The following is a 57,671-nucleotide window of genomic DNA, read 5'->3' as shown; positions in this document are numbered from 1 at the left end:
TGATCACTAAAATCCGGGTTAACTCCGGAAGATCACACTCCGAAACGCGGGGGGTCTCACCAGGCGACCAGGTCCATGGACCCGTGACCGAGCCAGTCCCTGAACGACACCGGCCGGCCGCCCAGTTCGAGCGGAAGGATCCGGTCGCAGGTGGCGCGGGCGTCGAACCACATCGTGCCCCGGTGCGGACCGGTGACGACGAGCAGGGTGGAGAAGCCGCAGCCGCCCTCGCGGATGAACACGGCACCGGAGGTCTTGCGCTCCTGGAACACCCCGTACTCGGCGTCCCACTGGTTCCAGCCCTCCCGGTGGGCGCCGGCGTCCGCGAAGTCCTCTTCCAGCGGCTCGCGTGCGTCGAGATCGTCCTCGTAGGCGAGGTAGGAGTCGGGGTGCGGGAAGGCGACGGCGAGCAGGTCGTAGTTGGTGAGCGAGTCCCCCTGCCACCCCCAGCCCGCAGCGGTCCGGCACAGGCGGTTGACCACGCCACCGGCGCTGCGCCGGAGCAGGTACTCGCGGTACTCCGCCGGAAACGTGATGCCCAGCTCCGCCTCCGCCTCGCCGACCTCCGCCTCGGACAGCGGTGCGGGGGCTCCCACCTCGGCATAGGGCGGGCGGCGGGCCTGGTCGTAGCGCCGTCCGTCCAACAGGCGCCGGTCTTCCGCCATCCAGTCGATCGTCATGACGGTGAGCGTAGACACGCGCGATCCACGGGCCGACGGCAGGTCGTGGCCGGGTCCGCACCCCCCGGACGGCCGGAACCCGGCGGTGCCCGGCCGCCCGTGTCAGATCTCGCACAGGCGAACGACAAGTCCTGCACGGAACGGCCCTGCCGGTGCCCCGCGGCGACTACCCAGGGACCGGGGCCCCGGAACGCCGGCGGCCCCGGGGCCATGCCGGTCGACGGGCGCGGCCTGGCCCCTCCTGCCCGCCCGCACACCAGGAGGACCGACCATGGTCACCCGACGCAGCGTCCTCGGCGCAACGGTCGCCGCCGCGAGCGCCACGCTCCTCACCGGCACCGCCCTCACCCCCCTGCTCTCGGCGCGCAACCGCGCCGACCCGCGCACCCTCCCCGCAGCCCCCGCAGGGCTCGCGGCCGGCCCCCTGCTCCCCCCGTTCAGCGTCCCGATGCCGCGTCAGCGAGAGCTGCGCCCGATGCTCCGGTGGGGCAACCGGGACATCTACCTCATGACGATCCGCAAGGCCACCGCCGAGATCTTCCCGGGGCGCTCCACCGACGTCCTCACCTATGACGGCCACTTCCCCGGACCGGTCATCAGGGCCCGTTCGGGCCGCACGGTGGTCGTCCACCAGCGCAACACCCTCGACATGCCGGTGGCGGTGCACCTGCACGGCGCGAACGTGGCACCCGAGCACGACGGTTCCCCCATGGACACCTTCGGCCCGGGCACCGCGCGCACGTACGTCTACCCCAACCGCCAGTCGCACGCGGCCCTGTGGTTCCACGACCACGCCCACCACATGGAGTCCGAGCACGTCTACCGGGGCCTGTCCGGAAACTACCTGCTCACCGACAAACTGGAGGCCGCGCTCCCGCTCCCCCGCGGCGAGTTCGAGGTGCCCATCACCCTGCGCGACGCCCGGTTCGACGAGACCGGCCAGCTCGCCTACGCGATGGCCGACCCGGGCCGCACCACTATTCTCGCCAACGGCCGACCTGCGCCGTTCTTCCAGGTGGCGGCGCGCAAGTACCGCTTCCGGCTGCTCAACGGCGCCAACTCGCGCTTCTTCGCCCTGCGCCTGTCCGACGGCTCCACGATGACCCAGATCGGTTCGGACGGCGGCCTCCTGGAGCGCCCCGTCAACGTCCCCTCCATCGTCCTGACCCCGGGCGAACGCGCCGACGTCGTCATCGACTTCTCCCGCTACCCGGTGGGCACGCAGCTGGTGCTGGAGAACACCCTCGGCCCCGGCTCGCCGGACCTGGTCGGCAAGGTGCTCCGCTTCGACGTCGTACGGACGGCCGCCGACCCCAGCAGCGTGCCCGAGGTGCTGCGCACCCTGCCGGCCGCCGCCGACCTGCCCGCCCCCGTCGTGACCCGCGACATCACCATGCAGATGGACGAGGACGGCCGCGCGCAGCCCCGCGGCTTCATGAACGGACAGCTGTACGACCCCGAACGCATCGACATCACCGCCGCACACGGAACCTCCGAGATCTGGAACGTCACCAACACCAACACCCGCATCCCGCACAACTTCCACATGCACCTGGTCCAGTTCCGGGTCCTGGAACGCGGCGGCAAGCCCGTCGGACCCACCGAGGCAGGGCTCAAGGACACCGTGCGGGTGATGGCGGGCGAGACGGTGAAACTGCACGTCACGTTCAACACCTACCGCGGCGACTACGTGTACCACTGCCACATGCTCGACCACTCGGCGATGGGCATGATGGCCACCTTCCGCATCCGCTGACGAGCTCCGCTTACGCGCTCCGCCGACGACGTCCGCCAACGACGCCCGGGGACACCAAGCGGAACCGTCCCGCGAAAGTGGAACCACACCAGCCGCACGCACACCGTTGACTTCAGACCGCATCCGCTGTCACTCTTCCGTCGGCGGTCGAGCCATGCCCATCACGGGTACAGCGTCCCGCCCGCCCCCCACGGCGCGCAGCGCACGCACCTCGCGCGTCCCGCGGCATCACCACGCACCTCACCATCCACGCACACACACCAGGCCGGCACCGCGCGGCGGGTCCCCCTCCGGGACCCGCCGCGCGGTGCTTTGCCGTGCGGTTCCCCGCGTCCCGCATCCAGGCGCGACGCCCCGCCGGCCCCGGCCACCACACAACGGGAGAACCCTTCATGAGCCTCACGGCCCTCTCGCCGACCGTGGCGAGAACACCCGACGTCCCCGTCGGCTGCACCAGCCTGCCGTCCCTGACCGGCCTGCGCTTCGCCGCGGCCCTCGCCGTCTTCGCGCACCACCTCGCGCTGCCGGAGCTGAGCGTCTTCGGAGGCCGCGCCGCCGAGTGGACCGGCCGGGTGTTCGGGGTCGCGGGCGGCCTCGGAGTGACCTTCTTCTTCCTCCTGAGCGGGTTCATCCTGACCTGGTCGGCCGCCCCGGGCGACACCGCGGGACGGTTCGTACGGCGCCGCCTGGCCAAACTCGTTCCGAACCACCTGGTCACCTTCGCCGCGGCCCTCGCCCTCATCGCGTGGGCGACGACCGGCTGGCAGCAGGCGCTGCCCAACCTGTTCCTGGTGCAGGCCTGGTCCTGGGACCCTGCCGTGTCGTTCAGCGTGAACATCCCCAGCTGGTCGCTCTCCTGCGAGCTGCTGTTCTACCTCGCCTTCCCGGCGCTGCTGCGGCTCGTGCGACGGATCTCCCCGACCCGCCTGTGGGGCTGGGCGGCCGCCGTCGCCGCCCTGATCGTGGCCGTCCCGGCCCTGGCCACCGCGCTCCTGCCCGGCGCCCAGCGGATCCCGGGCTGGCCCGTGAGCGCCGTCCAGAACTGGTTCGTGTACCAGTTCCCGCCGGTCCGGATGGCCGAGTTCGTCCTCGGCATGCTGCTCGCGCGCATCGTGCTCGCCGACCGCTGGATCGGCATCCGGCCCCTGCACGCCCTCGTCCTGCTCGCGGCCGCCTACCCGCTGGCCCTGAACGTGCCGTACCTGTACGGACTCACCGCGGTCTGGGTCGTCCCGCTCGCCCTGCTGATCCCGGCCGTCGCGATCGCCGACCTGCGCGGCCGCCCGTCGCTCCTGCGCCACCCGGCCGTGCACTGGCTGGGCGAGGTGTCCTTCGCCTTCTACCTGGTCCAGGCGATCGTCCTCATCGGCGCCACCCGGTACCTCACCCTGCACAAGCCGTACGACACCGTCGCCGCGCTCGCCCTCTGCCTGCTGGCCCTCGCCGTCACGCTCGGTCTGGCGCACCTGCTGCACCGGTACGTCGAGCGTCCCGCGATGCGCCGCTGGGCCAGTGCCGGCCGCTCGGACGGCCGCCGGGCCGAGGCGCGGTCCGGCGCCTGAAACGGAACCGGACCGGCGGCGCCGGCCGAGCCGGAGCACGAAACCGGGGCGGGACCCGGGCGGCCGCACCAGCCCCGATGACGGGGCCGGCCGCACCGGCCCGGGCCGCCCGCTCAGGACACCGCGCCCGGTCCCGCCCCCGCACCGGATCCCGCCCCCGGCCCGGTCGGGGCGTGGGCCGGGCAGGCGGGGGAGCGGGGCGGGGTGCGGTAGCCGACGCGGTCGCGGAGCCGGCCGGTCCAGGGGTCGCCCGGTTCCATGCGGCGGATCAGGACGTGGCGGCTGCTGCCGCGCCGGACGTGCCCGCGGTACTCGGCCAGCAGCGCGTCCGCGTCCGGGCCGGTCAGCGCCCGGGCCTGCTCCTCCACGAGGCAGAACGGGCAGTAGTCGCCGGCCGGCACCCGGAACTGCCGGCCCTCCGGACGGGCGTCGTCGCCGAACGCCGTCACCATCAGCCCGCCCGTGTAGGGCACGAACAGCCCGATCAGCTGCGGCGGTTCCAAGCCCGCGACCGTACGGACCAGCCCGCGCAGCCCCGCCGGGTCCAGCACGGCCACCCTGCGCAGGCCGTCCCGCCCCGCGGACAGCAGGGCGTGCAGCGCACCCACGGCCGACACCACGGCGACCGTCACCACCGAGCCTGCGGGCTGAGTGACCGCCAGGCCGTACAGCACCGCCGCGTTCGCCACCGCGCCCACTGCGACCGCAGCCCGCAGCCCCGCCCCGCTCCGCCGCACCGCGTGGTACACCAGCAGCAGCACGGCCGCCGACACCAGGACCACGGCCATATCGCGCATGCGAGCCCCCTCCGCAGACCGCACCCGCCCGGACGCGGCACCCCGCCCCCAGCATCGCGCAGCTGCCGCCACCCGTCGACACCGCCGCCGCGCCCGCGGCCCTGGCTGTCCGTACTTTTGCGGGTGGAACTGCCTGGGACGGCACCCCTCCACCGTGATCGACTGTGTCTGCCGCCGGGGCGCTGCCCTGCACGGGAGGACACCCCACCACCTGCGCACAGCGCCCCGGCCCGGCCTGCCCCTTCGGCGGTCCGGGAAGCCAGAGCGGGAAATCTCAAGCAGAGCAAAAGGTAAGAGCCGGCATGAAACAGAAGATCACTTCGCGGGCCGGCGCCATGGTGAAGGCCGGTGGCGTCGTCATCGCGGCCGCGGCCGTGGCCATGGCCACGGCCCCGGCGTCCGGGGGGATCGCGGACACACCGTTTCCGCCCTCACCCCGCACGGGAGTGTGGTCTTCGGCCGCCGGCTCTCCGGCTCCGGACTCGCCGCCCCGCTCGGCGAATCGGCCATCGGTCGGAGCACGCCCCGCGCCCAGGTGGTGCGGAGGCCGCCACACACCGTCGGCAATCCGGCGACACAGCGCCGGCAACCCCCACAGGGGGATGCCGGCCGCCGGCCGGAACGTCTGCTGTCAGCACCGCGTCACCGCCCGGACGGGCCGGTCGCACGTACGAAAGAGAGAGTCATGCTTGTCCGTAAGCTCAAGGCGGCCGTGATCGCGGCCACCGCGGTCGCGAGTGTCGCGGTGATGGCCACGCCGGCCCAGGCGACGAATTACTGCTCGCTCGGAGGCGGCGTCTACTTCTGCGATTACGGGGTGACCAGCTACCCCCTGCCCAACGGCACGACGCAGGAGTTCGTCGTCGGCACCGACCGTGCGGTGTGGACCCGCTGGACCAACACCAACGGGCAGTGGTCGCGATGGATGTCCATGGGCGGCAAGGCGTACAGCAAGGTGTACGTCCACGACTACGAGACGAGCGACCCGTGGTCCTTCAGGGCGTTCTACTGGGACCAGATCGGCGAGTACTGGGGCAGCAACCGCGACCACGACGGCAACTGGTCCAAGTGGACCCAGTACGACACCCCGCTCAAGGGCTGATCACCACCGTGCCCGGCCGCAGTGCCCCCTCGCTGCGGCCGGGTCTCCCGCGCGCATGCCGGCCGGGCGGCGTCAGGTCCGCGTGGTGAGCCGCGCAACGGCCGCGTCGTGGCGTGCCCGGAGTTCCTCGTCCGCCGCGATCTTCAGCAGGACGCCGAGCGCCCGTACCGCGCCGTCCTCGTAGCCGGCGGACTCCGCCTCCCGGGCCGCGAGGTCGAGTTGCGCGATGCCCTCCGCTTCGTGGCCGAGGGCGTGCAGCGCCTCGCCCCTCACCATGAGCAGCAGTATCCGGGGAATGTCGGCCGTGCCGGACCGGTCGTCGAAGGCCAGCGCCTCGGTCGCCGTGTCGAGGGCCTCGCGCCATTTCCCCGCATCGGCCCGATGCCGGGCCAAGTGCTGCAAGGCCAGCCTTTCGATGGTCCGGTCGTCGGCCTCGCGGGCCAGTTCCACCGCCCGCTCGCACCCCTGCGCCGCCTCGTCCAGGCCGCCGAGTGCCGCCTGCGCCATGGCCAGCACGAGCAGGGCGTTCGCCTCGGCCGCCGGGTCGCCCGCCGTGGAGGCGAGTGCGGACGCCGCCCTGAGGTGGGTCAGCGCCTCTTCGATGCGCCCTTCCTCGATCAGCACCCAGCCGAGCACGTTCAGCACCCGTGCCTCGCCGTGCCGGTCGGCGTCGGCCCGGGCCGCCTCGAGTCCGGCCTCCAGGAGCGAGACCCAGCCGTCCCGTACCCGCCACACGATCAGCGGCCACAGCGTCAGCACGATCCGCCACGTCCTGCCGTGCAGCCCGGCGGCCTGCGCCGCAGCCACCGCACGCGTCAGGTCATCGCGCTCCGCCGCGTACCAGGCCACGGCGGCGGACCGATCGCCGAACTCCCGCACGGCGGCCGGCGGCAGGTGGTCCGCCGGCAGCGGGAAGCACGCCTCGTTGCCGGGTTCCGCCGCCGCGACGGCCGCGAGACCCGTGGCGATGTAGTGGTCGAGCACGCGCGTGAGCACGCCGGGCGCGGCATCCAGGCTCCGTGCGTAGAGCCGCACGAGATCGTGCAGGGTCCATCGGCCGGGCGCCGTCTCCGTGACGAGGTGCGCGGCGGCCAGCACCTCAAGGGCGGCTTCGGCGGCCTCCGGAGCCGTACCCGCCAGGGCTGCCGCCGCATACCGGTCCACGTGCGCACCGGGGTGGCGGCCGAGGTGGGCGAACAGGTGGGAGACGTCCTGCGGGAGCTGTTGCAGCGTCAGCCGCAGCGCCGCCTGCACACCGGTGTCCTCCACCTCCAGCAGGCTCAGCCTGCGCGTCTCGTCGGACAGCTCGGCAGCCATCGCGTCCAGGGACAGGCCGGGGCGTTGCGTCAACCGGGCAGCCACCACCCGCAGCGCCAGGGGAAGCCCGTCGCACAGCTCGGCCAGCCGTCGCGCAGCCGCCGGCTCTGCGGCCACGCGCTCCGTGCCGAGCACCGACGCGAGGAGCAGGGTGCCGTCCTGCGGGCCGAACAGGTCCACCGCAACGGGCCGGGCGTCGTCGGTGACGATCAGCCCCGGCAGCCGGTGTCTGCTCGTCACGACGGTCACGCAGCGGCGACCCCCGGGAAGGAGCGGCCTGACCCGCCCGGAGTCCCGCGCGTTGTCGAGCACGACGAGGAGCCGGCGGTCGGCGGCGAGCGACCGGAACAGTGCGGCCGCGCCGTTCTCCGACTCCGGTATCCGTTCGCGCGGCACACCGAGCGCGGGCAGGAACTCCCGCAGCACCTCCATGAGCGTGGGCTCGCCCGCGTCGGCGAAGCCGCGCAGGTCGGCGTAGAGCCGCCCGTCGGGAAAGGCCGCACGGTTGAGGTGGGCCCAGTGCAGCGCAAGGGCCGTCTTCCCGACCCCGGCGGGCCCGACGGCCAGGCAGACGGGCGCCTCGCCTTCGGCCGCGGAGGACAGGGCGTCGAGTTCCGCCGTCCGCCCGTAGAAGCCGCGCGGTGCGCGCGGCAGCAGATCCGGCGCGGCGATCTGCCCGACAGCGGCCGGTACGACCGCCGGTGGTGGTGCGTCCGCGGTGCGGGCCCTCCGCGGACGGCCCAGGCTCGCGGTGCGTTCCAGCTCCCGGGCGCCGTCCTCGTCCAGGCGGAGGGCGTCGGCCAGTGCCTGCACGGTGCGGCGCTGCGGCCCCCGCGAGTGTCCGCGCTCCATGTACGACAGCGCCCGCACGCTCACCCCCGCAGCGTGTGCCAGCTCCTCCTGGCTCAGCCCGGCCTCCGTCCGCAGCCGGTGCAGGAGCGAGCCGAAGCCGCCGGCGCCGGGTGTACCGGTGTGCATGTCTGCGTGTCCCCTGATGTGGTGCGGTCATCGCGGTCAGCCGGAACGCCATAATCCGCCCGCAAAAGTATGCACGAACTACTTTTGCGGGTGAAACGCGCGGTGCCCCGGTGCTGCGGCCTTCATCGCGCCGCCGGCCTGTTCGCCAGCGGAATCCGTACGAGGAAGCGTGCGCCGGCCCGGCTGTCCGTGATGTCGACGGAGCCCCGGTGCAGGGTGGTGATGTGCCGCACGATGGCCAGCCCGAGGCCGGTTCCGCCGCTGTCGCGCGTGCGTGACTCGTCCAGGCGGGTGAACCGCTCGAAGACCCGCTCCCGGTCGGCCACCGGTATCCCCGCGCCGTCGTCCTCGACCGATATGAGGGCGTGCGTCTCGGTGGTGTCCACGGCGAGCGTCACGGCCACGGAACCGGCGGCGTGGCGTTCGGCGTTGTCGACGAGGTTTCCGACCACTCGGCGGAGCAGGCCCGGATGGCCCGTCACCGTCACGTCGCCCGGAGGGACGGACAGGGTGACCGTGAGCCGGGCCGGCGGGCGCCGCCGTGCGACCTCCTCGCCCACGAGGGCGACGAGGTCCACGGGCCGGGCCTGCCTCTGCCCTTCCCCCTCCCCCTCCCCCTCGAAGTCGAGCCGGGCGAGCAGCAGCAGGTCGGAGACGAGCTGCTGGAGGCGTTCGGTGTCGCCGAGGGCCCCGGCCACGACGTCCTGCCAGTCGGCCCTCCCGGGCTGCGCGAGGGCGATCTCCAGCTCGGCACGGAGCGCGGCCAGCGGGGTGCGCAGTTCGTGGGAGGCATCGGCGACGAAACGCCGCTGCTTCTCCACGGACTGCTGCAGCCGCTCCAGGGTCCCGTTCATTGTGCGGGCCAGCCGGCCGACCTCGTCGTCGCTGTCGGGGACGGGGACGCGCTGGTTCAGGTCGTGCGCAGTGAGCTCGGCGAACCGGGACCGTATCGCGCCCACCGGCCGCAGCACCCGGCCCGCCACGGCCCAGGTGACACCGGCCGATGTCGCACTGATCAGAACCACGGCACCCGCCAGGCTCCAGCCCACGGTGTTGAGCAGCCGCTGCTCGTGGGCGAGCCGGTTGTAGACCCACCAGTCGGGGACGCCGCCCTTCGCCGGATCGTGGTAGATCTCGGCGACGGGAACCGGGCGGGTGCTCTCCGGGTCCGTCCACGGCCACAAGGACAGCGCTCCCCGCTCCGGCGGGTACGACGTGGTCACCTTCCGCAGGGTGAACCGCGGGTTCTTCCGGAGCCTTTCGGCGACCACAGTACCGGTCACGGAACCGTCTCCGGCAAAGGCCTGGGCCCACTCCCCACGCGTATAGGTCAGCCCTTCCTGCAAGAGGTACGGGCGCAGGGCGTGCACGGCCGTCACCGCACCCGCGGACAGCGGTACGAGCGCGGTCAGCGCGACGATCAGGGCGAGGCGGCACCGCAACGTGATGTGCCGCCACCGGCGCGGCAGTCGCAGACGGCGCTTCATGACTGCGGCGCGCCCGGTTCGAGCCGGTATCCGGCACCCCGCACGGTGTGGATGGTCCGTCGCCCGAACGGCTGGTCGATCTTCCGGCGCAGCGCACTGACGTGGACCTCGACGAGGTTCACGTCACCCTCGAAGGCGCTGTCCCACACGTGGTCGAGGACTTCGTCCTTCGTGACCACCTCTCCCTGCCGGCGCGCGAGGTACTCCAGTACGGAGAACTCACGGGTGGTCAGGGGCACGACGGCCTCGCCCCGCCGGCACCGGCGGGCCGCGGGGTCGATCTCCAGATCGCCGACGCGGAGGACGGCGGGCCGTTCCCGGCTGCCGCGACGCACCAGCGCGCGCAGTCGGGCGGTGAGGGCGACGAACGAGAAGGGCTTGGTGACGTAGTCGTCCGCGCCGGTGTCGAGGCCCTCGGCCTCGTCGTATTCGCCGTCCTTCGCCGTCAGCATCAGCACCGGCGTCCAGATGTCAGCGTCACGCAGCCCGGAGCAGACCCGGTAGCCGTTGAGCCCGGGCAGCATCACGTCCAGGACGACCACGTCGTAGTCGTTCCCTGCCGCCAGTTCCAGGCCGTGCCGCCCGTCGTGGGCGGTGTCCACCGCGAAGCCTTCTCCGACCAGACCCCGCCGGAGCAGCTCGGCGAGCCGCCTGTCGTCCTCGACCACCAGTATGCGCATGACGGCAGCCTTCCCCGGCGCGGCCGGAGGGAGACCGGAGGCTCCCGGACGATCTTCAGGTGCCGTTCAGCACGCGTGGGGCACTCTGTTGCCCAGGCGGATCCCGCCGCCGAGCACACCGTGCCGTCCGGGGGGCGGTACAGATCGAGGGGGAAACGATCATGCGTATCTCAAGGGGAGCGGTCCTCGCCGTGGCGGTGGCCGTGTCGTCCATCGGGCTGGCCGGTTCGGCCGAGGCCCGTCCGGTGTCCGGCATCGCCACCACCGGCGACTGCGACAACATCGGGGAGAACGACGCGGTGGGCAATTCCGGCAGCAGGTCCGCCTCGGGCCGGACGATCACGCTGTACACGGCCAAGATCACCGACTCGTACGCGAAGGCCGCGATCGAGGGCGACGTCCAGCGGTACGACAAGGTGTGGATCGACCGCAGCCTCAAGCTGTTCACGATGGGCGGCTCGCCGGGGCACCCCAGCGATGCGACCGTGCAGGCGAACGGCGGCTGGAAGCAGTGCGGCCCGTTCGAGGCGACCTGGTGGAACGCGTCCTGGAACTACGTCCAGAGCTCGACCGTCGCCCTCCAGCAGAGCGGCAAGTCGTACGCGGTCCGTGCCTGCATGCGACCCCACGACTCCAACGTGAGCACCTGCACGGACTGGTTCATCGACCACACCTGACCGGCCTTGCCGTGCAGCAGCTGCGGCCCCCGCAGGGACGCCGACGTCAGGCGCCGTGACGGAGGGCGGCGGGTGTGGTGCCGTGCCAGCGCCGGACGGCTCGGCGCAGGGCGCGGGCGTCGGCGTAGCCAGTCCGGGCGGCGACGGCGTCGATGCTGAGCGTCGTGTCGTGCAGCAGCCGCGTCACGTGGTCGCGCCGGCCGTCCTCGAGTTCCCTGCTCCAGCTGGTGCCGTGTTCGTCGAGGCGGCGCTGCAGGGTGCGCGTGCTCAGTCCCATGTGCCGTGCCACGGCCGCCAGCGTCGGAGCCGTCTGGTCGGGGGAGGAGGCCAGCGCACTGCGGAAGAGGTCCAGCCAGGAGTGCAGGGGGACCGCGGCGGTCAGGGTGTGCTCGGCATGCCGCCGCAAGACCGTCGACAGCCCCGGCTGGGCGAGCGGGTTGGGAACCGTCAGATCGGAGACGAGGAAGGTGATCGAGCTGACCGGAGCCTCGAAGTCGATGCTTCTGGTGCCGTAGAGCTCGATCAGGTTGTCGTGCCGGTGGGGTGCCTTGGTGGCGAGCGAGACTCTGAGCGGTACGAGGTCCCGGGCCGCCGCTTCGCAGAGGCGCCGGCGGTACAGCCCCAGTCCGAACGCACGGATCGCGCAGGCCGCCTCATGGCCCACGTCGGCCCGGTTGGTGTGGCTGACGGTGACGTGGTCGCCGTCCACGGTGACGCTGAGGCTGTCCGTACCGGTGTCGGCGACGGTGGCGAAGAGGTCCGACGCCTCCCGGATCCCTTCGAGGGGTGTCGCGGCGGACGTGATCAGGTAGTCCCACACGCCGAGACTGCCGATGGGCGACCGGCTCGCGAGCCGGACCGCGAGCTCGTTCCACGGCACGCGCGCGATGCTCAGCTCCGCCAGGCGGATGTTCGTGGCGGACGGCACTCGGCAGCCGTCGTCGTCCAGTTGCTCGGGGGCCAGTCCCAACAGGTTTACGTACTCATGGGCGTCCACGCCCAGCAGCCGTGCCGTGTCCATGCTGACACGGGTGAGGGCGGCGGACATCGTCCCCTGGTGATCGGGCAAAACCATGGAGGGTGATCGTAGTTCAAGGGATGGCGCGCAAGGTCCCCTGGTTGGCACGTGCGGTCCCTGCCCCGCGGTCCTCCGCGACCGTAGGGTGACGTGAGAGGCGGGGCCGGCCGGGGCGAGCCGTGCGGGTGCGGGGAAGAGGGCAAGAGGAGAGACCGCGGCAACGACCGGTCTCACCGGGGTGGAGGTCCACGGGGGTGGCCTTCACCGGTCCGCCACGCACCCGGCCCGGCCGCCCCGCCGGCCATCGCCCGGCCGCCCCGCCGGCCATCGCCCGGCCGTTCCGCCGGCCACCGCCCGGCTCAGCGCCCCGCGCGGCGCCGACCCGGGAGGGCCCGTTTCCCGCGGCCGCGTGCCCCCCCCCTCAGGCCGCCGTGCTGCGGAAGGTGCTGGGGCTGAGGCCCTTGTGGCGTTTGAAGGCGGCGCTGAAACCGAAGGCGTCGGCATACCCGACGGCCTTGGCGATCTGCGCGATGCTCAGGTCGGTGTCGGCCAGCATCGCCTCGGCGTCGTCCATGCGGCACTCGGTGAGGTAAGCGAGGGGCGGACGTCCCATCAGCTCGGTGAAGCGCCGGGCGAACAGCGCCCGGGAGACGCCGGCTTGAGCGGCCAGCGACGCGACCGTCCACGTGTCGGCGGGCCGCCCGTGGAAGGCGTGCAGGGCCGGGGCGAGGACCGGGTCGGCGAGGCCGCGGTACCAGCTCGGCGCGTCGGCACCCGCCCGGTCGAACCAGGTGCGCAGCGTGCAGACCAGAGCCCAGTCGAGGAGCCGGTCCATCAGCGCCTGCGAACCGGCCGAGAGCCGCGCGGCGTCGGCGGCGGAGTTCTCCAGCCAGGCGCAGACCTCGGCGTCCTCGGTGATGACCAGGACGGGCGGCAGGGCCCGCAGGAGCCGTTCGTGGCGGTGCCCCGAGGCGCGGTAGGCGCCCACGACCAGCGCGGTCGCCCCCTCCGGGCCGGTGCCCCAGCGGATGCCGTCGAGTTCCCGGCCGGTGCACGCTCCGTCCGCGGTGAAGCAGTTGATCTCGTACGCGGTGTGCGGGCGTCGGACGGTGGCGGGCTCGTCCGCGAGGCGGAACCGGGCAGGCCCTCGGACGATGGCCGTGTCACCCGCGTCGATCGCCCGCTCGGTGCCGTCGGACAGCAGCAGGGTGCCGCCCCCGCGGAGCACGCTGACCATGGTGAGCGGAGCGGCATCGGCGAAGGTGATGCTCCAAGGCGCCGTCAGGACGGCATTGCTGACGATCGAGCCCTCGGCCCGGATGCCGCTCAGGAGCGAACTCAGAGGATCCACCGCACAATCGTAGACGATCTCCTATGTCCTGAAGAGTTTCTCCCATGGATCATCCACGGCGCCGCGGCTGTACTGGACTCACCGCACAGATCGAGCCCTCGGGAGACACCGTGCCGCAGCACAGCAACGACAACAGCAGCAGTCACAGCAGTAGCAGCCGCCACAGCAGCAGCGACAACAGCCGTGAGACGAGGACGGCCCTCGTGGTCGTCGCGCACCACCGCAGCGATTCCCTCACCGCCCACACCGCCCGCCGTGCGGCCGCCCGGCTCGAGGCCGCCGGATACCGCATCGACTGGCTCGACCTGCACGCCGAGGGGTTCGACCCTCGCATGAACGCGCAGGACCAGCCGGACTGGGGCAACCGGGAGAAGCCGTACTCGGACGAGACGCACGCCCACATGCGGCGGATCCTCGACGCCGATGCCGTCGTCGCCGTCTTCCCGGTGTACTGGCAGAGCGTGCCCGCCGTCCTCAAGGGATGGATCGACCGCGTGTGGAACTACGGGTTCGCCTACGGCCGCAGCAAGCCCCGCCTGGCGGGCAAGCGCATGCTGTGGCTGGCCCTGGCCGGCGCCACCTCCGACGACCCCTTCGCGGACTCGATGCAGTCCGTCCTCGAAACCAACCTGAGCGACGGCATCGCCTACTACTGCGGCTTCTCCCGCTCCACCGTGGGACTGCTCCTCGACGCGGAGGAGCGGCCGCAGCGCATCGACGCCGAGGGCAACCTGCTGGTCGGCGAAGCGGTCGCCGGCGCCGAGCGCGAGGCGCAGTACGCCGACTTCGACCGCCGGGCACAGAAGCACGTGGACGAGTTCCTCGCGGACGGACTCGCCGCCGCCTGACGGTCGGGCGGCCGACCGTGACGCGGTGACGACAGGGCTGCGGGACGGGCGTCTGCTCCGCAGGCTCCCCGCAGCGGAGGATGAGCCGAGCGGGTGCCCGTAAGGGCATGTCCGGTGGGGCCGGGCGCTGTCACCATTTCCTCTGGCCGGGACGGGGGCCGTCGAGGAGGGGGCGCATGGGACAGCGACTGCCCGGCACCGCCGTGCGGGAGCCGGGGACCCGTGCCGGCACCTCGACGGGCACCCCCGGGGCCGCCGGGCCCGAACCGGCACCGCGCCCGGCGGCCACGCCCCCGCTCCGGGCCGGGATGTCCCCGCGGCAGGCCCTCCAACTGCAACGCGCCGCCGGCAACAAGGCCGTGACCGGCGCCCTCGCCGTCCAACGCTCAGGCAGCTCCGGAAACTCCGACAGCTCCGGCAAGTGCGGCAGCTCCGGCGGCGACTGCTGCGAGGAATGTCGCTCCGGCCCGGCGAACGAGGCCGAAGAGCCCGTGGTCCAGCGGGACTTCTTCAGCGACGCATGGCGGAGCGTCAGCTCCGCGGGCCCCGCCGTGGCCCGGGCCGCGGGACTGGTCGCCGACTGCGTCCAAAACCCCGCCCGGCTGCCCGTCGTACTCTCGGCCATCGCCTGGGAGGAGATCCCGGAGGCGCTCAAGGGGCCCCTCATCGACCAGGTCCTGCGAGCCTGCCTCGCAGCCGCCCGTACCGCCCGGATCCCCGGCCCGCCCGGACTGCCGGTCGGCACCATCCTCCAGCACGTGGCCATCGGCGCTCTGGAACGGGCGCTGAGCTACCCGCAGAGCACCAAAGTGCGGATCGCCGACCGGATGGCCCGCATCGTGCTCAGCCCCAGCGAGGACTTCGCCCTCGGCTTCCTCCAGGGCCTGCTCTCCGGCCTCTGGGACGGGGTGACCGGCCCGTTCGTGCTGCTCTGGGACCTGCTCAAGATCGGGTACGAGGTCCAGGCCGCGCAGCTGCGCCTGCTGTCCACCCTTGCGCACGGCGACTCCCGGCGGCAGCTGGAAGCGGACGTGCAGGCCGCCCTGGACCGGCTCGGGCCGCAGATCTCCGCCGCCCTGGCCCGGCTCACCGCCGGACGGACCGACCCGCTGGCGATCATCCAGATGGCCGACCAACTGGTCAGCGCCGCCCTGCGCGGGGTGGAAGCGGTCGGCGCCGAACTCTCCGACGCCCTGCTGAGGTTCATGAGCCGTCCCGACCGCGCCCTCGGCGAGGGCATCGGCTGGGTGGCCGGCACCGCCGTCTTCGAAGTGACGCTCCTGGTCCTGACCGAGGGCGGCTACACGGCACTCAAGGAGGCCCTGTCCGGACTGCGCGCTGTCGTCAGACTGGTCGAGGCGGGTGCCCAGGCCGCCGAGGCACTGGCGCCGGCCCGGGCCGCACTCGCCGGGTTCCGCAGCTTCGCGGCGGGCAACCGCGCGCTGGCCCCCCTCGTCGAGGCGGCGGAAGGGCTGTTCGCGCTCCTGGTGCGCTACCTGAGGTTCTCGTACGGGCTGGGTCCCGCCGGCGGCGCCGCGAGAGCCGGGGGCCGGGCGGCCGGGCGCGGGGCGAGCCGGGAGGTGCAGGTCGCCGAGACCGCACTGCGCGAGACCCACGAGATCACCCTGCTCGCCGACGGCCGCCTGATCCGGTGCAGCGACCAGTGCATGGAGCTGCTGCAGAACATCATCGGCCGGGCCCGCGCCCTCACCGCGGAACAGGCACCCGGCGAGGGCGCCCGGCTGATCGCGGAGGCCGAGCGCATCTCCGAGCGGGCCCGCGCCGTCAAGGCCGCCGAAGGCCTCAGTGACGCGGAGCGCACCGCCCAGGAGACCGCCCTGCTGCGCGAGGCGGCCTCCCTGGAGCGGCAGGCCGCCGCGGCCGAGCGTGAGGTGCTGCTACGGCTCCCCGGCCCGGCCCGGCAACGACTGCGGGCCTGCCGCGAACTGGCCGCCGCCAACGCCTCGAACCCGGCCTTCCGGCAGTTCGACGCCAGGCTGTCCCAGCTGGAGCAGGACACCGAGGCCGCGGCCCAGCTGCTCGCCGACGACCCCGGCGTGCGCGAGGCGATGCGGGAAGAGCTCTCCAACCTGGAGGGACTCGCCCGGGAGCTCCAGCAGGACATGCGCAAGATGGCGCCGCCCGCCCCCGCGGGCGGCGCGGCAGCCGGCGGCGCGGCCGCCTTCGACGTACGGGCCTGGGAAGCCTCCCTCGCCGGACTGACCCCCGGAGAGCGGGTCGCGCGGGTGTCCGGGGAGGCCGAACGGCAGGCCGCCCGGCACGGGTTCGAGTTCGACCGGCGCCTCTCCTCCCTGAACAACCGTGACGTCTACCGGGATCCCGGCACCGGGCACCTGTACTCGGTGGACACCCAGCACGGCCGCTTCGAGCACTGCGACGCCCGCGGCAGACACCAGGGCGAGGTGAACTTCGACCTCGCACCGATCCCGAACTCCAAGGAGGCCGACCACAGCCTCAGACACTTGTGAAGACCGGCTCACGCGCGACGGCGCCGCCGCAGCAGCACGGCCCACAGCGCGCTCGCACCGCCACCCAGGAGCAGGGCGAGCACCATCGGAACGGTCGCCTTCGCCCCGGGGTCCGTGAGGACCGGGGTCAGCAGCGCCAGGGCGAGGGCCGCCAAGGCCAACGGGCCGAGGTGGACGGCGGGATGCGCCCAGGTCAGCGGAGTGGTCCGGCGCAGTCCGCGGGCCGGTGCGGCCGGGGGCGGTGTGAAGGCGGCGTCGGTCGGGTGCAGGAGGCCCCACAGGAAGGTGCCGTCGTCCCCGATCCAGAGCGCCGCGGTCCCCGGGCGGACGGTGACCATCCATCCGGTGTGGCCGGCCAGTTCGGTGGCGAGCGCCGCCGCGCATTCGCGCCGCCGGGAGACCGTCAGGACGACCGGTGCGTCGTCCGCGCCCGTGGCGGCGAACTGCAGCCCGTCCCCGCCGTGCAGCTCCACGAGCCGGGTGCGCAGCGCGAGGCGCTCACCAGGCCGGGACGCACGTACGGCCCGCACCTCCTTGCGGCCGGGTGCGGCCGCAACTCCGGTGAGCAGCAACGCGAGCCACAGGACGAAGAGCAGGACGGCCGCCATGAGCGCGGCGAGCGCGGGGGAGACCCCGTAACCGGGCTGGTGGATCCGCAGCTCGGTGCCGGCGGCCACGTAGCCGGGGAGCTCCGGCCGGGCCGGGGCGGCCAGCACGGGGAAGCTGCGCCCGCGCTCCGGCCGCAGCGGCGTCGTGGCGCCGGGCGCCGAGATGCGCACAGAACGGCCGCGGGGCCCGGGCACGGTCAGGACCAGGTCCGACCGGTATTCGTCCGGGGTGTCCCGGACGTTCTTGGTCCCCTTCCTCCTGTAGCTCCACGAGGAGACCGTGACCTGCTCCGCCGACACCACCGTACCGGGCAGCACGTGCGCCCCGGCCCGTTGCAGGGTGCTGATCCGCGCGTGGGCGGCGGGGCCCGGGAACGAGCCGAGCAGTCCGGCCGTCAGGAGGCTCAGGGGCAGCGCCAGCGCGAGCGCGGGCACCTGCCATCCCCGCCTGCTGCGCGGCAGCAATACGGGGACCCCCGGGACCGCTCCGTCCGCCGCGGCCGCGCGTGCGGCGACCCGGGGCGCGGCCGTGCCCGCGACGACCCACCCGGCCGCACAGACCAAGGCACCCGTGGCGAGGAGGACGACGTCGTGGCGCGGCTGGATGCCGTTGCGTATCCACAGGAGCAGCGGTGCGGCGAAGGCGAGAGCCACGGCTCCCGCGCCGAGCGCTCTCGTCCAGGCGGTGGAGCGGCGGGGGAGTCGGGGCATGTGCATGATCTTCCCAGGGCTGTGCCGCGCCGCCGTGCCCGGGGCCTTACCCGACTCCTTGATCCTCCGGCTCCGCGAACCGGATCGCTGATCAGGAGCCCCGCACCGCCTGCGCCGGCTCGCGCACCATGAACACGTCCACCGGATCCTCGGTCTCGCATGTGAACCCGTGCCGCTCGTACAGACGCCGGGCCCGACTGCCCTGCAACACGTTCAGCCGGATCCGGGTGCCCTCGCGGTCGCACCGATCCAGCAGCTCACGCAGCACGGCCGTACCGATGCCGCTGCCCTGCAGGCGGGGAGCCAGGTAGAAGTGCTCCAGCCAGTGGCAGTGCTCGGCGGGCCGCAGCGCCACGCAGCCGGCGAACCGACCACCCACCTCGATCACCCAGGTGTGCGCCGGAGCGAACCCGTCCCGCAGCCGCTGCCGCACCCGCTGCTCGTCGTACCGCCCGAGCCGCTCCAGATCCGCCCGCAGCACCACGGCCCGCAGCTCGGCCACCGCCTCGACATCCGCCGCCGAAGCCAGCCGGATCCCCCATCCCCCCATGATCACCAGGCTACCGCGCCAAACTCCCCCGCCCTCGCGGCCGGGACTCTGCCCGGCATGCACGCGGGCACGCGCTCGGCAAGAGCTGACGTATCCGGCGAAGCGTGACTGACGGGGGAGCCGGCCACCAGCGGTGTATGCCACCACGACACGATGCCACCACGACACGACACGACCCGGGTACCAGTTAGGGTGGCCGCGCGGTTCGGGGAGGGCCGTGCCGATGAACTCGCACCGCCCTCGACGCGTCACCGCCCGACCCGCGACGCGCACCACCTTGGCCCTGCTGGCAGCCGTTGTCCTAGCCACGGACTGTACGAGTGCCGACCGGTCCTCCGGCCCTGTTCCCGAGGAGTACCTCGGCGTATGGGACTACAAGGCCTCCCATAGCGTGGGGGCAGGTTCGCCGCTCACCATCGAATTCAGCATCAAGCAGGGCCGCCCGGGCGAGCACATGGCACGGCAGAAGGTCTGGGTCGGCGACAGCCAATGCCAGGAGGACTACACCCTCAAGTCCCCAGGCCCTCCACTCGTGCTGACCCCGATCCCCGGTCCGGGATGCGGCGAGTCAGAGCTCACGCTCGTCGTGGATGGCAGCCTCCTGGAAGTGCAGACGCCAGGGGACCTCAACCCCCAACGCTTGGAGAAGACCACCGACAAGGCTCCGGAACTCGACGGACCCCGCACGGAGTGACAGAGCCGCCGGCCGGGGGAAGCAGGGATTCTGAGCAGCGAGCCTTTCCGAGAAGCACCGGCTTTCGCCCCGGCCTTGGCGTCAGGCGTGACGGGCGAGCTTGACCGCGGAAAGCAGCAGGACCACGGCCAGTGCGGGGATGAGGACCACGTCCGGGAACACACCCAGCAGCAGGCCGCCCAGTACGGCGCCGGCGATCGAACCGCAGGCCATCACCGCGGTGAAGCGGAGGTTGGCACCGAGGACGGCGAAGCTGCCGTCGCGGCTGTAGCGGGCGAACGCCACCAGCATGGTCGGCAGGGAGACCAGCAGCGAAAGGCTCCCGGCGGTCCTGATGTCCTCGCCGAAGAGCAGCACGATCGTCGGGATCAGCAGCTCGCCCCCGGCCACTCCCATGATCGCGGCGACCACTCCGATGCCGAACCCGGCCACGACACCGGCGGGCACCTGCGCCCACAGCGGCAGGTCGAGCGTGCCCATCGTGGTGGTGTGCGTCAGGACGAGGGCGGCGGCCATCAGCACCATCAGCGCCGCGAGGACCCTGTAGAGGGTGGCCGAGCGCATCCTGAGGGCCCAGGTCGCTCCGGCCCACGCGCCGAGCAGGCTGCCGGCCAGCAGGTTGACCGCCACCGGCCAACGGGCGGCCACCTCGGCCGCCGGCACCGCCGCAAGCCGTGCGGGCAGCGCGAACAGGACCACGACCAGGCTCATCGCCTTGTTCAGGATCACCGCAGACAGTGCGGCGAACCCGAACAGACCGATTAGCAGCGGCAGACGGAACTCCGCTCCGCCCAGTCCGATCATCCCGCCCAGGACACCGATCGCCGCTCCGGCACCGAACACCAGGGGCAGCGATCGCGAAGAACGCAAGGGGAGAAGGCTCTGGTCAGTGCTCACGACGGGCATCCTCGCCGGTCACGAACCCCGGTCGCCACGCGCTGACCCCACCTTCGGGGAAAGCCACCGGGCATCTGCCCCGGACTTGTCCGGACCTCCGAGCGCCGGCGGTTGCGAAGGCGCGCCCCGATCCCGCACCGTTCCTACGCCGAGGCTCCCGCGGCACCGGTCAGAAGCGCGCCCATGGCGGCGAGGACAGCCGGCTCGACCCGGTAGTACACCCACGTGCCGCGCCGCTCGGAGGACAGCAGCCCGGCCTCCTTCAGCTTCTTCAGGTGGTGCGAGACCGTCGGCTGGGAGACGCCGACGTCGGAGATGTCGCACACGCACGCCTCACCGCCCTCATGCGAGGCGACGGCGGAGAACAGCCGCAGGCGCACGGGGTCGCCGAGGGCCTTGAACATCTTCGCGGCGACCTCGGCCTCGTCGGCCGACATGGGCCGCTCGTTCAGCGGCGGGCAGCACGGCGCGACGACGTCGGGCTCCAGCAGCGGCAGAACCTTCGCATTCGACATGCATCTATGTTGACACATGTCGAATCAGCCGGGTAGTGCGGGCGGACTCACCGGCGGGCCAGGTGCGCCGCAAGGCGGCGGGCTGCCCGGCCAGCGTCCCGGCCCACGCCGCGCAGGCTGTTGGAGGACAGGCTGCGCTGCCACTCCAGGCCGACGAACGCGAGCCCCGGGTGGGAGGGGGAGGCGCCGTCGCGGTGCCGGGGTCGCCCGGCCGCGTCCAGCGCGCCTGCAATGTCGGCGAGATAGGGGAGGTGTGGCCGGTAGCCGGTCGCCAGGATCACCGCATCAACCCGTTCCACCGTCCCGTCCGCCCACGTGAGGGTGTCACCGTCCAGGGCGGTGAACACCGGCCGACGCTCGGGAAGGCCCGCGGCGAGCGCGGCGCGGTAGCGGCCATCGTCCAGGACGGGCTGGGCCGGCGGGGTGTGCAGCAGCCGGCCGAGCGGGGCTGCGTCCAGGCCCGTGCGGGTCAGCCAGAAGTGCAGGTCCCGGCCCAGCAGGTGCTGGCGGGCGAACTTCACCGGTGCCCGGGTCGCCAGCGTCGTGGCGCTCTTCCGCGCGAGTTCGGCCGCGACCTGGACCGCGGAGTTGCCCGCGCCCACCACCACGACCCGCTGCCCGGCGAACACCTCGGGCCTGCGGTAGTCGGCCACGTGCAGGAGCCGGCCGGTGAAGGACTCCAGGCCCGGCAGCGCAGGCCGGTAGGGGCTGGCGAAACTCCCCGATGCCGCGACCACCGCCCCGGCCGTCAGTGTGGCCCCGCCCTCCACCTCGATGCGGAACCGACCGCCCTCCTCGGCCGTCACCCGGGCCACGCGCCGACGGGTGCGGATCTCGGCGTCCAGACGGGCGGCGTAGTGGTCCAGGTAGCCGGTGACCTCGTCGCGGTGCGGGTAGCGATCCGGATCCCCGCCGAACGGCATGCCGGGCAGTGCGCTGAACCGGGCCGGGGAGAACAGCGTCAGGCTGTCGTAGTACTGCGGCCACGAGCCGGCCGCCCGCTCCGACGCCTCCAGCACCACGGGCTTCACTCCCGCTCGGGCCAGTGCGTGCGCGGCCGCCAGTCCGGACTGCCCGCCTCCGATGACGACGGCTTCCACGTGCTCCATCACAACTCCCACGGAATTGATGAACGTCTATGTTGACGTCTATCGATACAGCTGCCATGCTGATCGTGCAAGGCATCGACAAACGTCGAAACAAGGAGCAGTCGTCATGAACGAGCAGGCCAACCCCACCAGCCCTCACCACTCCGAGCCCGCGGCCCCCTGCTGCTCCACGGCCCCCGCTCGGCCCGCCGCTGAGGCGGTGCACGCCCAGGCCTCGCCGTGCTGCGGCACCGCCGAGGGCGCCGAAGCGGCCGGCGCCTGCTGCGACCCGAACGCTAAACGCGAAGCCGCCACCGCCGGCGCCGGCTGCTGCTGACCGTCGAGCCCCACCGAGCCCCCCCGCCCTCTTCCTCCCACCGCCCGTACGAAGACCCGGAGACCTGCCATGAGCGAGAACACCACCGAGCTGCCCGTCGTCGTCATCGGGGCCGGCCCCGCCGGACTCGCGGCCGCCGCCCACCTCGTCGACCGCGGCCTGGAACCCTTCGTCCTGGAAGCCGGGACCACCGCCGGATCCGCCGTACGCGAATGGGCCCACGTACGCCTCTTCTCCCGCTGGGGCGAGGTCGTCGACCCGGCCGCCGAGAAGCTCCTCGCCCCGACCGGCTGGGTCAAGCCCGCCGAGGACACGTACCCCTCCGGCGGTGACTGGGCAGCCCGCTACCTCCAGCCCCTCGCCGACGTCCTGGACGACTGCGACCGCGTCCGCTACGACGCCCGCGTCACCGGCGTCTCCCGCACCGGCCGCGACCGCATCGTCGACGCCGACCGCGACACCCAGCCCTTCGTCGTCCACTACGAGAGCGCCGACGGCCGCGAGCAGCGGGTCCTGGCCCGCGCGGTCATCGACGCCTCCGGCACCTGGTCCACCCCCAGCCCCGCCGGCGGCAGCGGCCTCAAGGCCCTGGGGGAGCAGGCGGCCGCGGACCGCATCACCTACCGCGTCCCCGACCTCAAGGACCCCGCCGTCCGCGCCCGCTACGCGGGCAAGCGCACCGCCGTCATCGGCTCCGGCGCCTCCGCCTTCACCGCCCTCGCCTACCTGGCCGACCTCGCCAAGGCCGACGACGGCACCGGAACCCACGCCACCTGGATCCTGCGCCGCGGCATCTCCGGCTCCACCTTCGGCGGCGGCGAAGCCGACCAGCTGCCCGCCCGCGGCGCCCTCGGCCTCGCCGCGAAGGCGGCCGTCGACGGCGGCCACGCCCACGCCGTCACCGGCTTCCGCACCGACAGCATCGAGCGCACCGAAGACGGCCGCGTGGTCCTCGTCGGCGAGGACGGCCGCCGCCTCGACCCGGTCGACGAGGTCATCGTCCTCACCGGCTTCCGCCCCGACCTCTCCTTCCTCGACGAGCTCCGCCTCGGCCTGGACGAGCGCCTCCAGGCCCCGGTCGAACTGGCCCCGCTGATCGACCCGAACCAGCACTCCTGCGGCACCGTCTACCCGCACGGCGTGAACGAGCTGTCCCACCCGGAGAAGGACGTCTACCTCGTCGGCATGAAGTCCTACGGCCGCGCCCCCACCTTCCTCGCCATGACCGGCTACGAGCAGGTCCGCTCCATCGCCGCCCACCTCGCCGGCGACCGCGCAGCCGCCGAGCGCGTCGAACTCACCCTCCCCGAGACCGGCGTGTGCGGCGGCGCGGGCCTCTTCGACGAGCCCGAAGCCACCGCGCAGAACGGCGGCGGCGACGGCGGCGGCTGCTGCGCGGCCCCCGCCCCCCTCACCATCCTCGGCGCCCCCAACCCCAACCCCACCCCCGCCACCTCTTCCGCCGGCGGTTGCTGACCGCCATGCCACACACCAAGGCCCGCGTGGCCGCGACCGGGACGGGGGTCCGATCGCGGCCACGCGCCGTGCTGCCCGCCCTGTGCGCCACACAGATCACCAGCTGGGGTGTCCTCTACTACGCCTTCCCCGTCCTCAACCCGGCCATCACCGCCGACACCGGCTGGCCGGCAGGCGCGACCACGGCCGCGTTCTCCGCCGCCCTCGTGGTCTCCGCCGTCGTCGGCATCTTCGTCGGCCGCGTCCTGGACCGTCGCGGGCCCCGCGCCGTCATGACCGCCGGCTCCGTCCTCGGCCCGCTCAGCCTCCTCATCGTGGCCGCCGCCCCCAACCTCGCGGTCTTCACCGCCGGATGGCTGCTGGCCGGAGCGGCGATGGCCGCCACCTTCTACCCGCCCGCCTTCGCCGCCCTCACCCGCTGGTGGGCCCCCGACCACATCCGCGCCCTCACCATCGTCACCCTCGCCGGCGGACTCGCCTCCACCGTCTTCGCCCCGTTGACCGCCGTCCTCGCCGCCCACCACTCCTGGCGCACCACCTACGCCGTCCTCGCCGCGATCCTCGCCGCCCTGACCATCCCCACCCACGCCCTTGCCCTGCGCGCCCCCTGGCCACCGGCCCGCGACAGCCCCCACGCCACGGATGCCGGACCCGAACCTGCGGCGCGCAGCCGGGCGTTCTGGATGCTCGCCGCGACCTTCACCTTCTCTTCGTTCGCGATGTACGCCGTCGTCATCACCCTCGTCCCCCTCTTCCTCGAACGCGGCTACACCACCACCCAAGCCGCCTGGGCCCTCGGCCTCGGCGGCGCCGGCCAGACCCTCGGCCGCACCCTCTACGCCGCCCTCGCCCGCCACACGGGCGTGGTCACCCGGACCGTCACCCTCGTCGGCCTCGGCGGACTCACCACCGCGGCCCTCGCCTTCACCTCCGGCCCCTACGCCCTGCTCGTCGGGCTGTCCGTGTTCGCCGGGATCGTCCGGGGCAACCTCACCCTCCTCCAGGCCACCGCCGTCACCGACCGGTGGGGAACCGCCCACTACGGCCGCCTCTCCGGCCTCCTCGGTGCCCCCGCCCACGCCGCAGCCGCCTTCTCACCCTTCGCCGGCACCGCCATCGCCGGCCCTCTCGGCGGCTACCCGGCCCTGTTCGCCGTACTGGCGGCGCTCTCGGCCGCGGCCGCCCTCACAGCGATCGGGACCCGCCACGAGCCGCCGGCGCCCCGAGCCTGAGGGAGACCCTGCCTGCCGGACCACCGGGCTGCTTCCATGAATGCGTCCCGTCACCGGCAACCAGACCACCTCGCGGAAGGCCAGCCGTCATGCGCACCCTGCACGTCGTCACCCACCCGGAGGCCACCCACCACGTCGAGGGGGTCGTCGGCGGCTGGTACGACTCGCAGTTGACGCCCGCCGGCGTCCGGGCCGCGGTCTCCATCGCCCGGGCGCTGCGGGCCCGGATCCCGGTGGACGCCGAGGTGGAGCTGTTCTCCTCGGACCTGCAGCGCACCCGTCGTACGGCCGACGAGGTGGCCGAGGCGTTCGGCGTGCTGCCGGTCCTGGACCGCCGGCTGAGGGAGAAGTCCTACGGCGAGGCGGGAGGAAGGCCGCAGGAGTGGCTCGACCGGCGTTTCGTCCCGCCGCCGGCCGTCGGCGAGCGCATGGACCACGACGAGGGCGTGAGCGGTGCGGAGACCAAGGCCGTGTGGGCCCGGCGCATCTACGAAGCCATGGACGACATCCTCCGACGCCCGTGCGCGCACCAGATCATCGTCACGCACGGCGGCTCCCTGACGTTCGTAGTCGCCTCCTGGATCAGGATGCCGATCACGTCAGCCGGATACGCCAGTTTCCGGGCGCCCGCCGGCAGCATCACCACACTCCGCGAGGACGACTACTTCCACAACCGCCAGGTCGTCAGCCTCGCAGACACCCGGCACCTGACCCCCACCGAATCCGCCTGACCCTGCACGGTCTGCTCGCCGCGCGCCGCCGCGCACGTAAATGTGTCGACAGCGTTCCTCGGCACCGGCAAGGTGGGGACCCGTGACGAGCAGCGAACTGTGGACGCGAGAGACCGCCGACCGATACGACGCGGAGGAGGCCGAAGCATCCTCGGACGCAGTACTCGGACCGGCCCTAGCGTTCCTCGCCGAGCTCGCCGGCGAAGGCCGGGCGCTGGAGTTCGCCATCGGAACGGGAAGGGTGGGAGTCCCGCTCCGGGAACGCGGGGTGCCGGTGGCGGGCATCGAGCTGTCCGAGCACATGGCAGCGGTGCTGCGACGCAAGATCGACGAGGGAGAGCTCCCGGTGACCATCGGGGACATGGCCACCACAGTCGTTCCGGGCGCCTTCACCCTGGTCTACCTCGTCTACAACACCATCACGAACCTGCTCACGCAGGACGAGCAGGTCGAGTGCTTCCGCAACGCCGCACGGCATCTGGCGCCCGGCGGCCGGTTCGTCATCGAGCTCGGTGTGCCGCCGCTGCGGCTCCTGCCGCCCGGCCAGGTCGCGGTGCCGTTCGACGTCTCCGAGCAGCACCTCGGCTTCGACACCTTAGACCTGGTCGAGCAGATGCTCGTCTCGCACCACTTCACCCACGACGGCGACGGCCGCTACCGCCGCGAGAACTCCCGGCACCGCTACGCCTGGCCGGCCGAGCTCGACCTGATGGCACGGATCGCCGGACTCGAACTGGAACGCCGCGTCGCGGACTGGGACGGCTCCCCCTTCACCCAGGACTCCGCAAAGCACATCTCCGTGTGGCGCAAGCCGGCCTGAGGCCGGGACCCGCAGCCGCCAAGGCCGTTCGGCTCCACTGCCGGGCGACTCGTGCATGATGATCGGGAACTTTGAGGGTCCGGGAGGCCGCGTGGATGAGGGCGAGGGCGTGGACCTGATCTGTCTGAGCGACCCGGACAGTACCGTCCGGGTACGGATCCTGGGGCGGAACAGGCCCGGGGACACGCCGTACAACGACTACCTCGATGCCGAGCTCGTCATCACGAGCGCCTTCGTCAGCGGGCGTCTTGGGCTGTGCTTGTCACCGGAAGCCATGGACGACTGGTCAACGGACCTGAACGAGCTTTCCGACGGGCAGGGCATCCGCTGGACGGCCATGGGCGACACCGAGATCCGGATTGATGTCGACAGGCAGTTCTCGGTGCCCCGGCCCGTCGTCACGGTGGACGACCGTGGCGAGTCCGGGGTTTCGGTCCGCGTCGTCCTGGACCCGGGGAACGGCTGGGCGGACGAGCTCCGTGAGCAGCTCGGACGCGTCCGGCAGACCTGGCCGAACGAGGTCGTGACGACGCCCCGGCCAAGGGACTACTGGCAAGCCTGAGGAGGCCGCTCGTGCCCTGGGCGGGCCCGCCGGGACGGGCCGGTCTGTCCCTTAGTAGCACGTGTGGTGGTTGCACACCTGCACGTCGACGACCCCCGGCAGGCGCCGGATCTCCTCGCCCAGTTGGGCCTGGCTCTGCCCTGGTGCGAAGTGGTCGGGCATGCCCACGGTGAGTTCGAGCCGGCCGGCCCGCTCGTACACCTCGATCCGAGTGGCGCCGCGCTCCCGCAGGTCGGGCGTACGCCGCTCCAGTTCCGCCTGCTGGACGCCGCGGGAGTCGAGCGTCGCCAGGAAGTAGGGCGGCGGTTCGTTGTCGGCGTCCGGCGGCTGCAGGTAGAAGGCGGCCACGGCCGCCGCGACGGCGACCGGGGTGACGGCCACCCACCACCGGCCGGGCCGGTTCCCCGGCTCCGCGAAGGCCGCGCCGATCAGCAGCAACGCCGTCGGTACGAAGAGGAACATGCCGATCACCGCCCCGACCAGCGCCCACCCCAGCAAGCCCACCCCGATGACGAGACAGGCGCGGGCGAACGCCTTCGGCTGGTCCCGCAGCGGCAGCAGCGGAACGGCGATGGCCACCGCGGTCCCGAGAAACACCCCGCCCAGCGGCGTCACGAGCCCCAACGCAGTCAGCACCCCCGCCGTCACCAGTGCCGCGAGGGCGCACCCCCACTGCACCCCCGACACCCTCTCGGACTCCACCCCGCACCCCCATACTTGAACACGTTCAACTGAACGTGTTCAAGTATGGCACGCCTCTTCGTCGCGGCGACGGCCCTCGCGGAGCACTCGGCGGAAGGCGCAGCGTCGGTCCCACCCGCGGGTTCGGGGTGTGGCCAAGTCGGTCCGCCGAACGCAGTGACTCCCGCAGTCGAAGTAGGCCATGCTGGGGCAGGGCCATCATGCGTCTCCTGGTTGAACTGGGCTTCCAGCAGGGCGAGTTGCATGCCGGCCCACCTGTCGGGCAGGGAGCGGAATCCGGGACGGCGGCCGTCAGCTGTGGATCTTTCGGACCACCACGAGCCGTGCCGTCCTGCTCCGGAAGGCAGGTCTCCACCGCACCGCAGGTTCGCCCCGACACACAATCCTGGAAGGAATCCATGCGCTCCCGATCACTCCTACGTCTCCGGCCCGCCCGGTCCGTCCGCCGGACGCTGTGCGCGACGCTGATAGCCACGGCGGCAGCGCTCGGCACCGGGCTTGCGGCCCCGGCCCCGAGTGCCGCCACCACCACCGACGATGTGGTCGACAGCCACTGGATCGGACTGGGCTACAACCAGAACCCCCAGCCGCCGAGCGGCACGAGCTGGAGCACCGCCGACTGGAACCGGATGGTGTCCCGCACCGACTACATGAAACCGGGCGTGGTCCGGATCATGTTCAACCTGCCCTGGTTCTGGAGCGGCACCGACGCGGGCGGCACCTACGACTTCACCAGCGCCGCCTACCTGAACGCCGAGAAGGTGATCAAGCATTATGTGGACAAGGGCGTGCCGGTCGTCAGCGGGCTCTTCGGCATCGACAACCTGACCTACACCTCACCGAACACAGCCGCCGTCCAGACGACGCTGGTCAAGCACCTGCAGGCCGCCGGCGCCGCGCCGACGTACTGGGTCGGTGTCAACGAGCCCAACGTCGCCAACGATGCGAAGTCCCACACGTACGCCGAATGGCAGACAGCGACGACTGCCCTCGCATCCGCCTTCGCGATCGCCGGCGTGGACACCTCCAGAACGGTCATCTCCGGCGCCGACAGCGCCGAGGCCGGCATCAGCTCCTACGGCGGTGACCTCGGTGGCCACACCGCACCCGAGTGCAATTCCGGCTGCAACGCAGCTCTGGTCTGGAAGCTCGCCGCACTCAACACGTTCACCGCGCAGATCTACGCCGACAGCGCCACCGACACGGCGATCACCTTCCAGACCTCGTTGGACGGCACCACCTGGAAGAACCTGGCAGTCGCGCCGCCAACGCCGGTCGCCCAGGTCACCGGCAAGAACGGGAGCGGAATGTGGAGGTACACGTACACCGCCTCGGGCATCACCGGCAGCAAGTACCTCCGCCTGTCCGTGGCCTCCTCGACCCGTGAGCACTCGATCGGGTCGATGCACATCGCCAACAACAGCACGACCATCGACGACGCTCTCGACGATCTGACGCAGACACAGGCCGACATGAACACCGGCACCTGGAAGAGCAACAACTCCTGGTGGCTGCGCTCCGCACAGAGCGGCCTGCTGGGAGCGAGCGAGGCCCACTTCTACGGCCAGGAGCTGTACGGCGCAGACCCGGCGTACGTCGAGCCCGTGATGACCGAGGCGGTGTCCCAGATCCGGCCGGCGACGCGGGGCGGTGCGGTGCTGCTGGGGGAGACGGGGACGAAGGCCCGTCAGTACCCGGACGGCACCAAGGACTACCGTTTCGCGCTCGAAACGACCCAAGCGCTGCGCATGGCGGATCTGGCGGTGCAGGAAGCCCGCAGCGGTGTGGACGGAGCGGCGGCCTGGTGCCTCGACGGCTATGCCGCGACCACGTTCTGCGGGATGTGGGGGCGGGGTGACGAGGATCCCGACAAGGTGTCGGCCCACTCCACGGCGCTACGGCCGTGGTTCTACACATGGAGCCTGCTGACCCGGTACCTGCCGGCCGGGTCCGTCATCCATACGCCGGCCGAGCCCACGGGCGTGCGCGTGCTGGCTGCACAACTTCCCGGCGGAGGCTGGACGTTCGCCCTCGTCAACCGCACGTCCGTCACACAGACGGTGAGACTGACCGAGCCCACCGGGTGGATCACCCTCAACAAGTACCTCTACACCGACGGCGCCACCCCGAGCACCGACGCCAACGGCTTCCCCACGAAGGTCGGCACGGTGCCGAAGAACTTCACCAACGGCCAAACCCTGTCGGTGGGTGCCAACTCCGTCGCGGTGTTCACCACCGAGCCGTGAGCGAGCCCCCGACGACCGGGCGCTGAACGTCCAAGGGTGTCGGCCACCGCAGCGACTGCCACGCTTCCCGGTGCCGACACCCGCACGGACCCGTCGCCCACCCAGTGGGCCCCGTACCGGGCACGCTCCACTCCGGGCTCGGCTTACCCCGGCTAGGGATGGTGGGCCGCGCACGAGTGATGCCCGCCTGCCAGGTGGGCGAATTGGTGTCGGGGGTGGGCGGGGGCGGGGAACGGATGTGGGGTCTCGACTACCGAGGAGGCCCATGAACATCAGGAGAGTGACGAAGGCCGAGCTGGTGACGGCGCTGACGGCGGTGGCTGCGCTCGGGATGTCGATCTACAGCGTGATCGAGACCCGTGAGGCCAGCAAGGCGGCCAATGATGTTGCGGATCATTCGAACAGGCTGGAGAGCGTGTACCGGTTGACGTGGCACTCGGAAACCGCGAAGGACGGGTCGTCCCTGGTGATCGACAACCGGAGCGTTTTCCCGGCCCGGAACATGGTGCTCCTGAATCAGGTCACCGGCGAGTATGTGCCGATCTGGGAAGTGCGTCCGTGCCGGCGGGCAGTGCTGGACGTGGCCGGGAAGAACGACGACATCCGGAGAAAGGGGGAGGGCGTGTACTCCCTGCACTTCAAGATGGCAGGCAAGTACTGGAAGACGGACGCACGCCGTGACCCCGTGAGGAACCCGGACTCCGTCATCGACCGGGACATGCTCCTCAGCCGCTCCAAAGATCACACGCCCCTGAAGGTGAAGTTCGACGGCTCCGATCTGGCACCCTGCGGGTAGCCGGCGGCCGCTTCGCCTCCTGGCGCGGTTCCGAGGGCGGTCTGTCGGCGGACGCCGAGCGCGTCTTCGGCTTCTCGGAGTTCGTTGAGAGTAGGCCCGCACTCGTCCGGGCTCGGCACGGGTGCGGCCGACTCGGCGGAGGGCCGTACGGCGGCCCGGCGGGCGCCGTGCTCGGCCAGGACCTGCCGTTGCGTGGTTTCTTCGCGGCCGCCGGGGAGCGGGCGCAGTCGTGTGGTTCCACGCGTTGGAAGTCGTCGCGCACACCCGCGTCGGCACTGTGGTGGCCGGACCGCTCCGCAGGCCCCTCGAGGTCATTCCGTTCCGGAACCGGCACCGCTCGCTGGTGGTTCGGGCAGCCAGTCGCGGGCCGGGTCGTACTCCAGCCATCGGCTTCGCCCCGCCTCCTCGGCACAAGCGGAGGCAAGGCCGTTCAGCCCCGGGCGCCCGTCGCCCGCGCGCCAGAGCAGCGACCAGGCGTACAGCGGCGTGGGATCGACCAGCGGGACAGAGCGCAGTCCGGGGACCTCCGGCAACGGCACATCGGCGGGCAGCAGCGAGAAGCGTCGCGGGTCCTGCGCCACCTCGGTGAGGAAATGGGCGAGCCCCAGGTTGACGCTCGTGGCTGTGTTCCGGATGCCGAACCGGTCGGCGAACCGGCTGAGGAAATCGAGCCGGTCCAGCGCACCGGGTGCCCACAGCACGCTGTCGCGCAACTGGTCCGGCCGCAGTGCCGGCTCTCCTGCGAGCGGATGGTCCGCGCTCAGTACGGCGTCCACCGGTTCGAGACGGACGATGCGGTGCACAAGCCCGGCGGGCAGCGGGGGGTGCACCCGCCCGAAGGCTGCGTCGATGTCGCCGTGCAGCAGAGCCGTCGTCACCGACGGAAGATCGCGCCCGTGCCCCAACGCCAGCTCCCCGGCCCGACCGGTGCCGGCGGACGCGACCTGGGCCAGCGTCCGCATCGGCGCGTAGAGGTGCCCCCAGACATCCACGCGCAGCGGACGCTCCTCGCCGACCACCGCCGCGACCGCGGTGTCGGCGGCGGCCACGGCCTGCCGGGCAGGTGGGAGGAACCGCTGCCCGTCCTCGGTGAGGCGCACGCCGTTGCCGCCGCGCCGGAACAGTGCGGTGCCGAGCAGGGATTCCAGCCGGGCGATCCTCTTGGACAGCGCCTGCTGAGAGATGGCGAGCGTCCCTGCCGCCCGCCCGAAGTGCAGTTCCTCGGCAGTGCGCACAAAGGCCCGTACCTGCGCCATGTCGAGATCCATGGCCCCACCATAGGTGACAACCAAAAGTTGTCGGCCTTGCCCGGGCGTTGTTGGATCGAGGGGCGGCCGCGGGGGTTGCATCCTCTCCATGCAAAGACTGATTCCCACGGGAGAAGCGGCACGCCCCGTCGCCTTCGCCGAGGTCCCCCCGCCCGTGCCCGAGCCCGGTGAGGCACTGGTCAAAGTCGAGGCGTTCGCCCTGAACCGGGGCGAGACGTTCCTGCTCGAACATCCCCAACCGGGGGCGCTGCCGGGCAAGGACATCGCAGGGCTCGTCGTACAGGCGGCAGCCGACGGCTCCGGCCCCGGCATCGGCACCCGCGTGGTCGGGCATCCGCCGCAGGGAGGATGGGCCGAGTACGCCGCCGTGCCCACCCACTCGCTGGCGGTCCTCCCGGACAGCATCGGCAGCGTACGGGCGGCGGCCCTCCCCCTGGCCGGGATCACTGCCCTGCGGCTGCTGCGTACGGCCGGTTCCCCGGCCGGCCGACGGGTGCTCCTGACCGGCGCCTCAGGTGGCGTCGGCCACTACGTCACCGAGCTGGCCGTCGGGGCGGGAGCCGAGCTGACCGCGGTGACAGCCACACCGGCGCGCGGCGAGCGCCTTGCCGAGCTGGGCGCGAAGGTGGTGCACGGGGTCGAGGAGGCTCAGGGACCCTTCGATGTCGTGCTGGAGTCCACCGGCGGACCGCATCTGCCACTGGCCCTGTCCAAGGTGCGTCCGGGCGGCACGCTCGTCTGGTTCGGCCAGGCGAGCCGCACCCCGGTGAGCCTCGACTTCTTCCAACTCCTCGGCGGACCCGCACGCGTCACGATCCGGCACTTCCACTACGCCGGCGCCCCGTACGGCTCCGATCTCTCCGCTCTGGTGAGCCTCGTGGATCAGGGCCGGCTGCACCCGGAGGTCGGCCGCATCGCCGACTGGGCACAGACCGCCGACACCCTGGTCGACCTGCGAGAGCGCCGGATACGCGGCAAGGCCGTCCTGCTGACCGGAGGAGCACGATGAGCGCCACCGACTTCGCCACCGACTGCGCCACCGACTGCGCCGACGACTTCGCCGCCGCCCAGTGGACGCGCGCCACCGGCACAGGTGTTGACCCCCACGAGTACCGGCGCGTCACAGGAAGCCTCACCTCCGTCGCCGACTGGGGGCCCGCCTTCGTCCGCACCGGACACGGCTACCTCCAGCGCGCGGAAGACGCGGCATCGTCCCTCTCCGCGGGTGAGTACCTGCTGACGGCGGCCCGCTGGTTCCACCTGGCCACCCTGGCGCCGTACGCGGACTCCCCCCGTGCCGCCGCCGAGGCGGACCACGCCCTGAGCCGGGCGCTCACCGTGCTGGAGCCCGGTGCGCGGCGGGTGAGCGGTGAGGGATTCACCGGCTGGCTGCGCGGCCCCTCCAACGCGCCGGGAACCGTGGTCGTCGTCCCCGGCCTGGACTCGGCCAAGGAGGGATTCCTCGATCTGGCCTCCACGCTGCTGGCCAGGGGGCTCGCGGTGTTCGCGATGGACGGCCCCGGACAGGGCGTGCTCGCGGCCACCACGACCTTCGTGCCGGACTACGAGCGGGTCGTGGGCCGGGTCATCGACACCCTCGGCGTCGCACGCATCGGACTCGTCGGCCTGAGTCTGGGCGGCTACTTCGCGGCCCGGGCCGCAGCCCTGGAGCCGCGCGTGGCGGCCGCCGCCACCGTCAGCGGTCCCTTCCGCCTGGACTGGGAGGAACTGCCCCCGCCGGTACGAGAGATCATGGCCCGGCGCGCGGGGGGGCGCCGACGCCGCCCACGAGTTCGTCCGCCACGTGGACCTCACCGCCCTTGCGCCCCGCATCGCGGCCCCGCTGCTGGTCGTGGACGGAGAGCAGGACGTCATCCCCGGTGTGACGAACGGCGAGACCCTGGCCCGCCTGGCGCCGCACGGCAGCCACCTGTCCGTCCCGCACGGCGACCACCTCCTCGGCAACGCGCGGCCCGACTGGCTGCCCCGCCTCAGCGACCACTTCACGCACACCCTGACGGGAACACCGACATGAACCGCTTCACCGACAAGACCATCCTCATCACCGGCGGCACCAGCGGCATGGGCCTGGCGACCGCACACCGCCTCGTCACCGAAGGCGCCCACGTCATCGTCACCGGCCGTACACGCGCACGGGTGGACTCCGCCGTCCGGGAGCTCGGCCCCCACGCCTCGGGGATCGTGGCCGACGCCGCCGACCTCGGCGCGGTGGAGGCCCTGGTGAAGACCGTACGGGAGCGTCACGGACAGCTGGACGGCCTCTTCGCGAACGCGGGTACCGGCACGTTCCTGCCGTTCGAGAACATCACAGAGGCAGACTTCGACCACGGCATCGACGTCAACTTCAAAGGCGTGTTCTTCACCGTGCAGAAGGCACTGCCGCTGCTGGCGGACGGAGGTGCGATCGTCATCAACGCCTCTTGGACCCTCCACCGGGGCAATGGCGTCCTGACCCTCTACTCGGCCACGAAGGCCGCCGTGCACAACCTGGCCCGAACCCTCGCCGCCTCCCTCGCCCCGCGCAACATCCGCGTCAACTCCGTCAGCCCCGGCTACATCGACACCCCGATGTACCCCGCAGACGCGCTGACCGAAGCGGAGGCAAAGGCGATCACCGGCCAGATCGTCGCCGGCCGCTTCGGCCGCCCGGAGGAGGTCGCCGCGGCCGTGGCGTTCCTCGCCTCGTCCGACGCGTCCTACGTCAACGGCCAGGACCTCGTCATCGACGGCGGCCTGACCGGCACCGTCCCCGCCTGACGGCACGGCCGAACACGCCCGGGGTCTGATCGTCCTTCGACGTACGCCGCCGCCTGGAGTGTCAGAGGCCGGGACGACACTGGTGTGTGGCCGGGCGAGTGAGGGCGGGTGGCAGTGGGCGTTGACCCCGGTTTACCCGGCAAGGGTTCGACCCTCGAGCCTGCCGACGGTCGCAGGAGGCGTGCCTGGGACGATGCTCTGGTGAGTTATGACCTTGCGGTGTGGGACGGCGATCATCCACTCGATGACCGTCGAGCGGGCTTGGTCTACGACGAGCTCTACGAGCGCTACCTGGAGTCGGACGATGCGTCGTCCCTCCGGTACCACGCATCGTGGCCTATGTGGCAGCGCTTGTCGCGCGCTATCCGGACGACCGCGGCCGCAGTGTCGTGTGGGCGTCTCCGCCGGTCATCGAGGAGGCTTCGGGCCCGATCGTGTACTTGCCCATGTCCTACGGCACAGCGGAGGAAGTGTTCGAGTACGCCGCTGCGCCCGCTCGCGAGCACGGACTCGTCTGCTTCGATCCGCAGGATGAGTGCCTCCGACCGTGATCTGCTTGCTCATTGGGCGGGCAGACCACGGGAAGATGCCCACGGTGAGGAAGCCGGCCCGATAGACCATGGTCTCCTCGCAGCGGGTGGCGATTTGCCGCGCCACCAGATCAAGATCGCTCTTGGCGGGATTGACGGGGAAGGCCGAGTGGCCGGTCGTCAGGGGAGTGCCTCGGCGAGGGGGAGTGCCTGGTCCGTCGCGCCTTGTGCGCGGAGGAACCTGTCGGCTTCCTGACGGATCTGCGCCCACAGTGCGTCTGTCCTGAGCCCCTCAGCGGTCCAGTGCGTGGAGCCCTCGTCCGCGGTCAGACGATTGAGGAGATCGTCCATGTGCGCGAGCTCGGACAGTGCTTCGGGGGTGAGCCAGCCGGCGTCCGCGAGCTGTGGCGCCATGACGGCGGAGTCGTCGAAGTTGAGGGCGATCTCGTCGACCGGGGCGTCGTGCTTCTCCAGCCAGGCCACCTGATCGCATGCGGAAGCGGCCAGCAGCGCCACGGCGGCCAGGACCTGCTGGTACCAGCCTTCCCAGTTCGTGTCGCTCACGATGCCCTCCGAGTGAATCCGCCCCCGACGTCCTGCTGATCCACGCCCCAACCAGGCTCACCACGCACGGCAGACACCCCTCTAACCGGTCCTTTTCCTGCCGCCCACCCTACGGCCGCGCCGGGTCGGAAGGGTGGCGAGTTGACCGGCATCGAGCCGGTCGCGGCGCTGCTGTTGGTTCGCGATCCACACGCCGGCTTGCTTGAGGGCTCAGTTGATGGTGTGGGGGTGCCGTTTTCCGGTGGCTGGATATTGGTGTCATGGCCCGTTCGTTTCGAAATCGGGGATGAAATCTCAGGGGAACCTCATATTTTGATCTTGAGCCTTCCTCGGCCCTTGTGACCTGCATAGATTTGCCTCCGCGCAGCAGGAGATAGCTGTGGCCGGGCGCTTGAGCAGCGGTCGACGGGGTTCCTGAGGGAGAGGGTGTAGGAACCGCAAATACGTCGGCCGACCGTGACGGTGCCTGCGATTGGCGCCACATGCGTGGCGATTCTTGTAAGGGGTGGGATGAACGGTTACCCACGTCGTGCACTGTCTGACAGGTCGGTGCGCGGTCTTCTGGCGGCGTCTTTGTTGGCTGGTTCCTTGGTGGCGCATGCTGCTGTTTCGGCTCCCGGTGTCGCGGCTGCAGATGCTGCGGCTGCGGGTTGTCCGGCCACTATTGACACGTACGTGATCGAAACGCGGCCTGGGAAGAATGTCCTTCCTGGGGGCCGCTATCTGCGCAAGTTCACCGATTGGAGTCCCAAGAGCGGGAATTCCACTCTGGTGGATACCGGGCAGAAGGTTGCGCTGCCGCTTTTCGGTCAGTACTTCGGCGGTGCGCGGGGTGTGTTCTACGAGGTGACTCCGGAAGGCGTTCTGAAGTCGTACAAGGACAACACCGCCACGGGTGGTGCGCTTCTTACGCCGGTCAAGACGTACGGCTCCGGCTGGGACGCGTACAAGCGGATCTTCTCCTCGACCACTCCGGCAGGGCGCATCATCGCGCAGACGTCGACGGGAGCCGTTGAGGTCTATCAGCAGAGTTCACCCTCCACCGGTGGCGGCACCCTGGCCAAGGGGGCTGCGCCGATCGCTGCCTCGTCGCCGGCGGCTGCGGCGATCAAGTCGGCGGACGACGTGTGGGGCTTCGACGGATACGTGTACACGCTGGATGGCGGCACCGTCACCCGGTGGGATTACAGCGAAGACGCCCCGGCCGGCGGCGGGGCTGGCTTCGTTCCCCGCATCGACTCTCCGACCGTGTTCGCCACCGGCTTGACGGGCGCGAAGACCGCGTGGATGCCGGGCCCCGGTGTTCTCTACACGAACTCCGGCTCGCAGGACTACTCCGGTGTCGTCAAGAGCTACGCGGGCTCGCCGTTGAGCCTGAAGAACGCCGATGTCATGAGCGGGCTGTACGGGGAGTCGTTCCCGGACGCCTACAGCTGCCTTGCGGACCAGACCACCGAGAAGCCTTTCGGTCACATCCCGTCGGAGGAGCCGCCGGCTGCGCCTCAGGAGCCGGTGGAGCAGCAGCTGCCGGTGCCCACCGGTCCGACGACGGTGTCCGGCAAGTTCACCCTGGGCGACGGCAAGCCGGCTCCCGGCCTGACCGTCGAGGTGGAGGCTTCGGACCCCGCACTCCTGAAGACCGACGGCAAGGGGACCGTACTTCCGAAACTGGGCACGGTCACGACCGCAGCGGACGGCACCTGGTCGCTCACCTTGCCGGACCGGCTCCCGGCTGCGGTGGATGCGGCCGCGGACGCCAACGGAGGCATCGTCCGCCTGACCGCCAGCGTGAAGGGCAGGACCCCCTCCGGCGTGGACATGTTCGCCGTGAACGAGATCTCCGTCCTCCCCGCCTCCAAGGCGGCCGGCGCCAAGGCGATCGCACTGGCCGCGGCTGCCCCCAAGCAGTACAAGGCGGCCCTGCTCCCCGAGGCAAAGGACGAGCCGGAGCCGACGGCGATGGAGATGAGTGAGACGTTCGCCGCCGAGGCGGACAAGCTCGGAGTGCTTCCCGATCCGGCCGAGCCCAGCCCGGTGCCCGAGTGGCAGAGCGACCGGGGGCCCTCGCCTGAAAAGTACGATCCGTACCTGGTCGACGGCGTCAACGTCCGGTCCGAGCCTGTCACCAACCACCCGGCCCCCATGGACAGCGGCAGCTGCTACACCGTGACCGTGCCGGGCAAGACCACGGTGGGCCATACAACCGTCGGCGAAGCCCACGCCTACTGGGACGCGTACGCGAGCTTCGAGTACGAGGCGAAGGTGTCCTCCGTCGTCGACATGGCGGTCAAGTCGAGCGGCAAGTGGACTGTGGGCGGCGGCGTGGTGTGTTGCGCCCAAGCCGGGACCGCCTGCCTGCGGAAACGGGCGGTCCCGTATGGGTCAGTGCAATTGCGTGTAGCCGTTCCACCCGGTGCTGATCTTGGCGCGGGCCGTGAAGGCCGCTGTGCCGGTCAGTCCGGTGGCGGTGAAGCGGTACAGCGTTCCTGCGGCGTCGCGTGCCACCAAGTCGGTTCGGCCGTCTCCGTTGATGTCGCCGGGGGCGGCGAGTGCCGTGTAGGCCGACCAGCCTGTGCCGACGAGCACGCGGGCCCCGAAGGGAGCCGCAGTGGATCCCGTACCCGGGAACAGGTAGAGGCTGTCGCCGCTGCGGCCCACCAGATCGGGCCGCCCGTCGCCGCTTACGTCCCCGGATCCGACGAGCGCCGTGTAGCGGCCCCAGCCCGTGCCGACCTTCACCGGTGTGGCGAAGACATTGGCGGTGCCGTTGCCTGCGTGCAGCCACAAGGTTCCAGTGCTGTCCCGGGACAGCAGGTCCCCCATGCCGTCGCCGGTGAGGTCGCCGGGGCCGACGACCAGGTTGGTCTTCGACCAGTTGCCGCCGATCGGCGTTCCTGTGGTCTTGTTGACCAGACCGCTGGCGGTGAGGGCGAACGAGCGGGGGTAGCCGCTCACGTCGAGGCCGGTGGCGGAGGTCAGCTTGGCCCCGGCCGGCCAGAAATCGGCCGGGTACGGGGAGAAGGGCTCGGTGAAGGTCCCGTTGGCGCGGGCGGTGAGGAACCAGAAACGGTTGGTGCGGTCGATGCCGACAAGCTCGTGCTTGCCGTAGGAGGGCGTGATGCCGGAGCCGAGGAAGAGTTCGGTGTCCTGCCAGCCGGCGCCGCAACTCGTGCGTGCGGCGAACTTGCCCGGTCCGGTGGAGTAGTAGCAGTACATAGAACCGGAGAAGGCGCGAGCCATGAGGTCGGCCCGGCCGTCACCGTTGAGGTCGTCCGCGCCGATCACCTGGTTGTAGATCTGCCACCCGGTGCCGACCCTCACCGCGGGCTTGAAGGGAGCCGTCGCGGAGCCGGTGCCCTTGTAGAAGTAGAGGTCACCCTTCGGGGTACGCGCGATCAGGTCCGCGACTCCGTCCGCATCCAGGTCGTTCGAGCCCACGACCTGGTCGTAGATGCTCCAGCCCCCTCCCACCTTGACCCGCGGGGCGAACGGCTGCGTGGTGATGCTGCCCGTGCCCCGGTACAGGAACAGCTCGCCGGACGGGGTGCGGGCCAGCAGATCGGGCTTGCCGTCCTTGGTCAGGTCACCGGTGCCGACGACCCGGTTGTAGACCTGCCATCCCTTGCCCGACCAGGTAGGGGCGGTCGTCATGCGGCCGTTGGTCTGCAGCAGCGACAGCCGGCCGTCGTACGACAGTGTCAGCAGCTCAGGGGCCGCACTGCCGGCCAGGTTGCCGGCAGGTACGAGGTCCTTGTACCACTCTTTGTAGTCGTTGTGGAGGAGGAAACTCTCGGCGCTCCCGGACTTTGAGCCGCTGAGGAGCACCTGTGTGTACTGCTCTCCCACCCTTGCCAACTGCCGGAACACGCGGTCCGAGATGCCGTCCGCATCGAAGTCCATGCGTGGCTTGGCGGGACGGGCCGCGTAGCTGCCCGCAGGGGCAGACCCGGGGAGGTCCAACGTCGGCCCCACACTGCCAGTCGCGCTGCGAGGTGAACCCCGGTCCTCCGCGAGGGCCGGTCCGGCGGAGCCGACCAGGCCGGCAGTGAGTGCGAGTGCAGTGCAGGCCGCCAGACGGCCGAAGCGCTTGCGGCGCTGGGTGTTCACGGTCCCCCCTGGGACAAACTGAGCGATGTGGGGCGTGGGGCCGCCCGCAGACAGGCACAGCCGAGCCCGATACGCCGAGGCATGCCTCCCCGCCGCATCTGGCAGGCAGCGTAACCGCAGGTCAGGGCGTATAGAAGTGGCTATCTGATACATCACACCCATGGACGGCGTAAGTGTGTGTGTTGCGTTCCCTGGCCGGCGCCTGCGCAACGGGCTCCATGATCCGATCGCCCGCCAGGCGCATGCTGAGGGCCTGGATCCGATTGGATCTCAGGCCCCCATGAAGCGTGGCCTCTAGTAAAGGGCGGAGTAGGTCTGCCAGCCGGTGGCGATCTGGACGCGGGCGCCGAAGGTGCCCTTGCCGGTGCCGGCGTACCGCCAAGCGCGGCCGGCGGTGTCCCGGGCGACGAGGTCGGCCCGTCCGTCGCCGGTCAGGTCTCCGATGCCGGCCAGGGCGTTGTAGGACGATCCCCAGTTCGACGCGAGCCTGACGGGAGCGGCGAACTTTCCGTTGCTGGTCCCGTTCATCCGCCACAGCTCGTTGGCGGCGCTGTGCAGGAGCAGGTCTCCGTGGCCGTCCCCGTTGAGGTCGCCCGTGCCGACGATCTTCTTGTAGCCCTTATACGTGCCTGGGATCTGTACCCGGGGGCGAAGATGCCCCGGGTGGTCTGCGTGTAGAGGTACAGGACGCCGGTAGCGGGGTTCCGGGCGATGAGATCTCCGCGGCCGTCTCCCGTGACGTCGCCGGGCGACGTGAGCACGTCGTATTCGTTCCAGCCCGCCCCGATCAGCAGATTGCTGTCGTCCGGCGATGCAGGTGTCCCGCAACCGGGTGTGAAGCGGCGCAGCTGACCGTTGGCGAAGCGGACCAGCATGTCGTTGCAGCGGTCGCCGCTCATGTCCCCCATCGGTATGGGGCGTATGCCCGCGGGCCAGGCGCGGCTGGTCTTGGTGCCGACGAACTTTCCGGTGGCCTTGTGGTCGCCGTAGATCGTCCGCAGCCCGTTGTCCGAGGTGAGCGCAACAGCGTCGCCGATTCCATCGGGCGAGCCCTGGTTGGTGCTGCCGTAGTCGCGCAGGGCGGCAGCACCACCGTAGATCCGGTCCGTGAGCGAGTAGACGGTGACGGCCGTCGACGTTCCGTACGGCACGGCCTTCAAGGTCCAGGTGTAGCCGCCGCTGGGGGCGGTGCGCCCGTCGGACGTCTTGCCGTCCCACTCGACGTTGATCTGGCCGGGGGTTGCTCCGCCCGAGAAGGTGCGCAGCTTCGTGCCGGTCACACTCCTGATGGTGAGGCTCCAGGACGTGACGGGGCGGCTGAGCCGGAGGTCCCATTCCGCGGGGCCGTAGCCGATGTGGATCTCGCCGGGGAAGAAGCCCGCCGGCAGGCTGAGAGGGGAAGGGGTGATCCCGGCGGACCGTACGTGGACCTTCTCCTGCTCGTCGACCCAGGCCACGAGGTTGGTGAACTCGTCCACGGCCCAGCGGAAGCGCCTGTCCACTTCGAGCCCCTTGTCGGGCATTCCGGTGGCGATGACCCGGCCGGCACCGGTTGTTGCATCGGTCAGGACGAGCGTCTTGGCCTGGTGGTCGTGGCGGACGGTGAAGCCGTCGCCCAGCAGCACATCACCGGCCGGCGCGGCCGTCGATGTGCCCGAGTCCCGGTTGAACACTCCGGCCGGCCCGGCCGCGCCACAGCTCCAGTACACTCAGCGGCCACGCGCCTGAAGCTCCTGGGGCACGCACGGCGCTCCGGTGTCCCACGTCCGCGTGGTGTGCGAGGCAAGCCCGTACAGCTCGAGCCGCCCGGCCGTCGGCGTCGTGCTCCACACGGTGTGGCCGTTCAACGCGGCTGCCCGCACAGAGCGCTCGAGCACCGTACCGGTGCCGAACCGCGCGACGTACTGGGAAGGGCTCGTACCACCGGAATTGAAGATGGCGTAGCCGTCGGACACGTCGACGACGGAACCGCCGGAGCCCACGCCGAAGCTCACACCCTCCCGGCTGTCCAGGGTCTTGAGACGATCGACCGGCTTGCCGTCCATGGACACCTGGTCGTGGGCGACGTCACCGCCGAAGCCCGCGTTGCCCCACAGAGGACTGCAGTTGACGGACGCCACAGGGCACAGGGCGCCCGTGTCCCATCCCGCCATCCGCTCCGAGGCACTCAGGCTCCCCGACGGGCTCAGCGACAGCTGCCACACGCTCGTACGGTCCGTCTCCAGCGAAGGGTGGTCCTCGGCGACCCGCAGCACACCGCGGCTGAGCGCGATACCGGTCTTGGGCAGGCCTGGGTCGGCATCCAGCACCAGCTCGGTCACCGGAGCGGTCACGGCCGCGGCACCAGGGGCAGTCAGCAGCACGCTGCTCGTCGCCAGGAGGGCGGACGAGAACAGCACCGGCAGGGTGTGGCGCATCGGGGTGTGGCGAGGCAATCGGCCCTCCGGGGCAATCGTGAAGGGAAGGCACACAACCGAGACCACCGCATACGCGCGTGCTCGGTGCTCCCACTGAGAATGACGTGATCCTAGAAGGCGCTCGGGGCGGTCCCTACACCCCCCCGCAAAACGGCAGAGAACCGGCCTCCGCCCATCCCGGCACCGCTCGCACGCAGGTGTGAGGCCTGCGCGGAGCCGGTCAGAAGATCTTGCTCACCTTCTGGTCGTAGTCGATGCCGTAGCTGTGGGCCGGGGAAGAGGGGTCTCCGGAGACGTTGCCGGCGGAGATCAGGGTGGAGAACTGCTTCCACCAGCGTCGATCTTGATGCGGCCGTCGGCGATGTTCCAAGATCGGCTTCGCCGTTGGTCCAGCGCGGTTTCCGGTCGACGGCGCCGCAACGATCAAGGTCGACCCGGTGACGTGTCCGAGCGTCCGATTGGCCCAGTTGAACCACCGGTGTCTCGTCGTGCGGCCAGGCGTCCGTGCCACAGGGTCGAACCATGGAGGGAACGCGAGTGCGGGAGCCGGTGAGGGGCTGTCTTCCTTGGTCCCGAGTGCTGACCGGTACCGCAGAGACCAGTGCAGGCACGGCCTACACCGGCTGGCAGCGCCTTGACGCTCCAGCGTCGGGGCGGCGGGTGCGGGGCGCTCATGGCCCGGACTCCGCCGTCCCGTCGTTGGTTCTGCCTTGTGCGGTCAGCGTACGTCGACGAAGTCGCCAGTGGAGTTGACTGCCGCAGTGCTGGTGGTGCCGGCGTACTGCCAGCGCCAGGTGCCGTCCTTCGCCGCGGTGGCAGTGGTGCGGAGCTCGCCCTTGGCGTCGGTGGTCACAGTCTTGACGGTCGTGTAGGCCAAGGCGCCGGCGGCGCGGAACTGGAGGTTGACCTTCTGGCCGGAGTAGCCTCGCATGGTGTGGGTCTCCCAGTTGGCCCGGGTGAGCTTGCCGGTGACCGAGAGCGGCTTGCCGGTGCGGGCGGGCTCAGGGGGCGCGTTCACGGTGATGTGGGCGGCGCGCTGGATGCGGGTGGTGGCAGCGACGTCGTCTGCGTAGTAGTCGTCGTCCTTGCCGTAGGCGACGGCCACGAGGGACCAGTGTCCCGCGTCGGCGTGGGTGAAGTACCCGGCATCGACTTTGTACTCGTGCACGCACCGCGAGGTGGTGGCAGTCAGGGCCGTGCACTCGCGCGGGCCAGAAGCCGTCAAACCGGCGTCTGGGTTGTTGAGCGGTCCTCGGTACAGGACCGTATTCAGGCGGTCGACCCCGGTCGGATCGGAGGCCTTCACGCGCACGGTGAATGCGGCGGCCCCCGAAGGCCCGACGACGATCGGCTTGCCGCCGTTGATGGAGGCGGCCAGCACCTTGGCGTCCCCCTTCTGGGTGTCGGCTGCCGCAGGCAGCGCGATCACCCCCACCACGGCCAGTGCCGCGGCTGAGGCGGCGGTGAACAGAGCTGGTCTGGGCATGGTTCCCCCACGGGTGTTTCAGAGTGTGCAGGCATCGCGCGCGAGAGCCGCGTCGAAGGTCCTGATCATCTAATCACCCTTGGGTGGAGGTCCAGCAATGACCTTTGCCGTCTGGCGACCGCGTTAGCGCCGGCGCAAACGGCTCTTCCTCGCGCTGCCTCGAGGTGACGCACGGCAAGGGTGGTGTTGATCACTTTGGGAGGTCGTTGGGTGCACCTTCGGTGCAGATTCGGTACTTGAAGTTCCGTTTTGCGCTCGCGGTGTAGGTCTGAACCAGCGGTCAACTGGCAGTAAGGTCGCGTCGCCGATTGTGACCATTTCGGATTGTGAGACTGCAAATTGAAGACACGGATGCGCCGGCGGAGACCGGCGCAGGGGGTAGCGGCCGCGACGGCTGTTCTGATGACGGTTCTGGGGTTTGGCGGCCAGATGTTGCCGGCTGCCGCCTCCACGCTTCCCTCGGATGACGAGTCCGACCAGACCATTTCAAGTGCCCCTGCCAATCCGGCTGAACGGGGTCTGGCCTATTGGGGCGACGATCCGCTGCCCCGCCCCACTGCCGAGCAGAAGGCGTCGGAGCGTGCTGCCAAGGAGGGGCGACGTGTCGAGGTCACGAGCCTGACCGACGGCTCGACGCAGGTCTTCGCCAACCCTGACGGCACGTTCACGGCTGAGGCCTCGCCCGTGGTCGAACGCGTGAAGCGTGGCGATTCCTGGGTGCCGATCGACACGGACCTTGTCGAGCGGGCCGATGGCCGCCTCGTCCCGACGGCTGCGCAGGACGTTGTGCTATCCGGCGGCGGCACGGCAGCACCGCTTGCGACCTTCAGCCGTGAGGGCACTTCGTACGAGCTGCGGTCACCTTGGCCACTGCCCGAACCGAAGATTTCCGGTTCGCTCGCTGTGTACGAGTCCGTCCGGCCCGACATCGATCTGGTCGTGCAGATGAGGCCCGATGGCTTCACCCACAACCTTGTCGTGCACACGCGCAAAGCCGCGAGCGATCCTGCGCTGAGGTCGATCAAGTTCCCGCTGAAGACTTCAGGGCTTTCTGTCAGTGCTCACGCCAACGGCACGACCTCCATGGTTGATGCTCGGGGCAGTGTCGTTTTTTCCAGCAGCGCCGCGCTGATGTGGGACTCGGCGCCTGCAGCAACGCCGACACAGCCGGCTTCCAGCATGCAGAAGACGGCGATGCGGGCCGCCTCCTCTCAGGCGGCCGCTACCGAGATTGCCGATAGCGAGCAGAACCCTGTGCTGCCGGACCCCGGGTCCCAGACGGCGGTTGCCAAGGTGGCGCTCTCCACGGATGCGTTGTCCGTCGCGCCGGATCAGGAGTTTCTGGCCCACCCGGACACCAGCTATCCGGTGGTCATCGATCCGCCGTCGACTCCGGGCACCCTCACCGGCTGGACAACACTTTGGTCGAACAGCCCCTCGACCTCGTTCTGGAAGACCTCGCACGCCCTGGGCGTCGGTTACGACGCCTACGTGGACAACAAGAAGTCCAAGTCGCTCTACCAATTCGACACCCGTGGCGTGGTGGGCAAGAAGATCCTCGGCGCGCAGTTCACGGCGTACGAGATCTGGTCGGCCAACTGCACGAAGAAGGACGTCAGCCTCTACCGGACCAGCCCCATCTCGTCCGGCACTACCTGGGCGTCCAAGCTGAGCTGGACGCAAGTAGACACGAGGTCTGCCGCCAAGGGATTCTCGGCCAACTGCCCGGATGGGGATGTCGAATTCGACGCCACCGCTGCAGTCGCCCACGCGGTTGGGGCCAAGTCCGCGACCACCACGCTTGGCCTGGCCGCCAGCGAAACCGACCCCTTCGCCTGGAAGCAGTTCATCTCCCCGGCCGACGATCGGGTCCTCAAGGACCCGCAGCTCAAGCCGCGGCTGCGCATCGACTACATCTCGCTGCCGGACGAGGCACCGCGATCCGTGAAGATGTCGTACCCCAGCATGGCGTGCTCCGCCAAGAGCACCCCTGCCGTGATTCGCACGACCACGCCGCGCCTGACGGGCACACCGACTTCCGTTGACGCCGGCAACGCGCACCTCAGGCCGGTGTTCGAGCTGTACGACAACACCGACGGCGGTCTGGTCGAGACGCTGGCCCCCGACACGTGGACGGCCTCGGGTACCGCAGGCAGCGTTCCCACTCGCACGCTCGAAGACGGAAAGCTGTACGGGTTCACCGCCCGCACTGAATACCGCTACCCGTACGGCGGGAAGATGCTCTCGGTCAAGGGCCCGTATTCTGCAGGCTGCTACTTCAAGATCGACACCAGCGCCCCGCCCAAGCCCAAGGTCACGTCCACCCCGTACACAGAGTGTGCGGGAACGTCGTGCGACGCTGACCCTGAGACCGGCAGTGTCGGGATGACGGGCACGTTCAAGATCGCAGCTGGCGCGAGTGATGTGCGGCGGTACGACATCTGGCTCGGCGGCGTGCTGTTGGAGAGCAAGACGTTCGCCACGAACACGGCAAGCTACGAGATCAAGATCACGCCTGACCGGGCCGGCACCAACCAGCTCCGGGTGCAGACGTACGACCAGGCCGGGAACGTCAGCGAGACCGAGTACTACTTCTTCAATGTCGCGCGCCCATCAGGTCCCGTCACTGAATGGCGCTTCGACGAAAACGCCGGCGTCTCGTCCGTGAACTCTGCAGCCACGAAGTACCCCCTGACGCTGAGCCAAGCGTCCTGGTCCAAGCACGCCCGCCTGTCTTCAGGCCTCAAGGGCACCGGATCCAACGTCTACGCGGCGACCACCGGCCCTGTGCTGAACACCGCGAACAGCTTCTCCGTCGGCGCTTGGGTGAAGCTGAACAGCAAGGACCAGAGCACCATCGTCCAGCAGCAGGGTGTCAACGCCGGCGCCTTCCAGCTGTACTACTCCTCGGGCTACGACCGGTGGATCTTCAATCGCTACGGCAAGGACGAGACCTACTCGGCTTCCCTGCCCGTCGCCCGGGCGATCTCGCAGCGCCCGCCGGTCCTCGGGGCGTGGACGCATCTTCTCGGCGTGTACGACCTCAAGGAAGGCAAGATCCGCCTGTACGTGAACGGTGCGGAGCAGGCGGAGACCGCCTTCACCACGCCGTGGCAGGCGTCCGGCCGAGTGGAGGTAGGCGGCTGGGACGGAGGAGTCCAGCTTTCCGCGGACGTCGACCAGGTCCAGCTGTGGAATCGGACGGTCTTCCCCTACGAGCTGGGTGACGTGGTCAACGCCGAAGACCCGCAGAGCGGCCATCCGCGTGCAGCTCAGCTTGCCGCCTGGGAAGCCAATGAGACCAGCGGCTCCGTCGGCGCCGACAGCTCCGGGCGAGGGAACAAGCTGACGCTTCAGCCCGGTGCTGTGTTCCTCGGAACGAGCGATTACGGGCGTGAGCGCGTCGTCTCCCTCGACGAAGCGAAGGGCGGTCACGCCACGTCGCCGGTCGTGCTCGACAACGCAGGCAGTTTCACTGTCGCCGGCTGGGTGAACCTGGCTGCCGATTCCACTCTCGACGACACCTCTGTTGCGCACTCCGCGTCTGTGTTCGCCCATCCGGGAGCCCAGCGCGACGCCTTCCGGCTGTGGTACAGGCAGGAAGCCGGCGAGACCACCGGCACATGGCGCTTCGGCACCTTCGCCACCGACGTCCTCGAAGGCCCCGGCGCATCCGTCACCTCGGACGCGGTGAACTCCCCGACCGGGTGGGTGCACGTGGCCGGCGTCTACGACTCCGTCACAGACTCCCTGAAGCTGTACCTGACCGGTGAGCGGCAGGGCGCCGACACCGGCGTCGCCTCGCAGGGTGTCTTCCAGCCCTCCGGTCCGCTGAACCTGGGCCGCGGTCGACGCCACGACACGGGAGCCTTCGGCAACCACGTCGCGGGACAGCTCGACTCCATGCAGGTCTACGCGGGCGTCCTGTCCGCGACGCAGATCAAGGAACTCGCCCGCAAGGACGAGCCGCCCGTGCCGATCGACTGACCTGCCACCCCTGATTCAGCCTTACCCCTGAAGGGGTGCGCGCCGCCCGGCGCGCACCCCTTTCTCGCAGCGCCCTGGCGTTGTCCGGGGCGCGCTCTGTTGATCATCATCAGGAGAATCCAAAGAGTGTCCAGCACACGACTCGTGCTGAGCTCATGGGCCTGGAGCAAGGCAGGACGGCGCAGACTTGCGGCCGTCGCCTTCCCCGTGAGCACAGCCATCATCACCACCTTGCTGGGGGCAGCCCCAGTACAGGCATTCGAACGCGAACACGGCGCACTGGCCAAGGCCCGCTACGGCAAGGCCGAAATATTCAAGGCCAAGGGCCAGGCCATCGCAGATCCCACGGTCGCCGGAGAGCGTAAGACCCGGGAGAGGCTGGGGCGCAAGGTCGTCTGGCCTGCAGCTCTCTCGGCGGAGGTAGCCCTGCCGGCAGTCGGCAAGCCCGCCACCCGTGCGGCGGGGTCCCCGGTAGCGCTGTCCCAGCCCGTCGCGGTAGTGCCGCCCAAGGGAGCCTCGGCACCCGGTGCACGCCAGGCGGCCCGCAAGCCCGCGCCTGCACCTTCCAAGGCGCGTGTGACGGTCCTGGACCGGGCCAAGACAGCCAAGCTTGGCATCCAAGGGGTGGTCCTGACCGTAGGCCGGGCCGATGGGAAGACCGATCCGGCGGACGTGTCCGTCAGCGTCGACTACAGCGGCTTCGCACACGCCTTCGGCGGCAACTGGTCCCGCCGTCTCCGCATGGTGCAACTGCCTGCCTGCGCACTCACCTCACCCGAGAAGCCTGCCTGCCGCACGACCAGCCCCGTGCCGACGCAGAACAGCACGACCCTGCAGAAGGCCACGGCTCAGGTCAGCACCGGCAAGGCCGTCAAGGGCACCAGCGCCCTGTCGGTCGTGGCCCTGTCCGCTGACACCAATTCAGACCAGGGCACCTACGAAGCGACTCCACTGTCCCCGTCCTCGACCTGGACGGCCGGCGGCTCCAACGGCGACTTCACCTGGTCCTACCCCCTGGACACCGTTCCCGCCGCCGCCGGACCGCAGCCGAAGCTGTCGATCAACTACTCCGCGCAGAGCGTCGACGGCCGCACTTCCTCCACCAGCTCGCAGTCCTCCTGGGTCGGTGACGGCTGGGACCTGTCGACGTCATACGTCGAGCGCTCCTACACCACCTGTGATGACGACGGGCAGGACAAGAAGTACGACCGCTGCTGGGACGAAGAGAACGCCTCGATCGTCCTCAACGGCAAGTCCAGTGCCCTCATCAAGGACAAGACCACCGGCAAGTGGCACCTGCAGGGCGACGATGCCGAGCGTGTGACGCTGGACACCGACGCGGTGAACGGTGACGACGGCGACGCCGCAACCGAGAAGACCAAGGGCGACAAGGGCGAGCACTGGACCGTCACCAGCCCGGACGGCACCCAGTACGTCTTCGGCAAGAACAGGCTTCCCGGCTGGACCGAGGGCAAGCCCGAGACGAACTCCGTCTGGACCGTGCCCGTTTTCGGCGACGACTCCGGCGAGCCCGGCTACTCCGCAGCATCCAGCTTCAGCGGCCGCTGGAAGAACCAGGCGTGGCGGTGGAACCTCGACTACGTCGTCGACCCGCACGGCAACGTCATGACCTACTGGTACGAGAAGGAGACCAACCACTACGCCAAGGCGGGCACGACCGGCAACGGGACCGAGTACGTCCGTGGCGGCTACCTCAAGCGCATCGACTACGGCCAGCGGTCCGACGCGGTCTTCTCGACCACCAAGCCCGCGGGCGCCCGCGTCAAGTTCACCGTTGCCGAGCGCTGTGTCCCGGTGGAGGACAAAGAGCCCTGCACCTCGATGACGCTCACCAACCACACGGCCTGGCCCGATGTGCCCTTCGACCAGATATGCAAGAAGGACACCCCCTGCACCGACCAGTCGTCCCCGTCGTTCTTCACCACCAAGCGCCTGACCAAGGTCACCACCGAGGTGTTCGACGGATCCGGCACCGGCGCGGACAGCGACTACCCGGACGTCAACGGCTGGACGCTCGACCAGAAGTTCCCCGCGACCGGTGACGGCGCAGACCCGCCGATGTGGCTCAAGAGCATTCAGCGCACCGGCAAGCGCGGCACCGATCTGGCAATGGACCCGATCACCTTCAGCGGCGTCCAGATGGCCAACCGCGTGGACAAGACCAATGACGACGTGCCAGCTTTCATCAAGTGGCGTGTGCGGACCGTGACGTCCGAGACGGGCTCCGTCCTCACGGTCACCTACGGGGACCCCGAGTGCATAGCCGACACCAACGTGCCGGCTCTCACCGAGCTGGACAAGAACGCCAAGCGCTGCTACCCGGTGAAGTGGATTCCGCCGTCCAACCCCACCCCGGGAACGAATCCGCAGCCCCGCACGGACTTCTTCCACAAGTACAACGTCCGCCAGGTCACCGAATCAGACCCGACCGGCGGTGCTCCGCTCAAGCAGACGGACTACACGTACCACAACGGCGGCGCCTGGGCCTACGACGACCAGTCGCCCATCACCGAGGACAAGTACCGCACGTGGAGCATCTGGCGCGGCTACGGCAAGGTCACCACGACGACCGGTGAAGCGGCAGGCACACGGTCCCGCCAGGTGACCACGTACTACCGCGGCATGGACGGCGACAAGCAGCTCGCCCCCGACACCACCCGCAAGGCAACCGTCACCGACTCGACCGGCGCCGTCGTCACCGACGAAGACCAATTCGCCGGCCAGGTACGCGAACAGATCACCTACAACGGCACCACCGGTTCGGAGGTCTCCGGCACCATCAACACGCCGTGGTCCAAGGTCACCGCGACCGCCACGCACGAAGGACGCACCCTCAACGCCTACTTCGTCCGTCCCGGCAAGGAGGTGAAGCGCACCGCGACGCCCACCGGCGCCACCACCAGTACCACGGTCTCCACCTATGACGACAAAACCGGGCTGGTCACCTCGGTGGAGACCGACGCCGCAGGCAAGAAGGAATGCGAGCGGACGGAGTACGCAGCCAACGAGACCTCCTGGATGGTGAACTACGTCAAGCGCGTGGAGAAGGTCTCCGTAGGCTGCGACGCTACGGTCAACCGCACCGGAGACCCTAAGACGACACACGTCCTTTCCGACCTGCGGACCCTGTACGACAGCGGCGCCTGGGGCAAAGCACCCACCGAGGGCGATGCCACCTCGGTTCAGCGCGTCACCGGCTACAGCGGGACCACGCCCGTCCTCCAGACGACCACCAAGACCAGCTACGACAGCCTCGGTCGCGCACTGGACATCTGGGACACCAACGGCGTGCGCATGAAGCACACCGAATACACTCCCGCCGACAGCGGCCCGCTGACCCAGACAAAGGTCAGCAACGCCCTCGGCCACACCGTGACCACCGTCATCGACCCGGCATGGGGACTCAACCTCAGCCAAACCGACCCCAACGGCAACCGGACCGAACTCGCCTACGACGGACTCGGCCGCCTCACCAAGGTCTGGCTCGCCGACCGCGACCGCGCCGCAGGCCAGACCCCCAGCAGCACATTCGAGTACAACCTCAGCAAGACCAAGGCATCCTCAGTCGCCAACAAGTCCCTCAACAACGACGGGACCACCTACCAGACCACCTACAACCTCTACGACGCCCTCCTGCGACCGAGGCAGACACAGGCACCCGGCGTCGGCGGCGGCAGGGTCGTCTCGGAAACGACATACGACTCCCGCGGCCTCGCCGTGGAGACCGCTGCCGGCTACATCGACACCACCGCACCCTCCGGTGACCTCGCCACCCTGATCACCGCATCCCCAGCCGGAACCCAGACCGTCTTTGACGGAGCAGGACGACCGGCCCAGGAAATCACGCTGGTCCGCGGTGCCAGGTACGGAGTGACCAACCACACCTACCAGGGCAACGTCACCACCGTTGAGCCTCCGGCCGGAGCCGCGGCCATCCGCGAGGAAGTCGACGCCCGCGGCCGCCTGATCGAAAAGCGCGAGTACGCGGGGAACACCGCGGACAACTCGTACACGGCCCTCAAGTACACCTATGACCAGGCCGACCAACTCGTACGCGTCGAAGACTCCAACGGCAACGCATGGAAGTACGAGTACGACTTCCTGGGCCGGAAGACCTCCTCGACCGACCCCGACGCCGGCAAGAGCGCCTCGGAGTACGACAACCGCGACCAGGTCGTCGTCACCAAGGACCCCCGCGGCCAGATCCTCAGCCTCACCTACGACGAACTCGGTCGCCCCACGGGACGCCTCTCAGGCCGCATCCCCGTGGTCAACGGCACCCCGACCATCGACGAGTCCAAATACCTGGCCCGCTGGAGCTACGACACCGTCAAACTCGGCCGCCCCACCTCCACCATCCGCTACGTCGGCGGCAAGAGCGGGAAGATCTACGCCACCACCAACGCCGCATACGACAAGCTCTACCGTGTCCTGAAGGAGCAGTACACGGTCAGCACCACCGAAGGATCACTCGCCGGCAACGGCACCTACACCGTCCAGAACGCCTACAACCTCGACGGCACCCTCCAGACCCGGACCATCCCGGCCATGGGCGGCCTGGCCACCGAAACGCTCAGTTACGGCTACAACGAGCAGCGCCTCCCGACCACCCTGGAGGGCCTGACCGGCCTCGTCCAGAACACCGACTACCTGCCCGCAGGCGAGCCGATCCGCACCACCCTCGGCGTGTCATCCGCGGCCAAGTGGACCGACATCAACCGCACCTACGAGGACGGCACCAAGCGGCTGGCCCGCCAAACCGTCACCTCGGAGACCCACTCCGGAACCGACGCGGACGTCCACTACGCCTACGACATCGCCGGCAACCCCGTCTCCGTCGAAGACAAGGCGACCACACCCGTCGACCGCCAGTGCTTCACCTACGACGGCAACCGCCGCCTGAAGTCAGCCTGGTCGGCCACCGCCAACTGCACCACGGCCCCGGCAACCGGCAACGTCGGAGGCCCCGCCCCTTACTGGAAGACCTACACCTACGACAGCGCCGGCAACCGGAAGACGGCAACCGACCACCTCGCCGCCGGCGGCGCAGCAACCACCACCTACGCCCACGACCACAAGACAGGCACACTTCCCCGACCGCACCTTCTCTCCGCAACCACCACCACACCCGCCAGCGCATCGCGCCCCAACACCAGCTACACCTACGACGCAGCCGGCAACACCGTCACCCGCACCACCGGGACCAAGACACAGACCCTCCTGTGGGACGAGGAGAACCGTCTCACCAAGGTCACCGAAGCCGACAAGACAGAAACGTCCTTCCTCGACGACGCCGAAGGCAACCGCCTCATCCGACGGGACAGCACAGGCACCACCCTCTACCTGGGTGAAACAGAGCTCCGACTCGACAACGAGAGCGGCCAGGTCGAAGCCACGCGCTACTACAGCCACAACGGATCCGTCGTGGCCATGCGCACCCCAGCAGCCCTGACCTGGATGTCCTCCGACCACAACGGCACCGGCACCCTCCAGATAGACGCCGCCACCCAGGCAATCACACGACGCTACTCCCAGCCGTTCGGCGAGACGCGAGGCAAGCCGGCAGCCGACTGGGCCGGCGAGAAGGGCTTCGTCGGAGGCACGGAAGACCCCACGGGACTCACCCACCTCGGAGTCCGCGACTACGACCCCGCCATCGGCCGATTCACCAGCGCTGACCCCATTGCGGACCTCAAGGATCCGCAGCAGATCAACGGCTACGCCTACAGCAACAACAACCCCGTCACCTTCGCCGACCCGAACGGCAAGTTCTGGGACACCATCATCCAGATCGTCGTGGCCGTGGTCAGCGTCGTTACCACCATCGTCGGCGGCACTCGAGGTGGCGGCACCATCCGATACACCTCCAGCGGCTCCGGAAACCACGGCAGCACCTCCAGCGGCAATTCCTGCACCACCTGGACAATCCACTGCTCGACCGAACCATCCAACCCGAAGGCCGAAGGCAAATGGACCGACTTCGTCGTCAGCGCTATCGCTGAAGTCGCCCGGGGAGGCGCCGGCGCAGCAGACGTAGCCAACAACGTCAACCCGCTGAAATGGTTGAGTTGCATCGCCTCACCGAAATGCGCCAACCCGACCTCCGATGCACTCGACAGTCTGATCAGCTCGTCCGGACTGGAAAACGACACCAAAGCCAACGACTCCGGCAAGATCGCAGGCTTCGTGGCCACCCTATTCGGCGGAGAAGCTGGTGTGGCAGCAAAAGGCCTCGTGAAGGGCGCAAAGAAGGGAGGCTCCTGGCTTTCTCGACTCTTTGGGCGCTGCAAATGCTTCCCATCAGGTACGCCAGTATTGCTGGCTGACGGAGCAACGAAGAGTATCGAAAAAATTAAGGTCGGTGACGAAGTCCTTGCCGAAGACCCTGAGACAGGGGAAAAGGGTTCACGTCGCGTCCTCAAGCTCATCGTCACCGAAAGTGACAAGCACTTCAATGAGCTGACGGTCGATACACCCGGCGGCCCTGAAGAGCTGACCGCAACCGTTGAGCACCCCTTCTGGTCGCCCTCCGAGGCTGAATGGGTCGATGCCGGTAACCTGAAGCCGGGCATGACCCTACGCACTAGCACGGGCTCGACGGTCACTGTCAAGGTGAATCGCCCCTACACCCAGCACGCACGTACCTACAACTTCACTGTTGACGACCTCCACACGTACTATGTGCTGGCAGGGGCCACGCCGGTACTCGTTCACAACAGCAACTGTGATGTTCCCTCGGGGTCGCTGAGCGGACGGAAACTCGCTGACAAGTTGCGCAACGAGTCGGCCGGGTCTCCCTTCACGGAAAGTGGAGAATTGACTCCTGATGCCATCGCGAATTCCAGACTGATCATGCGCGGGAGCGATATGGGAAATAAGGCTCTGCGGGCAAGATTCGAGGAGCGTGGGGGTGCTGCGCAATGGGGCAAATACAGCTCTGAAACCCACCAAAGTCCCTACGGGGACTATCAGGTTCATTATTACATGAATCGCACATCAGGTGAGGTCATGTATGACTTCGACTACAAGGCAGTGATGAACCGCCGCTAGGGGGGCTTGTGAAGGTTACGTTCGTCGATACCGAGAGTGCTGGACCTGGTATCCACCAAGGCGCACACACCTTGCGGCCTGATCGTGAATACGTAGTCCTGGGTGTCGAGTGTCAAGCGGAAGGGCCGAATTATTTCCGGATTGAGAGTAAGCGGGGTGAGCTTCCTCCGTTGCTCGATTCTCGCCTCTTCGAAGTGGTCGATGCACGCATAAGCCCAACCTGGACCGCTCGTATCGGATGGGATGGGTCGGTGTCTATGCAGCCGAACGAGTGGCAAAGAGATGCCTTCTGGGAAGAATTCACCAACGGTGATGCTCAGGCCATAGAGGTGTACGAACGATGCCGAGACCTTCTGTATGGGGAGGCGTAGCCTCCGTCTGAGTTTGTAATCGCCTCAATCTGTAGCGGTTGCAAATCCAAAGCCCCGCCAGGTATGTCCTGGCGGGGCTTTTGGGTGCCTTGACGGCAACGTCAGCGGACGACGGCTGGGGTGGGCGGGTCGTCCGGGGTGTCGGTCGAGCCGAGGATGCTGCCGAGGGTGTCGATGGCCTGGCGTTGGAGGCGGAGTCGGACGTGGGCGTAGACACCGGCGGTGACGCCGATGTGGGCGTGGCCGAGGAGTTCCTCGCGGGTGGTCCAGCGTCGGCGGTCGAGGACGTTCTTCTGCAGCAGGCTGAAGAAGGACTCCATGGCCGCGTTGTCGCCGGCTGCTCCCACTCTCCCTATCGATCCGGCCATCCGGTGGCGTTCGAGTGCCCGGACGAATTTCCTTGATCGAAATTGCGATCCTCGATCGGTGTGCAGGATGCATCCGTCGACGTGTCCGCGCCGGGCCACGGCGTTGTCCAGGGCGGTCACGGCCAGGCGGGACTTCATGCGCGCGTCGATGGAGTAGCCGACGATCCTGTTGCTGAAGACATCCTTGATCGCGCAGAGGTAGAGCTTGCCGTCGCCGGTGGCGTGCTCGGTGATGTCGGCGAGCCACAACCGGTTCGGGCCGGCCGCGGTGAAGTCACGACGGACGAGATCGTCGTGCACCGGCGGGCCGGCCTTCTTACCGCGGCCACGTTTCTTGCCGAACACACTCCACCAGCGGTTGTCCCGGCAGATCCGCCACGCCGTCCGGTCCGCCATCGCAGCCCCGGCACCGCGTGCCTCGTCGGCCAGGAAGCGGTAGCCGAACTCCGGGTCCTCGCGGTGGGCGTCGAAGAGCGCGTTCGCACGATGCGCCTGGGTGAGGACGGCGTCGGCCACCGGCTGGTCGAGCCAGCGGTAGTAGGGCTGCCTGGCGAGCTTCAATACCCGGCACGTCACCGAGACGGGCGTCCCGTCCGCGGCCAGCTCCTTCACGAGCGGGTAAATCCTTTTCCCGGCAGATGCGCCTGCGACAGGTAGGCCGCGGCCCGCCGCAGGACCTCGTTCTCCTGCTCCAGCAGCTTGATCCGCCGGCGTGCTTCGCGTAGCTCTGCGTTCTCCTGGCTGGAGGTTCCCGGCTTGGCCCCGTCGTCGATGTCCGCCCGGCGCATCCACTTCCACAAGGTCATCGGGTGGACACCGAAGTCGGTGGCGACCTGCTCGACCGTCACACCCGGGCCACGATTGCGCGCGACCCGCACGACGTCCTGGCGGAACTCTTCCGGATAAGGCTTCGGCACAGCGACATCCTTCCCACCCGCCCGACAGGGCAAGCCAGTTCAGATGTCACCCGATCGTGCGGCAGACCCCTGACCTATCTGAGCAATGCGCAGGTACGAGGCGCCACACGATGCGGTGAAGAACTGCCGGAGCGTCCCGAAGTCTCCTTCAAGCTCTGCTAAGTCTCAGCTGACGGCGTGCGCCTGTCGGGGACGGTGTGCCGCCACTAACCACGGGGCTGGACTGTGCAGATTGGTTGAGTACTGCGCAGATTCACTGATCCGTGACATATACAGATACTTGAACCGATCCGCACCAACCCCTTGATTCCAGATCTTATCCAATACGAAAAGTGAAGCATCCTGGTAGGAAAGAGCCACCAGGCTTCGCCAGGGAGCTCTCCCGGCAGTCTCAGCCGGGGGAGCGTAACGACCGCCAACCGGGTACCCCAGCCGGCCCTGCCCTGGAGGCGCAGCCGCAAGGGGCCTGTGGTTATCGGCTCCAGTCCAGGCCCACGGTGTCTGTTTTCAGGTGCTGCTAGGTGGGGGCTGAACCCACACTGCCCCGGGACCTCATTTGCCATCGTGCAGACGGTTCGTCGTCTTCGTGGCGGAGGTCGTAGTAGGCGAGGATTTGGCCCTGCTTGTCTCGCAGTTCCAGCTGTGCTGGGTACTCGACTCCATGGGGCCACGTGACGTGGCGGGGGAGGGTGGGTTCACCGTCCTGCTCGGGGTCTGACGGTGCGTTGCTTGCTTCGGACATGACTGGTCCCTTTGGTTGAGTGGTTGCGGCGTGTCCACCCTGACCTGGGACTTGGGCCGGTCTCCAGCGAGGCCCAGGGTCGTTCGCCCGTACGAGTCCTAGATGGTGCAATCGGCCTAACGGGGAAACCTTTACTCTGCTGCCAGCCGCCCCGCGTCAGCGGGCCGCTCCTGGAGGCGGAGCCGGAAGGACCTCGGGTTGGGGGGAGCGGAGCGGACCCACTGAGACAGGCCGAAGGCCTGGACCCCGTGAAACGGGGTCACCTCCCGCGCGGAGCGCGGGAGCTCTCAGGCCGACGAAGCCGGCCACCTCGGGTGGAGCGCAGCGGAGCCCGAGCCAGTCCGGAGCGAAGCGCAGG

At 70.0% G+C, this 57,671-nt stretch carries 42 protein-coding genes; 20 read left to right on the top strand and 22 right to left on the bottom strand.

All coding sequences use genetic code 11. From position 1 onward, the window contains the following. Positions 1-56: 56 nt before the first annotated feature. Positions 57-680, bottom strand: a complete 624-nt coding sequence (locus LG634_RS08955) for an SMI1/KNR4 family protein (RefSeq protein WP_226733135.1) — start codon at positions 678-680, stop codon at positions 57-59. 271 nt (positions 681-951) lie between these two features. Between LG634_RS08955 and LG634_RS08950 the strand changes: the two genes are divergently transcribed. Next, a complete protein-coding gene (locus tag LG634_RS08950; RefSeq protein ID WP_226733134.1) occupies positions 952-2,436 on the top strand; it encodes a multicopper oxidase family protein in 1,485 nt (494 codons plus the stop codon). A gap of 392 nt (positions 2,437-2,828) precedes the next feature. Further along, a complete protein-coding gene (locus LG634_RS08945) occupies positions 2,829-3,998 on the top strand; it encodes an acyltransferase family protein (RefSeq protein WP_226733133.1) in 1,170 nt (389 codons plus the stop codon). A gap of 113 nt (positions 3,999-4,111) precedes the next feature. Here LG634_RS08945 and LG634_RS08940 read toward each other — a convergent pair whose 3' ends face one another. Further along, positions 4,112-4,795, bottom strand: a complete 684-nt coding sequence (locus LG634_RS08940) for a hypothetical protein (protein ID WP_226733132.1) — start codon at positions 4,793-4,795, stop codon at positions 4,112-4,114. A 685-nt stretch (positions 4,796-5,480) separates the two neighbouring features. Here LG634_RS08940 and LG634_RS08935 point away from each other — a divergent pair. Continuing rightward, on the top strand, positions 5,481-5,897 hold the full coding sequence (locus tag LG634_RS08935) for a hypothetical protein (protein WP_226733131.1): 417 nt from the start codon (positions 5,481-5,483) through the stop codon (positions 5,895-5,897). A 72-nt stretch (positions 5,898-5,969) separates the two neighbouring features. Here the strand turns inward: LG634_RS08935 and LG634_RS08930 are convergent, their stop codons facing one another. From LG634_RS08930 to LG634_RS08920, 3 genes are all read right to left on the bottom strand, one after another. Next, positions 5,970-8,192: a helix-turn-helix domain-containing protein gene (locus tag LG634_RS08930; RefSeq protein WP_226733130.1), complete on the bottom strand. Its 2,223-nt coding sequence runs from the start codon at positions 8,190-8,192 to the stop codon at positions 5,970-5,972. 122 nt (positions 8,193-8,314) lie between these two features. After that, complete coding sequence (locus tag LG634_RS08925; RefSeq protein WP_226733129.1) at positions 8,315-9,679, bottom strand: HAMP domain-containing sensor histidine kinase; 1,365 nt, start codon at positions 9,677-9,679, stop codon at positions 8,315-8,317. Then, entirely contained in the window at positions 9,676-10,359 is a 684-nt protein-coding gene (locus tag LG634_RS08920) for a response regulator transcription factor (RefSeq protein WP_226733128.1), read from the bottom strand. The genes LG634_RS08925 and LG634_RS08920 overlap by 4 nt, the downstream gene beginning before the upstream one ends. 161 nt (positions 10,360-10,520) lie before the next feature. Between LG634_RS08920 and LG634_RS08915 the strand changes: the two genes are divergently transcribed. Then, positions 10,521-11,036 carry a hypothetical protein gene (locus LG634_RS08915; protein ID WP_226733127.1) on the top strand — a complete coding sequence of 172 codons (516 nt, stop codon included), beginning with the start codon at positions 10,521-10,523 and terminating at the stop codon, positions 11,034-11,036. Between the two features lie 46 nt (positions 11,037-11,082). Here the strand turns inward: LG634_RS08915 and LG634_RS08910 are convergent, their stop codons facing one another. Together LG634_RS08910 and LG634_RS08905 are read right to left on the bottom strand one after the other, a co-directional pair. Then, positions 11,083-12,111 (bottom strand): AraC family transcriptional regulator, encoded by a 1,029-nt coding sequence (locus tag LG634_RS08910; RefSeq protein WP_226733126.1) that lies wholly within the window; start codon positions 12,109-12,111, stop codon positions 11,083-11,085. Positions 12,112-12,475: 364 nt separating this feature from the next. Beyond that, positions 12,476-13,405 carry an AraC family transcriptional regulator gene (locus tag LG634_RS08905; RefSeq protein ID WP_226733125.1) on the bottom strand — a complete coding sequence of 310 codons (930 nt, stop codon included), beginning with the start codon at positions 13,403-13,405 and terminating at the stop codon, positions 12,476-12,478. Between the two features lie 110 nt (positions 13,406-13,515). Between LG634_RS08905 and LG634_RS08900 the strand changes: the two genes are divergently transcribed. Continuing rightward, positions 13,516-14,253: an NAD(P)H oxidoreductase gene (locus LG634_RS08900; protein ID WP_372482393.1), complete on the top strand. Its 738-nt coding sequence runs from the start codon at positions 13,516-13,518 to the stop codon at positions 14,251-14,253. A 176-nt stretch (positions 14,254-14,429) separates the two neighbouring features. Further along, positions 14,430-16,742 (top strand): hypothetical protein, encoded by a 2,313-nt coding sequence (locus LG634_RS08895; protein WP_226733124.1) that lies wholly within the window; start codon positions 14,430-14,432, stop codon positions 16,740-16,742. 8 nt (positions 16,743-16,750) lie between these two features. On the opposite strand, the gene LG634_RS08890 is transcribed toward LG634_RS08895, so the two are convergent. Then, complete coding sequence (locus tag LG634_RS08890; protein WP_226733123.1) at positions 16,751-18,061, bottom strand: hypothetical protein; 1,311 nt, start codon at positions 18,059-18,061, stop codon at positions 16,751-16,753. A gap of 91 nt (positions 18,062-18,152) precedes the next feature. Next, positions 18,153-18,611: a GNAT family N-acetyltransferase gene (locus tag LG634_RS08885; RefSeq protein ID WP_226733122.1), complete on the bottom strand. Its 459-nt coding sequence runs from the start codon at positions 18,609-18,611 to the stop codon at positions 18,153-18,155. A 223-nt stretch (positions 18,612-18,834) separates the two neighbouring features. On the opposite strand from LG634_RS08885, the gene LG634_RS08880 reads away from it, so the two are divergent. Continuing rightward, positions 18,835-19,305, top strand: coding sequence for a hypothetical protein (locus LG634_RS08880; RefSeq protein ID WP_226733121.1), 471 nt, complete (start codon positions 18,835-18,837; stop codon positions 19,303-19,305). An 81-nt stretch (positions 19,306-19,386) separates the two neighbouring features. Here LG634_RS08880 and LG634_RS08875 read toward each other — a convergent pair whose 3' ends face one another. The 3 genes from LG634_RS08875 to LG634_RS08865 all read right to left on the bottom strand — a co-directional run bounded on the left by LG634_RS08875 (position 19,387) and on the right by LG634_RS08865 (position 21,826). After that, entirely contained in the window at positions 19,387-20,175 is a 789-nt protein-coding gene (locus tag LG634_RS08875) for a sulfite exporter TauE/SafE family protein (protein WP_226733120.1), read from the bottom strand. Positions 20,176-20,345: 170 nt separating this feature from the next. After that, on the bottom strand, positions 20,346-20,717 hold the full coding sequence (locus LG634_RS08870; protein ID WP_226733119.1) for an ArsR/SmtB family transcription factor: 372 nt from the start codon (positions 20,715-20,717) through the stop codon (positions 20,346-20,348). 47 nt (positions 20,718-20,764) lie between these two features. After that, a complete protein-coding gene (locus LG634_RS08865) occupies positions 20,765-21,826 on the bottom strand; it encodes a flavin-containing monooxygenase (RefSeq protein ID WP_226733118.1) in 1,062 nt (353 codons plus the stop codon). Between the two features lie 106 nt (positions 21,827-21,932). Between LG634_RS08865 and LG634_RS08860 the strand changes: the two genes are divergently transcribed. The 6 genes from LG634_RS08860 (at position 21,933) to LG634_RS08835 (ending at position 26,963) form a co-directional block, all read left to right on the top strand. Continuing rightward, positions 21,933-22,142, top strand: a complete 210-nt coding sequence (locus LG634_RS08860; RefSeq protein WP_226733117.1) for a hypothetical protein — start codon at positions 21,933-21,935, stop codon at positions 22,140-22,142. A gap of 69 nt (positions 22,143-22,211) precedes the next feature. Next, positions 22,212-23,618: an NAD(P)-binding domain-containing protein gene (locus LG634_RS08855; RefSeq protein ID WP_226733116.1), complete on the top strand. Its 1,407-nt coding sequence runs from the start codon at positions 22,212-22,214 to the stop codon at positions 23,616-23,618. Between the two features lie 5 nt (positions 23,619-23,623). Then, entirely contained in the window at positions 23,624-24,850 is a 1,227-nt protein-coding gene (locus tag LG634_RS08850) for an MFS transporter (RefSeq protein ID WP_226733115.1), read from the top strand. An 89-nt stretch (positions 24,851-24,939) separates the two neighbouring features. Continuing rightward, the gene (locus tag LG634_RS08845) at positions 24,940-25,581 is read left to right on the top strand and encodes a histidine phosphatase family protein (protein ID WP_226733114.1); all 642 of its coding nucleotides are present in this window, start codon (positions 24,940-24,942) and stop codon (positions 25,579-25,581) included. Between the two features lie 82 nt (positions 25,582-25,663). Further along, positions 25,664-26,401: a class I SAM-dependent DNA methyltransferase gene (locus LG634_RS08840; RefSeq protein WP_226733113.1), complete on the top strand. Its 738-nt coding sequence runs from the start codon at positions 25,664-25,666 to the stop codon at positions 26,399-26,401. Between the two features lie 91 nt (positions 26,402-26,492). Beyond that, positions 26,493-26,963, top strand: coding sequence for a DUF5959 family protein (locus LG634_RS08835; protein ID WP_226733112.1), 471 nt, complete (start codon positions 26,493-26,495; stop codon positions 26,961-26,963). Between the two features lie 51 nt (positions 26,964-27,014). Here LG634_RS08835 and LG634_RS08830 read toward each other — a convergent pair whose 3' ends face one another. Beyond that, positions 27,015-27,665, bottom strand: a complete 651-nt coding sequence (locus tag LG634_RS08830; RefSeq protein WP_226733111.1) for a hypothetical protein — start codon at positions 27,663-27,665, stop codon at positions 27,015-27,017. A 398-nt stretch (positions 27,666-28,063) separates the two neighbouring features. Here LG634_RS08830 and LG634_RS08825 point away from each other — a divergent pair, with 398 nt between their 5' ends. After that, positions 28,064-29,911, top strand: a complete 1,848-nt coding sequence (locus tag LG634_RS08825) for a hypothetical protein (RefSeq protein ID WP_226733110.1) — start codon at positions 28,064-28,066, stop codon at positions 29,909-29,911. A 265-nt stretch (positions 29,912-30,176) separates the two neighbouring features. Beyond that, a complete protein-coding gene (locus LG634_RS08820) occupies positions 30,177-30,707 on the top strand; it encodes a hypothetical protein (protein WP_226733109.1) in 531 nt (176 codons plus the stop codon). A gap of 311 nt (positions 30,708-31,018) precedes the next feature. Here LG634_RS08820 and LG634_RS08815 read toward each other — a convergent pair whose 3' ends face one another. Then, on the bottom strand, positions 31,019-31,975 hold the full coding sequence (locus LG634_RS08815) for a LysR family transcriptional regulator (RefSeq protein ID WP_226733108.1): 957 nt from the start codon (positions 31,973-31,975) through the stop codon (positions 31,019-31,021). Positions 31,976-32,063: 88 nt separating this feature from the next. On the opposite strand from LG634_RS08815, the gene LG634_RS08810 reads away from it, so the two are divergent. Both LG634_RS08810 and LG634_RS08805 read left to right on the top strand, forming a co-directional pair. Next, complete coding sequence (locus LG634_RS08810; protein WP_226733107.1) at positions 32,064-32,984, top strand: zinc-binding dehydrogenase; 921 nt, start codon at positions 32,064-32,066, stop codon at positions 32,982-32,984. Next, complete coding sequence (locus LG634_RS08805) at positions 32,981-34,753, top strand: SDR family oxidoreductase (RefSeq protein ID WP_226733106.1); 1,773 nt, start codon at positions 32,981-32,983, stop codon at positions 34,751-34,753. The genes LG634_RS08810 and LG634_RS08805 overlap by 4 nt, the downstream gene beginning before the upstream one ends. A 710-nt stretch (positions 34,754-35,463) precedes the next feature. Here LG634_RS08805 and LG634_RS08795 read toward each other — a convergent pair. Further along, a complete protein-coding gene (locus LG634_RS08795; protein ID WP_226733105.1) occupies positions 35,464-35,847 on the bottom strand; it encodes a hypothetical protein in 384 nt (127 codons plus the stop codon). A 141-nt stretch (positions 35,848-35,988) separates the two neighbouring features. Here LG634_RS08795 and LG634_RS08790 point away from each other — a divergent pair, with 141 nt between their 5' ends. Continuing rightward, on the top strand, positions 35,989-36,189 hold the full coding sequence (locus tag LG634_RS08790) for a hypothetical protein (protein ID WP_226733104.1): 201 nt from the start codon (positions 35,989-35,991) through the stop codon (positions 36,187-36,189). 2,040 nt (positions 36,190-38,229) lie between these two features. On the opposite strand, the gene LG634_RS08785 is transcribed toward LG634_RS08790, so the two are convergent. The 6 genes from LG634_RS08785 to LG634_RS08760 all read right to left on the bottom strand — a co-directional run bounded on the left by LG634_RS08785 (position 38,230) and on the right by LG634_RS08760 (position 43,857). Continuing rightward, entirely contained in the window at positions 38,230-39,747 is a 1,518-nt protein-coding gene (locus LG634_RS08785) for an FG-GAP repeat domain-containing protein (RefSeq protein ID WP_226733103.1), read from the bottom strand. Between the two features lie 501 nt (positions 39,748-40,248). Then, a complete protein-coding gene (locus LG634_RS08780; protein WP_264202901.1) occupies positions 40,249-40,491 on the bottom strand; it encodes an FG-GAP repeat domain-containing protein in 243 nt (80 codons plus the stop codon). Then, entirely contained in the window at positions 40,479-41,663 is a 1,185-nt protein-coding gene (locus LG634_RS08775) for a FlgD immunoglobulin-like domain containing protein (RefSeq protein ID WP_226733102.1), read from the bottom strand. Before LG634_RS08775 ends, LG634_RS08780 begins: the two co-directional genes overlap by 13 nt. Next, a complete protein-coding gene (locus LG634_RS08770) occupies positions 41,664-42,389 on the bottom strand; it encodes a hypothetical protein (RefSeq protein ID WP_226733101.1) in 726 nt (241 codons plus the stop codon). A 202-nt stretch (positions 42,390-42,591) separates the two neighbouring features. Continuing rightward, a complete protein-coding gene (locus LG634_RS08765; RefSeq protein ID WP_226733100.1) occupies positions 42,592-42,741 on the bottom strand; it encodes a hypothetical protein in 150 nt (49 codons plus the stop codon). Between the two features lie 348 nt (positions 42,742-43,089). After that, positions 43,090-43,857 carry a calcium-binding protein gene (locus tag LG634_RS08760; RefSeq protein WP_226733099.1) on the bottom strand — a complete coding sequence of 256 codons (768 nt, stop codon included), beginning with the start codon at positions 43,855-43,857 and terminating at the stop codon, positions 43,090-43,092. A 402-nt stretch (positions 43,858-44,259) separates the two neighbouring features. Between LG634_RS08760 and LG634_RS08755 the strand changes: the two genes are divergently transcribed. Both LG634_RS08755 and LG634_RS08750 read left to right on the top strand, forming a co-directional pair. Further along, complete coding sequence (locus LG634_RS08755; protein WP_226733098.1) at positions 44,260-47,844, top strand: LamG-like jellyroll fold domain-containing protein; 3,585 nt, start codon at positions 44,260-44,262, stop codon at positions 47,842-47,844. A 207-nt stretch (positions 47,845-48,051) separates the two neighbouring features. Continuing rightward, positions 48,052-54,915 carry a polymorphic toxin-type HINT domain-containing protein gene (locus LG634_RS08750; RefSeq protein WP_226733097.1) on the top strand — a complete coding sequence of 2,288 codons (6,864 nt, stop codon included), beginning with the start codon at positions 48,052-48,054 and terminating at the stop codon, positions 54,913-54,915. Between the two features lie 472 nt (positions 54,916-55,387). Here the strand turns inward: LG634_RS08750 and LG634_RS08745 are convergent. Next, positions 55,388-56,571 (bottom strand): IS3 family transposase gene (locus LG634_RS08745; RefSeq protein WP_308072377.1). Its coding sequence is split into 2 segments (ribosomal slippage): positions 55,388-56,284 and positions 56,287-56,571, totalling 1,182 coding nucleotides; the frame shifts between segments, so codons are not numbered across the junction. Positions 56,572-57,671 lie beyond the last annotated feature (1,100 nt).

The organism is Streptomyces bambusae (genome assembly GCF_020532645.1).
GTDB classification, from domain to species: Bacteria; Actinomycetota; Actinomycetes; order Streptomycetales; family Streptomycetaceae; genus Streptomyces; species Streptomyces bambusae.
This window is presented reverse-complemented; position numbering and strand designations above follow the sequence as displayed.

Excerpts from the sequence above, each read along its gene's own strand:
- LG634_RS08915 (WP_226733127.1), top strand. The coding sequence starts at position 10,521 with ATGCGTATCTCAAGGGGAGCGGTCCTCGCCGTGGCGGTGGCCGTGTCG.
- LG634_RS08850 (WP_226733115.1), top strand. The coding sequence starts at position 23,624 with ATGCCACACACCAAGGCCCGCGTGGCCGCGACCGGGACGGGGGTCCGA.
- LG634_RS08785 (WP_226733103.1), bottom strand. The coding sequence starts at position 39,747 with ATGGACTTCGATGCGGACGGCATCTCGGACCGCGTGTTCCGGCAGTTG.
- LG634_RS08935 (WP_226733131.1), top strand. The coding sequence starts at position 5,481 with ATGCTTGTCCGTAAGCTCAAGGCGGCCGTGATCGCGGCCACCGCGGTC.
- LG634_RS08880 (WP_226733121.1), top strand. The coding sequence starts at position 18,835 with ATGAACTCGCACCGCCCTCGACGCGTCACCGCCCGACCCGCGACGCGC.
- LG634_RS08825 (WP_226733110.1), top strand. The coding sequence starts at position 28,064 with ATGCGCTCCCGATCACTCCTACGTCTCCGGCCCGCCCGGTCCGTCCGC.
- LG634_RS08815 (WP_226733108.1), bottom strand. The coding sequence starts at position 31,975 with ATGGATCTCGACATGGCGCAGGTACGGGCCTTTGTGCGCACTGCCGAG.
- LG634_RS08890 (WP_226733123.1), bottom strand. The coding sequence starts at position 18,061 with ATGCCCCGACTCCCCCGCCGCTCCACCGCCTGGACGAGAGCGCTCGGC.
- LG634_RS08945 (WP_226733133.1), top strand. The coding sequence starts at position 2,829 with ATGAGCCTCACGGCCCTCTCGCCGACCGTGGCGAGAACACCCGACGTC.
- LG634_RS08870 (WP_226733119.1), bottom strand. The coding sequence starts at position 20,717 with ATGTCGAATGCGAAGGTTCTGCCGCTGCTGGAGCCCGACGTCGTCGCG.
- LG634_RS08865 (WP_226733118.1), bottom strand. The coding sequence starts at position 21,826 with ATGGAGCACGTGGAAGCCGTCGTCATCGGAGGCGGGCAGTCCGGACTG.
- LG634_RS08805 (WP_226733106.1), top strand. The coding sequence starts at position 32,981 with ATGAGCGCCACCGACTTCGCCACCGACTGCGCCACCGACTGCGCCGAC.
- LG634_RS08755 (WP_226733098.1), top strand. The coding sequence starts at position 44,260 with ATGACGGTTCTGGGGTTTGGCGGCCAGATGTTGCCGGCTGCCGCCTCC.
- LG634_RS08910 (WP_226733126.1), bottom strand. The coding sequence starts at position 12,111 with ATGGTTTTGCCCGATCACCAGGGGACGATGTCCGCCGCCCTCACCCGT.
- LG634_RS08810 (WP_226733107.1), top strand. The coding sequence starts at position 32,064 with ATGCAAAGACTGATTCCCACGGGAGAAGCGGCACGCCCCGTCGCCTTC.
- LG634_RS08845 (WP_226733114.1), top strand. The coding sequence starts at position 24,940 with ATGCGCACCCTGCACGTCGTCACCCACCCGGAGGCCACCCACCACGTC.
- LG634_RS08885 (WP_226733122.1), bottom strand. The coding sequence starts at position 18,611 with ATGGGGGGATGGGGGATCCGGCTGGCTTCGGCGGCGGATGTCGAGGCG.
- LG634_RS08855 (WP_226733116.1), top strand. The coding sequence starts at position 22,212 with ATGAGCGAGAACACCACCGAGCTGCCCGTCGTCGTCATCGGGGCCGGC.
- LG634_RS08820 (WP_226733109.1), top strand. The coding sequence starts at position 30,177 with ATGAACATCAGGAGAGTGACGAAGGCCGAGCTGGTGACGGCGCTGACG.
- LG634_RS08860 (WP_226733117.1), top strand. The coding sequence starts at position 21,933 with ATGAACGAGCAGGCCAACCCCACCAGCCCTCACCACTCCGAGCCCGCG.
- LG634_RS08895 (WP_226733124.1), top strand. The coding sequence starts at position 14,430 with ATGGGACAGCGACTGCCCGGCACCGCCGTGCGGGAGCCGGGGACCCGT.
- LG634_RS08925 (WP_226733129.1), bottom strand. The coding sequence starts at position 9,679 with ATGAAGCGCCGTCTGCGACTGCCGCGCCGGTGGCGGCACATCACGTTG.
- LG634_RS08940 (WP_226733132.1), bottom strand. The coding sequence starts at position 4,795 with ATGCGCGATATGGCCGTGGTCCTGGTGTCGGCGGCCGTGCTGCTGCTG.
- LG634_RS08950 (WP_226733134.1), top strand. The coding sequence starts at position 952 with ATGGTCACCCGACGCAGCGTCCTCGGCGCAACGGTCGCCGCCGCGAGC.
- LG634_RS08760 (WP_226733099.1), bottom strand. The coding sequence starts at position 43,857 with ATGCCCAGACCAGCTCTGTTCACCGCCGCCTCAGCCGCGGCACTGGCC.
- LG634_RS08930 (WP_226733130.1), bottom strand. The coding sequence starts at position 8,192 with ATGCACACCGGTACACCCGGCGCCGGCGGCTTCGGCTCGCTCCTGCAC.
- LG634_RS08955 (WP_226733135.1), bottom strand. The coding sequence starts at position 680 with ATGACGATCGACTGGATGGCGGAAGACCGGCGCCTGTTGGACGGACGG.
- LG634_RS08920 (WP_226733128.1), bottom strand. The coding sequence starts at position 10,359 with ATGCGCATACTGGTGGTCGAGGACGACAGGCGGCTCGCCGAGCTGCTC.